The sequence below is a fragment of the Acetobacter sp. genome (genome assembly GCF_047723915.1).
Taxonomy (GTDB): Bacteria; Pseudomonadota; Alphaproteobacteria; order Acetobacterales; family Acetobacteraceae; genus Acetobacter.
In genome coordinates, this window is sequence record NZ_JBDOBQ010000021.1 from 1 (window position 1) to 50,416 (window position 50,416).

Below are 50,416 nucleotides of genomic sequence, written 5' to 3' on the forward strand. Positions count from 1 at the left end.
GGCCCACACCACGGCAACCCACCCCACTACAGCCCACCCTGCGCAGGGCGACCGGCCCGCCGCGCCCGATGCCGTATCGACCGCCACGGGCGGAACGCTGCGGGTTTTCCCCACCTCCGCTGCCCTGATCGAAGGGCTGGCGGAACATCTGCTTGCACTGGCGCTCCGCCCGTCGGATACGCCGTTCCGTATTGCGCTGAGCGGTGGTTCCACGCCGCAGCGGCTGTACGCCCTGATGGCGAGCGCACCCTACGCCCAGCGTTTTCCCTGGCAGCGCATGCAGTTTTTTGTGGGGGATGACCGGTTCGTGCCCCATGCCCATGCCGACAGCAACGCCGGCATGTTCACCCGCCTGCTGTTCGCCCATGTGCCCGTACCGGCCGAAAATATTTTCCTCATGCCCGACAGCGGCACGCCAGAGGACGCCGCCCGCACGTATGAGGCAACCCTGCGCGGGCTTTACGGCGCCCCGAACCTGCAACCCGGAAAGCCGCTGTTCGACGTGAACCTGCTGGGGCTGGGTACGGACGGGCATACGGCCTCGCTCTTTCCCGGCCAGCCCGTGCTGGACGAACGCACCGCATGGGTTGCCACCTGCACGCCAGCCACCGCCCCGCATACCCGCCTGACCCTGACTTACCCCTGCCTGCATGCCAGCCGACACGTGATCTTTCTGGCGGAAGGGGCGGCCAAGGCCCCGGTCCTGGCCCGCGTGCGCGCAGGCGACCCCACCTGCCCGGCCAGCGCGGTCACCGCCATGGGCGATGTCACCTGGTTTGTAGACCGGCCTGCCGCATCGGAGTAACACAGGCCAACACGGTAACACGGCCCACAGGCCCCCACATCGGCCATGACATCGGCCCCGACACCATAACGAGGACACCCCCATGAGCAGCCCCCCGCCCGACCCCGCCGCCGCCTTCAAGCAGCAGGCCGCCATTGCCGCCGCCGCACTGGTCCGCGACGGCATGGCCGTAGGCCTTGGCACCGGGTCCACGGCCAAGTTCGTGGTGGCGGAACTGGGCCGCCGCGTCCGGGAGGAAGGGCTGCGGATCCGCGCCATTCCCACCTCGGTCGTGACCGAAAGGCAGGCGCGGGAGGAAGGGATCGAACTGACGACCTTCGCCAGCCAGCCCGAACTGGATATTGCCATAGACGGCGCGGACGAGATCGAACCGCGCACGCTCAACCTGATCAAGGGTCTGGGCGGCGCGCTGCTGTGGGAAAAAATCGTGGCTTCCGCCGCAAGGCAGTTCGTGGTGGTGGCGGACGCCAGCAAATATGTGGACCATCTGGGGGCGCGCTGCCCGCTACCGGTCGAGGTCATTCCCTTCGGGTGGGAAAACACCGCCCGCAAGCTGGGCCTGCTGGGCGCGCAGGTCACGCCGCGCCGCCTGCGCGACGGGTCTTTTTTCCTCACGGATGAAAAGAACCTGATTCTGGACTGCGTGTTCGGCCCGATGGAACGGCCCGAAGAAACCGCGCAGGCCATTACGGACATCGTGGGCGTGGTCGAGCACGGGCTGTTCCTGCACATGGCCACACAGACCATTACCGCCGGCCCCGAGGGGATAAAAATTCTGACGCCGCAGGCCTCCGCCACGGCCGGGCAGCCAGCCCCCCGGCCCGAGACCGGGCGCGCAGTCCAGCCGCCCGTGCCTGCTGCCGTACCTGCTGCCACACCCGCTCCCGCACAGCCTGCGGCACGCGGGATCGCACCGCGTCTGGTGGTCATCATGGGGGTTTGCGGTTCGGGCAAATCCACCGTGGCGGAAGGTCTGCACAACGAACTAGGCTGGCCCTGGCAGGATGGGGACGTGCTGCACAGCCCGCAGAACCGCGCCAAAATGGCCGCTGGCGTGCCCCTGGTGGATCAGGACCGTCAGGACTGGCTGGCCCAGTGCCACGCCTGGCTGGAACACTGCGCGGCACGGGACAGCGGGGGTATTCTGGCGTGTTCCGCGCTCAAACGCGCCTATCGCGACAAACTGCGCCGCAACGGGCTGAACCCGCTGTTCATTTACCTGCATGCCGATGTGCAGGTGCTCAACACCCGGCTTGAGGGTCGCAGCACCCATTTCATGCCGGCGAGCCTGCTGCCCAGCCAGCTTGAAACCCTTGAACCCCCGGCCCCGGATGAAGCGGCGTGGTCTTTTTCCACCCAGCACCAGCCAGCCGAAACCATTGCGCAAATCCTGCCCCGGCTCCGCGAAAGCGGGCCACAGGGCTGAACCGGCGCACACCCACCTGTAACGCGCGGGAGGAACCGTATCATGGGGCATAACTACGCCAAGCCACTGACCGTGGCCCAGAAAATGGAACGCCTGCTCGACCGCATTCCGCCGTCCTGGACGGTGGTGGTCGAGCGCCGCGCGGGGGAGGCGACATGGCGCGCCCTGGCCCACGCCCCCGGGCAGGACGGCGCGTGGAGCGACCCCGCCCCCGACCCGGCCGCCGCGCTGGAAGACACCTGGCGGCGCAACCGCACCGTGACGGTCTGACACCACCCGCGCGGCGCACCATGCCGCCGCAGCGCGCCCGTGGTGTCGGACCCCTTGCACGGCTTATGTCTATATCCTAGCGTATACAAAACGGGCGTATACAAAACAGGATAGACGACATTCATGCTTGCATACCTTGCCCGGCCCGACCGCCATTCCACCCCGCGCCCTGTGTCTGCACGCCTCATCCCCGCCCGCCCCATCTCCACCAGGCCCGGCCCAGCCCGCTCAGCCAGCCTCCGCGCTGCGGCTGCACGCCTCATTCCTATCCGCCCTGTGCCTGACCGCTGTGAGCCTGCCCACTCCGGGCCTGCATGCCTTATGCGTGCCTGCCTTGCGCCTATGCGCCTTGTGCACACCTGTATTCTACCTGCCGGTCTTGCCGCGTTCCCGCTCGTTCTGGCTCTGGCCATGTCTCCGGTAATGGCCGCGGGCATCGCCCGTGGCAGTGCGCCCCCCCTCTCCCCCACCGGCGAGAGTGGCGCCCCCGTGGCGGAACAGGGTGCGGCAGGGCAGGAAGTTACGGGGCAGGAACGGACAGTCACCGATATGGCGGGGGCCGCTGTCATGCTCAGGCCCGGTCCCACCCCCATTGCCGATCTGTGGTTCGCCCATAACGAGATTACCGTCATGCTGGGAGCTGCCGGGCGCATTGTGGTCTCGGCCGAAAACCCGAAAGACCGGCCCTGGCTGTTTCGCATAGCCCCCGTCCTGCTGCGGGCGGAGACCGGGATCAAACCCGACAGCGCCAGTGCGGAGGATCTGCTGGCCCGCCATGTGGGGCTGGTTTTTGTACCCTCCCGCGCAAGGGCGGAAGACCTGCGCCGTACGGGCCTGCCAGCACTTGCGGCCGACTACATGACCCTGCCGGACATGCTGCGTTCGCTGGACATGACGGCCCAGGCCATCGGCACCGCGCAGGCGGCTGAAACCGCAAGGCTTTACCGCCAGAAAATGGACGCCGTTACCACCCTGCTGCACCAGCGTCTGGCGTCCGTTGCCATGCAGGACAGGCCGCGCGTGCTGCATATCGCCCGGCTTGACCCCCTCCAGATCGACGGTACGGGAACGCTGATCGACGCCTGGATTCAGGCGGCGGGCGGGCGCAATGCCGCCACTGTAGGCGGCAACCACCGCCCGGTCACGTTCGAACAGATCGCGGTCTGGAACCCCGATGTCGTGATTATCGACAGCGGCGCGGGCGATATTGCCGCGTCATCCCCGCTGCATGCACTGGCCGCGTATCGCAACGCCCGCTGGTGGCGCAGCCCGCGCGGCGTGTTCGCGTGGGACCGATACGGGGCCGAAGTGCTGCTGCAACTGCAATGGGCCGCACAACACCTGCACCCCACCCTGTTCGCCGATCTGGATATTCCCGCCGCCACCCGGGATTTTTACCGTACGTTCTTCCACTATACCCTGACGGCGGATGAAACCGCGCGTATTCTCGCAGCCCAGCCCCCACCCGCACCTTAAGGGCCAACAGACCCTACCTGCTACGCCCGCAGTACAGGCCACACTGGCCGGCAAATGTGCCTGTGGGCAGGGGACAGACTTCTGGCCCGACGACATGGGCACGGCCCTGTATTTTCCCCCTGTGCGGCACATCCCGGCACGACCGGCACCCGCGCGCTTTCAGGCAGGCAGCGCACGTCGCAACCCCCGCTGAATACTGGCCGCACCACGACAGGGCCGCTACGCCACCAGAAAAGCGCATGTAAAAGGCCCGCGCGGCAGGCCGGCCTGCGCCCCTTCCCCGCGGAGTTCCCGCCAAGGAAAGCACACCTGCAAAGACCCGGCCTGCGCGACAGGGGCCTCGGCTGGATTGGCAGACGGCGTGTTTCACCCTATTCTGCCCGCAGAACGGATTGCACCGCCAAAAGGGCCGCCCTGTCGGCCCCGGGTGCGAACCGTGGAGGAACGGCCTGTGGGAATGTCTTTTTCTAAAAAGACCTAACATAAGCTGCCTCTTTCATATATCCGGGTCGCGCCAGCATGGTACGTCATCCCGGGCCAGCCTCTTGCGGCACCCGTGTCGCGCCATGTTACAGAGAGACAGGATGACCTACCCGCCCCTTACCATTGTCCATGTCGGGGACATGCCAACCGGCATACGCCTGTCGCCTACGCATTCCATCCAGCTCAAGCTGTCGAACGGCCTGACACGGCTGGGCCATCTCGTTCTCAATTTCGCGGACCGGGACGTCGCGCGCGCCAAATCCTGGACCGGCAGCCGCAAGTTCGGCCGCCGGGCGGTCAATGCGGCGCTGCTTGCCTTCTGCCGCCACCACCGGCCCGACATCGTGCTGCTGGGCCATGCGGACATGATCGCCGCCGAAACCGTAGCCGCCATCCGTGAGGAACTGCGGTCCGTGCGGGTGGGCCAGTGGAATGCCGACCCCCTGTTCGAACCCGACAACATCCGCCGGCTGCGCGGCAAGCTGGACGTGGTGGATGCAACCTTTGTCACCACGGCGGGTGCGCCGCTGGCCGCCTTGCGCGCGGGCGGGCATGCCATGAGCTTCATGCCCAACCCGGTGGATGCCTCCATCGAAAAAGGCCGCGCCGACCTGCTGCGCGACGCGCCGTTCGACCTGTTCTACGCCTGTGGCAACCCCGGCGTACCCCCGCGCGAAATCTGCGGCACAACCTGGAACATGAACGATTTCTGCACCATGCTGGCCAGCCGCCTGCCCGCCCTGCGCATGAAGCTGCCCGGTATCAACAACACGCCGCACCTCAAGGCAGCCGCCTACCAGCACGCGCTTGAACACAGCGCGATCGGGCTGAACATTTCACGCCGGGCGGATTTTCCGCTCTACAGTTCGGACCGGCTGGCCCAGATCGCGGGCAATGGCTGTGTCGTGGCCATGGAGCGCATGACCGGCTACGATGCCTATTTCGGGGAGGACGAAATGCTGTTCTTCTCCACCATCGACGAACTGAGCGAAAAGCTCGCCCATCTGGCGCAGGACCGGAACGCACGCATGCGCATGGGTACTGCGGGCCGCGCCCGCTACATGGAACGCTTTAACGAACGCGCGGTGGCGGCCCACCTGCTCGCGGTACTGACAGGTACCCGCCCGCCAGAAGACATGCCATGGTAAGCCAGCCTTTCAGCCGCGCGGCGGGTCTGGTCACGGCGGGGTATACCCACTGGCTTACATTGTGGCGGACCGACCGCAGAACCCTGCTGCATGAACAGATGCTGGCGGTTATCGGGGCGGGCTTCCTGCTTTCGCCCGAACCTGTGTGGTCGGACTTCTATTACGTGCTGGTGCTGCCGGTCGCCCTTTCCCTGGCATGGCGGGGCCGCGCGCAGGTGAACCTGCGGCACATGTCCCCCGTGCTGCTATGCGGCAGCGTGCTGGTCCTGTGGATGACAACCACGGTCCTGTGGGACGCACGCGCCCTGGCACAACCGGGCCGGATGACCCTGTGGCTATGGAACGCGTTCTGCACTTTTATCTATATTCACGCCCTGTCTGACGCATTAGGGGCCGACGCGACATTCCGCCCCCGGGTCGCGCGGGTTATGGCGCTGGCCGGGCTGGCCAATATCGTCATCAGTTTCATCATACTGGGCCTGAATCCTGCCCGGTCCTGGGCGGACGACGTACTGCGCCTGAATGGCTGGGCGGAAACACGCCACCCGATCATGGGGGCGATCGTCATTGGCATTGTGGTGCTGATGGCGCTGGACCGGGGCCTGCGCGTGGGCGGCTGGTATTACTGGCTGACCGCCATTGCCGGGCTTGTCTTTATCGGCCTGACCGGCAGCCGGGGGCCGGAAGGGGCGATCTGTGTCGCCATCACGGTGCTGCTGGGCCTGACACAGCCACGGCTGCTGGCGGTGCTGGTGCTGGGCGCCCTGCTGGCTTTGGGCCTGTTCGCCTGCCTGGACTGGCCTTTCCTGCACCACCTGCTGATAGGGCACGTGGCGCGCGGGGATTCCCACCGCCTGGCCATATGGGCGCGCTCCTGGCACGACATCCGCCAAAGCCCCTGGTTCGGCCACGGGCCGGGCTACCTGCTGGCTGGCCCGCATGAGGAATCGTTTCCGCATAACCTGCTGCTGTCCACCTGGCTGTATGGCGGCATTATAGCGCTGGGTTTGCTGGGCCTGTATATCGTGCTTGTCACGCGCCGCGCCATTGGCACGGCAAACCCGGCGGACCGTGCGCTCAACATTGCGCTGCTGGTCCAGGTGGGGCTGAGTGCGATGACCGATTTCAGCCAGGTGATCAGGGGCCCGAGCCTTATGTGGTATATCTTCTGGCTGCCAACCCTGTTCGCGGCGGCATCCCCACAGTGCCGATCTGCCGCGCGGGCAGAAGGCGGCACGCGCCACGGCATTCGGGACCGGGCATAACGCTGCCAAGTATCCGCGCGCACAAAGGTGCTGAGGCAGGCCGCGCCAGCCCCCGCAGGCCGGACGGCTCTACCCCCACAAAGCCACACGGCCTGCCGGACCTGCCCCGTGCCCATGGCGCGGCGGATGAAAACCCCACCCCCAAACACAGGCACAGGCACAAGCCCGGGCATGTGGGGCAGGTCGCACCACGTCCGGGCGGACCTGGTGGGCAACGGGGCGGGGCCGCCAATCCGTGCCCGACAGCTTCACACCCTTTTCAGCTTCGGGCCCTTTGCAGGCCCATACCCTTTACAGTTCCGTGTCCTTTACAGTTCCATGTCCGTGTTGCGTGGCCGAGCCTCATCCTGATATGGCTTGTGCATGACCGCCCTGCTGGAGCACCTGCGCACCCACCGCACGCCCACGCGCCTGCTTGTCGCCCTGCGCGCCCTGGTCAGGACGGATTCACTCTGGCTGGTGTTTCTGGCCTGTGTAACCGGCACGCTGGCGGGGCTTGCCGTAACGGTCATAACCGACACCACCCTGTTCGCGCACCATTTGCTGGCCCCGGGCCATGGGCGACTGTCCGGCCTGCCCGGCCTTGTGCCCTGGCGGGCCCTGTGCGTTCCCACGCTGGGGGGGCTGGCGCTGGGGCTGTGGCACTTTCTTGCCAACCGTGACGGCCACAGCCCTCGTCCGGTCGACCCGATCGAGGCCAACGCCCTGCATGGGGGGCGCATGTCCCTGCGCGACAGTCTTGTGGTGACAGGCCAGACCATTCTCTCGAACGGCTGCGGGGCATCGCTGGGGCTGGAGGCAGGCTTCAGCCAGATCGGGGCGGCCTTTGGTTCACGCATCGGTCGCAACCTGCGCCTGCACCGGGCGGATGTGCGCATGCTGGTGGGGGCAGGCACGGCCGGGGCCATTGGGGCCGCGTTCGATGCACCACTGGCCGGTGCTTTCTACGCGTTTGAACTCATTATCGGCTCCTATGCGTATCCGCTGCTCGCGCCCGTCGCCTGCGCCACGCTCTGCGCGCTGGCCGTTGTGCATATGACAGGCGCAATCCTGCCCGCCATGGTCATTGACACCCCCGCCACCGTCCCCCCCCTGGCCTACCCCCTGCTGGCGGCCCTTGGCCTGGCAGCGGCCCTGATCGGGGTAGCGCTGATGAAAAGTGTCGCCGCGACCGAAACCCTGCTGCGCCGGCTTGTCCGGCCCGACTGGCTGCGCCCGGCCGTAGGCGGACTGCTGGTGGGGCTGCTGGCCCTGCTGTCGCCCTCGGTCCTGTCATCGGGACATATGGCCATGCGGGCGGGACTTGTACATGCGCCGGGTCTGTCCCTTGCCGTGTGGCTGCTGCTGCTCAAGGCCGTGGCGTCCTCCATTTCCGTGGGGGCGGGGTTTCGCGGCGGGCTGTTTTTTGCGTCACTGTATCTGGGTGTGCTGGCGGGGGCGGCTTTTTGCAGCCTGACAGCCCCCTTCCTGCCCCTGCCGGTAACGCTCTGCACGGTCGCGGGCATGTGCGCGCTGGCCACCACCATTATCGGCGCGCCGCTGACCATGATCCTGCTGGCGCTGGAAACCACCCATAGCCCCGGCATGACAGCGGCCGTAGCCCTGGCCGCCATTGTCGCATCCCTGACGGTGCGGCGCATTTTTGGCTACACCTTCGCCACATGGCGGTTCCACCTGCGGGGGGAAAACATTCGCTCCGGCGTGGATGTGGGGTGGATGCGCGCGCTGACCGTGGCCCGCATGATGCGCCCGATCGTGGACAGCCTGCCCGCCGGCATGTCCGTGGCCGAAGCCCGCGCCACCTTCGCGGGGCGCATGCCGCGCTATATCGTACTGCTGGACGCGGACCAGCACTATGCCGGGCTGGTGGAAGGCACGCGGATCGGCACATTGGACGTCCCCCCCGAGCAGCCGCTCTCGGATCTGGCGGAAGCCAGGCATGAAGTGCTGGCCCCCGGTTCCTGTGTGGCGGAAGCCGTGGCCACGTTCGAGCGCACGAGCCACCCTGCCCTGGCCGTGGTGGGCGCGCAGGGCCATGTCATGGGCCTGCTGAGCGAACGCTATGTACTGCGCCGCTATGCCGAGGAACTCGAACGCACCCGCCGCGACCTGGCGGGGGAAAAATACGCCCGCTGACCCCCCGGCGGAAAAGCCGCCCGTAACGCCACGCCAAGCCTGTAGCACGGACGTGAACGGCCCCACCCCTTTTATACCGGACGGCGCGGGGCCATACTCATGCCCAGTGTCCATTCCTGCTTCCGGCCCCGCCATGACCCAGACCGCATCCGTGCCCGCCACCATGAAAGCCGTGTGCTTTGCCGAACCGGGCAATGCCGACGTCCTGCATACCGAAACCATAGCCGTACCCCAGCCCGGCCGGGGCGAGGTGCTGGTACGCGTCATGGCCGCAGGGGTGAACCGGCCCGATATCATGCAGCGCAAGGGGCTTTACCCGCCGCCGCCGGGCGCATGCCCCCGTCTTGGGCTGGAAATCGCGGGGGAGGTGGTAGCCTGTGGCCTGCCGCAGGAAGGCACCCCCATGCCCGCCATAGGCACCCGCGTCTGCGCGCTGGCCAATGGCGGCGGCTATTCCGAATACTGTTTGGTGCCCGCAGGCCAGTGCCTGCCCTGGCCCGAAGGGTTCGACGCCATACAGGCCGCCGCCCTGCCCGAGACCTATTTTACCGTCTGGTCCAACCTGTTCATGCCCGCCATCCCGCCCGCCGGTACGCGCGTGCTCATTCATGGCGGCACAAGCGGGATCGGCACCACGGCCATCCAGCTTGTGCGCGCCTTTGGCGGGCAGGTCTTCACCACCGCGGGATCGGCCGAAAAATGCGCCCTGTGCGAAACGCTGGGGGCCACGGCCATCAACTACCGCGACGAGGATTTTCAGGCCCGCGTTACCGAACTGACCAAAGGCGAGGGCGTCAATGTCATTCTGGACATGATCGGCGGCGCGTATTTCAACCGCAACCTCAAATCCCTGGCCATGGACGGCCGGCTGGTCATTATCGCCCTGCAGGGTGGGGCCAAGGCCGAGCAGGCCGATCTGGTGCGGATCATGACCCGGCGGCTGGTGGTAACCGGCAGCAACCTGCGCCCGCGCGACAGCGGCAGCAAGGCGCGGATCGCACGCGACCTGCACACCCATGTCTGGCCCCTGCTGGAGTCCGGCACCGTCAAACCGCTGATCCACGCCGTTTTCGGCCTTGACGATGCCGCCGCCGCCCACCAGTGCATGGAAGATGGCGGCCATAGCGGCAAGATCGTACTCAACGTGGCGGCGGGCTGAACGCCCGCAGGCTTGACCACGCCCGCGTCTTCAAGAATTCTGCGCGGTAATGAGCATTCCAGCCCCCCGGACCCCGCCCGCTGCCCCACCCCAGACCGGCCTGCCCGACGTGGCCCGGCGCCTGCTGGCCATTCGCGCCCGTATGGACAGCGCCGCCCGCAATGCAGGCCGCAACCCGGCGGATGTGCGGCTGGTCGCGGTCTCCAAATTTCATCCCGCGCAGGCGGTGTCAGCGGCCATGGCTGCGGGCCAGCGCGTGTTCGGCGAAAACCGCGTGCAGGAAGCCTGCGCCAAGTTCCCGCCCCTGCGCGCCACAACGCCTGACCTGCGCCTGCACCTGATCGGAGGGTTGCAGACCAACAAGGCGCGCGATGCCGTAAAGATCGCGGACATGATCGAAAGCCTAGACCGCCCTGCCCTTGCGGATGCGCTGGACCGCGCGGCCCAGGCCGAAGGCCGCATGCCCGACCTGCTGGTGGAGGTGAACACGGGGGACGAAGCCCAGAAATTCGGCGTCCCGCGCGAGCAGGCCGACAGTTTCATCCGCACCTGCCGCCAGCGCTTTGGCGCGTCGCTGCGCGGGTTGATGTGCATTCCCCCCGCCGGGCAGGACCCTGTGCCCCATTTCCGGCTTTTGCGCGCCATGGCCGGGGAACACGGGCTGGACGTGCTGTCCATGGGCATGTCGGCCGATTTCGAGCAGGCCATTGCCCAGGGCGCAACCCTTGTGCGGGTCGGCAGCGCCATATTCGGGCCAAGACCCCCCACGGTTTAAGGACCGACCCCCAATGGGGCGGGCAGCCGGTATGCCTTGCCTCGTGCCTGTGGGCCGCTTATGCAGAACAACCGGACCCGCCCTATTTCTGACGTAAAGCCCGAGGCCCCATGACCGACCCCGCCATACCGCCCAACGGTACACCCAACGGACCCGCGACATCCGGTTCCGCAGGCGATGCCGGGGGAAGTGCGCCAGCCACTACACCCACGGCGACCGGACCTGCCGGTGCTGCGGGCGCGAATACCGCGGGAAGCAGCCCGTCAGCCGCGCGCGCGGCGGCCGACGGCCACAAGCCCGACGGCAATCCGGCGGAACCACGCCGGGTCGCGGAATTTGACGCCGACCAGCCGCAGCACACCACGGCCCCGGTCGGGTTTGCGGCGCTGCTGACCGTACTGGGCGTTGTTTACGGCGATATCGGCACCAGCCCGCTTTATGCGTTCCGCTCCACGGTGGAGGTGATCTCGGGCCATCATCAGGTCGCCCCGTGGGAGATCATGGGGGTGGCCAGCCTGATCTTCTGGACGTTGATCCTGGTCGTGACCGTCAAATACGTACTGCTGATCATGCGCGCCGACCATAATGGCGAAGGCGGTATTCTGGCCATCATGTCGCTGGCGCAGCGTGTCTCGTCCAGTGCGCGAACGCGGCTTGTACTGGCCATGGTCGGGATTGTCGGCACCTGCCTGTTCTTTGGCGACGGCATTATCACCCCCGCCATTTCCGTGCTTTCGGCGGTGGAAGGGGTGGAAATCAGCATTCCCGCCGCCCATGACCTTGTCATACCCGTGGCGGTGCTGGTGATCATCAGCCTGTTCAGCGTGCAGTGGCTGGGCACGGGGCGGGTGGGCACCATATTCGGCCCGGTCATGCTGCTGTGGTTCGGCACGCTGGGCGGTGTGGGTATTGTCGAGATCCTGCAGCACCCGCATATTCTGCTGGCCCTGTCCCCCACCTATGCGATGGAATTCGTGTTCTATCACGGCAGGCTGTCCTTTCTGGCCCTTGGCTCGGTCGTGCTGTGCGTAACCGGGGCAGAGGCGCTTTACGCCGATATGGGGCATTTTGGCCGCGCGCCCATTCGCTGGGCGTGGCTGTTCTTTGTGCTGCCCATGCTGGTGCTGAACTACTTCGGCCAGGCGGCCCTGGTCATTGCCGACCCCAAGGCCCTGGCCAATCCGTTCTTCCTGCTCTGCCCGCACTGGATGCAGGGGCCCATGGTGGTGCTGTCCACGCTGGCCACGGTCATTGCCAGCCAGGCCGGGATTTCGGGCGGGTTTTCCATGTGCCGCCAGCTTATCCAGCTTGGCTACATGCCGCGCCTGCGCATTACCCACACCAATGCGGAGGAAGAAGGCCAGATTTACCTGCCCGACTTCAACCGTTTTCTCGCTGTGGGGGCGGTGCTGCTGGTGCTGGCTTTCCGCAGTTCCGACGCGCTGGCCTCGGCCTACGGCATCGCGGTAACAGGCACGTTCATCTGCACCTCGATTTTGGCGATTGTGGTTTTCCGCCGCCATTTCAACTGGCCGGCCTGGCAGGTCGGGGCGGTTTTCGGCGGGTTCATGCTGCTGGACGGCACGTTCTTCACGGCCAATGCGCTCAAGATCCCCGATGGCGGGTGGGTGCCCGTGCTGCTGGGCTGCACGCTCACACTCATGATGACGACCTGGAAAAAGGGCCGTGGGCTTATTATTGCCCGCCAGCGCCAGGACAGCCTGCCCATGGGCAGCTTTATCGCCCGCCTGCCGCAGTCACGCACCATCCGCGTGCCGGGCATGGCCGTGTTCATGACCAGCACGCCCGACTTTGTGCCCCCCTGCCTGTTGCATAACCTGCGGCACAACAAGATCCTGCATGACCACGTGCTGTTCGTGACCGTGCAGAACCTGGACCAGCCCGAAGCCGAGCGTGGCCACCGTGTGACGGTGGAGGAACTGGCGCCCGATATCTACCGTGTCATTCTGCGCTACGGGTTCATGGAAATGCCCAACATCCCCCGGGCACTTGAGGAACTGCGCGCCAACGGCGTGAACTTCGATGCGCTCCAGGCGTCCTACTTCACCTCGCGCGAGCTGATCACCCGCTCCTCCGTGCCGCGCATGTCGCGCTGGCGCATGTCCATTTTCATGTTCATGTTCCGCAACTCCACCTCCTCCATGGAGTTCTTCCGCATCCCGCCTGACCGGGTGGTGGAACTGGGCGTGAAGGTCGCGATCTGATTACGGACCATCCAGGCGGGGCCAGCGAGCCCCTTGCCCTCTACATCCACTGGCCGTTCTGCCTAGCCAAATGCCCGTACTGCGACTTCAACTCGCATGTGCGCGACGTTATTCCCCAGGCACGATTCGCGGCCGCCCTGCGCGCCGAACTGGCGCATGAGGCGGAACGGCTTGGCCGGCGGCGGCTGACCTCCATTTTCTTTGGTGGCGGCACGCCGTCGCTCATGGCGCCCGATACGGTGGCCGCCCTGATCCAGGACGCAACCACCCTGTTCGACCCGGAACCCGGACTTGAAATCACGCTGGAGGCCAACCCCACCAGCGTCGAAGCCGGGCGCCTGAACGGCTTCGCGCAGGCCGGGGTCAACCGTGTCTCGCTGGGGGTGCAGGCGCTGGACGACGACGCCCTGCGCTTTCTGGGCCGGGAACATTCCGCTCCACAGGCCCTGGCGGCGCTGGAAACCGCCCGCGCCCTGTTCCCGCGCGTGACCTTTGACCTGATCTACGCCCGCCCCGGCCAGAGCCTTGCCGCATGGCGGCGCGAACTGCGCACCGCGCTGGACCTGGTGGCGGATCATGTCTCGCTCTACCAGTTGACGATAGAACCGGGCACGAAGTTCGAGGCCCTGTACCGCTCCGGCGCGTTCGCCCTGCCCGATGACGACACCGCCGCCGCCCTGTACGAAGCCACCGCCGACATTACCCATGCCCATGGGCTACACGCGTATGAAGTGTCGAACTACGCCCGCCCCGGCCATGAAAGCCGCCATAACCTGACCTACTGGCGGTATGGCGACTATCTGGGCCTGGGCCCCGGCGCACACGGGCGAATCAGCCTTGATGGCGCGCTGTATGCCACCCGCCGCCACCGCGCGCCCGAACCCTGGGCCGAACGGGTGGAGCGCACAGGCACTGGCCAGACCACGCAGGAGGCGCTGGCCCCCACCGAACGCGCGCGTGAAATGCTGCTGATGGGCCTGCGCGTGCTCGAAGGCGTCAATCTGCAACGCTTTGCCACACGCACGGGGCTGAAACTGGCGGAAGCCGTGGACCCCACCATTCTGGCCGCCGCGCTGGAAGAAGGCTACCTGACCCTGGACCCCACACCGGCACAGGCACAGGCACAGGCACAGGCCGCTACGGCCAGCCACACAACCACCCCAAGCCCGCATGACCCCAGCACGCCAAGCCCGAGCACGCGCGCACAAGCCAGCATGCCAACCGGCCTGCATACCGCCCCGAACAATGGCACAGAAACCGCGACCGGCGCGGCAGGCGGCACAGGCACAGGCACAGGCACAGGCACAGGCACAGGCACACCTCCCCCCAGCCTGCACGCAGCGCAAGTCCTGCGCGCCACCCCGGAAGGACGCCTGCGGCTGGAGGCCCTGCTGGCAGCCCTGGTGCTTTAGCCGGGACCCGGACCCGCGTTATCCGCCCGCCTGCCCTATGCCACGGCACGGACTGCCCCTATGCTGGGTGCATGCTGAACCTTATCAAGCTTGTTGTCGGCGTTGCATCGCTTGAAGAGCTGGCCGCGCGGCAAAAACTCCCACACAACACCCGCCGGATCGACGGCCACGCCGAACCGCTGCCGGTGGTGCATACACGCAGCTTTCCCCGCCAGGCGGAAACCCTGCTGGCGGGCGGTTCGCTTTACCGCGTCATTGGCGGGCTGATCCTGTGCCGGCAGGAACTGCGCGATATCCGCACCGAAACGCGCGAAGATGGCACGAACGGCACGCTGCTATTGCTTGCCCCCCGGATCATCCCGGTAGAACCCCGCCCCATGCGACCGTTCCAGGGCTGGCGCTACCTCAATGCCGCAGATGCCCCACCAGACCTGACCCATGCCGCGACAACGGCTCCGCTACCCACGACGCTGCTCAGGGAACTGACCCAACTGGGCCTGTAAACGGGCCATGCCCCGCACGGCCCGTTACCGTGTGCCGCAGGGTCTGGAAAAAACTGTAAAAAAGATGCGTCTTGGCGCTTGACGCTCCCGCCAAACCTCTCTAAACGAAGCGTCAACACAGCCTCTGTCCCGTTCGTCTAGAGGCCTAGGACACTGCCCTTTCACGGCGGCAACACGGGTTCGAATCCCGTACGGGACACCACTGATTTACCGGGTTTTTAAAAAACCATCCCCATAAATCTCTGGTTTTTTGCATCGTTTTTGCACCATCGCAAGACGCATGCTGCTGTGTCATCAACACTGATGATGCTCTCTTTCCAGCCAGGTCGGCGGCAAACGCGCATAAATTCGCCCAGCGGCAAAATTCTCCCCAGAGCGGGTCCCCCGCCACAGGCCCCAACCCGATACGGCGCGTAAGGTGGCCGAATAACCGCATGCGACCGGCAGACCTGCCCGACTGCCGCGCTGGCACGATGCCGGTTCAATGAAACAGCCACCAGGACATGATAGCTGGCTGTTATCCTGACGGCCGGCAATGGCAACCTCAAGCAAAGACGAGCCACACCGTCCGTCGGCGGCATGAACAGCAAAAAGACGTCTGGATACCGTGGCTTTTCTAATAGCCGCCTGCGGAATACCTTCAGCCCCGGCCTCGCCCCCGCCATCATGCAGCGTCAGCAAGCATAACCACCACGTACAACGGGCCCCGATGCGGTCATCGCCACCGAGGGTGTTAACCTGGCTCCGGCGCCTGTGGTCAATCCTCCGGACCCGTCCTTGCACATGCCGCGCCCGGATCGGCAATATTCCTTGACCCCATCAGAGGAAACACACACCCGCTTCTGACTGAATCGGGCATAAGCACCATCCGATCGTGGCAGGGCCATGCCACGTTCACCTGCGCGCTGTCGTCGCCGCAGAATATGAGCCCGCAGGCAATTAATTGCTGTTTGGTCTCGTTGGAGCGGCGCATGTTTTAACACACGTTACCGCGCAGGAGAGCCTCCATGACAGCCACGTTCGATTCCAAAACCATCACCCATGAACTGGAAACCGACATCCTTGTAATCGGTGGTGGCACAGCGGGTCCCATGGCGGCCATCAAGGCGCGCGAGCGTAACCCCGCATTGCGCGTCGTGCTTATGGAAAAGGCGAACGTCAAACGCTCGGGCGCAATTTCCATGGGCATGGACGGGCTCAACAACGCCGTGGTGCCCGGACATTCCACACCCGAGCAATACGTTCGTGAAATTACCGCCGCCAATGACGGCATTGTCGAACAGGCCAATGTGATGGCCTACGCGGAACGCAGCTTTTCGATGATCGAGTATCTCGACTCACTGGGAGTAAAGTTCGAGCGTGACGACACGGGCGACTACAACGTACGCAAGGTACACCATATGGGCAGCTATGTGCTGCCCATGCCCGAGGGACACAATATCAAAAAATCCCTTTATCGGACACTGCGCCGACTACGCGTGGAAATTACCAACCGCTTTATGGCAACGCGCCTCTTGCTCTCGCCTGACGGGAAGATCGCAGGGGCCATCGGGGTCAACACACGGACAGCGGAATTCGTGGTTATTCGCGCCAAGGCCGTCATTCTGGCTTGCGGAGCAGCGGGGCGCCTTGGCCTGCCGGCCTCGGGCTATCTGTTCGGCACTTACGAAAACCCGACAAACTGCGGTGATGGCTATGCCATGGCCTTTCATGCCGGAGCCGCGCTCACCAATCTGGAATGCTTCCAGATCAATCCGCTGATAAAGGATTACAACGGCCCCGCCTGCGCCTATGTGACCGGTCCGTTCGGTGGTTATACCGCCAACGCCCGAGGGGAACGCTTTATCGAGTGCGACTACTGGAGCGGGCAAATGATGCTTGAGTTCTACAACGAACTTCATGGCGGACGTGGCCCCGTCTACCTCAAGCTCGACCATCTTGCCGAGGAGACGATCAGCACCATAGAGACAATCCTGCATACCAACGAACGGCCAAGCCGCGGTCGTTTTCATCATGGGCGGGGCACCGATTATCGCCAGCAGATGGTGGAAATGCATATTTCGGAAATCGGTCTGTGTTCGGGGCATAGTGCGTCGGGTGTGTGGGTGGACGAACGAGGGCGCACCACGGTGCCCGGGCTGTACAGCGCCGGTGACATGGCGAGCGTGCCCCACAACTACATGCTGGGCGCGTTCGTGTGCGGCGCCTACGCGGGGGAAAGTGCTGCCGATTACTGTGCACAGACCGAACTTGCCAGAACAGATCCCGACTTTATCGCTCAGGAACAGCAGCGCGTGCTCGCACCGAGCCGGCGTGACAATGGCCTGACGCCCTACGAGGTCGAATACAAGATCCGTCGCATCGTGAATGACTATCTCCAGCCCCCCAAGGTTACGCAGAAAATGCTGACCGGGCAGCAACGACTGCGCGAGATTGCACACGATCTGGACAGTCTGGTCGCCCGCGATCCTCATGAGCTGATGCGCGCCATGGAAGTACATTCCATTCTGGACTGTGCGCTGATGGCGACGGCTGCCTCCCTCTTTCGTGAAGAAAGTCGCTGGGGCCTGTATCATTACCGGGTCGACCACCCCGAACGAAACGACCAGGACTGGTTCTGTCACACGCTGCTTACCAAAGCAGCCGATGGCGGCACACACAGCACAAAACGTCCCGTAAGTCCGTATATCGTAGATATGCCCAAGGAAGATTCAAACGCCTACGATCGGCTGCGTATTCCCCAGCTATCCTCGTAACGCGGATCGAATGCGATCGCAGCCGTAAGATCCAAACTGCCTAAATCTTTTGATGAAAGATCGATCATGTCACTTGCGAGTTTTGCCACCAGTGTTCCCGTGACTGTGGATACGGAAAAATGCATTGCGGACAAAGGGTGTACGGCTTGCGTGGACTCATGCCCGCTGGATGTGCTGGCTATCGACCTCACGCAGGGCACCGCCTACATGCGTTATAATGAATGCTGGTATTGTCTGCCGTGCGAGGCTGACTGCCCGACCGGCGCAGTCGCCGTATCCATTCCCTATCTGCTACGGTGAGAGGTCATGAGCATTTTTGAAACAGACACTGAAGATCTCGACATCCTGTTCGACCAGCTTGAACACCCCGATGCCACAACCCGGCGCGTGGCCATTCTGGCCCTGGCCGATTGCGGCCATGAGGACGCCGCCGCCCCCCTGATCCGCCGCCTGAACGATATCGAGCCTGATCTGCGCGCGGAAGCGGCCAAAGCGCTGGGCAATTTCCATCTGACCTGCGTGGCACCGGCTTTGGTGCAGGCGCTGCACGATCCTGTCGCCGCTGTACGCGAGGCAGCCGCCACGGCCCTGCCGGACGTGGTGACACAGCAGCACGAACAGGTTCTGCTGGCCGCGGCAGTCCACCCGACGCCGTTCGTTCAGGCCGTTGCGTTGCGGGCTCTTATTCCACTGCGCACACCTGCCGCCTTTCCTGTCGCCGCCGCCGCCCTGACCGGCACGCCCGACACCGCACCAGACACCGGGAGCGATACCGGGACCGATACCCGCCGGGCCGCTGCCGCGTTACTGGGCTGGCTGCGCACAGAGGCCGCCGGTGCATTGCTTGTCCAGGCCGCACGCACGGACCCGGACAGCGAGGTGCGCCGCACTGCAATCGGCGCATTGACAGATGGCCCGGACGTCGAAGCCACGATCCGGCATGCCCTGTCGGACCCGAGCTGGCATGTGCGCGAAGTGGCCGCCCAACGCGCGGGGCGGCTTGGACTGCGTGCCGCATTGCCCGAACTGGCACAGGCCATGACAGATGACTACTGGCAGGTCCGCGTCAAAGCGGCGGCGGCCCTGGGACAGCCCGGCCTGACTGAAGCCATTCCGATACTGGCACCAGCCCTTTCATCCCCTATCAGCACACTCCGCAAGGAGGCAGCAGCCGCCTTGGGGGCGATCGGTGACTCAGCCGCAGTACCCTTGCTTGAAGAGCTCGTGAATGATCCCGATCCCGAAGTACGCAAGCTGACCCGCAAGGCACTGGCGGAGCTTGCTCGTATAACCTGAATTTCAGTCCCCGGCGTTCAGCGCATGGTCCAGCTTACACCGTCACGCACGCCAAGCTGGGCCATATTCGGATCGATGGCTTATGGGAGACCCATAGCGGCTGTAACAGTCCCAGCCGCGTAACGGGTTTACAGATTGCTTTCAATTCCCATACCCAGACGTTTGAGAACGGCAGGGGCCAGAATGATCATCTGCTTTCCCTCTCGACCCAATACACCCTTTTTAAGAAAGCGGCTCATGCTCGCTGTCACCCACTGTCGCGTGCTGCCAATCAGCATACCCAGTTCCTCATGCGACAGATGGTCCGGCAACACACGACCGTCGGCGCTGAGTTCTGCAAGGTTAAGCAGCACCTGCGCAAGCCGTTCGATGGCCGAACGCGTGGCAAGCATCTGCAAAAGGGCTGAATAACACCGCCCTTTATGGGCCAGGGCATGAACCAGGGCCAGCGCGAAAGCCGGGCATTGCAGGGTCATTTCACGCGCTGCCTGGGCGGACAGATATAACGCCTCGACTGGCTCCAGGGCCTCCCCCGACCATATATGGCGACCGCCGCTGAAAATTTCCGGTCCACCCACAAAATTACCGGGCGGCCACATTGCCAGCGTAATCTCGCGCCCGTTAGGGCCTGCGTAATACGTACGCACACTACCGCTACGGATAATGAAAATACCACCATGCGGATCTCCCTGCCTGAACAGGGTGTCGCCCAATTTAAACGTGACCTGTTTCCCGGCCTGGAACAGCAGGTTTCTTTCAGACTCTTTCAGCGCTTCCAGAATATACGGTTCACCCTGAAGATCGGGAATGGCCTCGTACAACGCCATTGCCCGATACGGCCTGCCTGACTGTAAACGACGCGGCATCAGTGTTCCTGTACTGCATGAGGCAATTCCACCTCAACATCCTGATGGAACCGGGCGAAAGCGCGGGTCGCGCTCCAGAACAGCAAAGCGGCCAGAACGCTGCCAGCCGCCGCCACGAAGGCACTGGCCTGCGAAAGCGCACCGGGGCCAGAAAACTGCCGGGCGAGCAAAGCGCTTGCCAATGGGCCAAGACTCATGGCCAGCAGATTGACAATAGCCGTGTAGAGAGCCGTGACACGCCCCAGAATGGCAGGCGGCACAATGTCCTGAAGCAGACCGGGCGCAAGGCCCCACACAAAGCTGGAAAAAAAGAAGAAAATGGCGCAGACCACCATCGATGTCACACTGTCCGTCACCAGACTCAAGGCCAGACCCGACAGGCTCATGCCTATGGCGGCAATCAGCGCAACCAGCATCTTGCTTCCGGCAACGCCACGCCGCGCATAAAAATCCGCCAGAACGCCGCCGGTCAGGGACCCGGCGGGGCCGACCACAAGTGCCAGCCCCCCCATGGTCTGCCCCACCTCCACCAGAGACCAGTGATACTGGCGGACGAAAATCAACGGAATCCAAGCCGAAAGAGCGTAGCTCGCAAAACAGATCGCGGTGAACCCGACATGATGAAGTGAGAGCAGAACCGGCTTTTCACGATACAATGCAACAAGGGGTTTGATATCCAGCAGGTGCGCATTCTGCGCCACGCTCTCCGAACGCCTGACCCGGATGAACGCCACGATCACGGCAGTCGGCAGCCCGGCCAGACCGGCGAAAATCAAGGTCATCCGCCATGGATGCAGCGCCCCGACAACAGGTACCCACGCGGAAATATCCTGCGCATAGCGGGTGACGATACTCGCCAAAAAGCCCGACGCGGCACTCCCCACAAATAATCCTGTCGCAAAAACAGCCAGTGGCAGGCCGCGTTTTTGTGGGGGGAAGCAATCCCTCATGACCGATGTTGCCCCCGGCAGCAGGGTAGCTTCCCCAACACCGACCAGCACACGGCAGAGAAACAACTGCGCAAAATTCTGGCTGACGCCGCAGAGTATCGTCGCGACACTCCATACAAAAATGCCGCCCGCGATCACCAGACCACGTTGGCGCGTATCGACAAAATAGGCGACCGGCAGCCCGAACCCGGCGTAGAACACCGCGAACGAAAAACCTTGTAAAAGGCTAAACCGGACGTCGCCAATCATCAGGTCGGCTTCCATCGGGGCTGCCAGAACACCCAGAACCCCACGGTCCAGAAAAGACAGTGCATACGCAAACGACAAGACAATGCACACCAGCCACGCCGTACGAGCGGTCGGTCGTGTGTGAGTGATGGTCGCCCGGTGCCTGTCAGTATCCTGCGCCGCGTACAATGCGTGATCCGTTTCCATGTTACTTACAGCTCCGCCAGGAATTTTCTGAAATCTTGCTCCATGCTCCAGGCGGGCAAGCATGGATAACGGCCAATCACGACCAGACCGCCTTGTGTCTCGATATCGGTTTTTACAAGCGAATGCCTCGTGCCGGCCTTCTGCACGACGCTGTAATACGCATCGCCTCGCAAACGCACCACGCCTTTCACACGCACGACCTCCGGCACAAAATCCGTGAGCCAGCGCTCGATCTGTGAACGATCCATCGGGAAAACGCCGTCTTGTGTCTCTGGCGTCCAATACCAGTGCCAGAACGGTGGCCCCCGACCGGCGGTCGGCTCCGTTGCCTCGCAATGAAACGCCGTGTGCGTCGATCCTGGGCGATGGTCCAACGCGGTATCGCTGTCAGCAAGAGGCGCGAAACAGGCATGATCCTCCACACCCCCCAGGACGATATGCGCGCACTCGACCCCCAACGCCCGCAATGCGTCCAGCGTTTCATTATACACATGCACCGGAGCTATATCGACATGACTCATCATGATGCGATCCGCCCGCGCAACCTGTCGCCGCACCGTGTCATGGAGATAACGATCTTTTAAAAGATTTTGAAAATCCAGAGCATTTACAACCGTAACAACCGCTCCAGGTGTTACGTTATTTTCAAGCGTTACGATTTGCGCTGTCTTGCGCGGGTCTGATACACCGCTGGTTTCAACAAGAATTCGCTGCATATCCGGAGCGACTGCCTGCAACCGTGCGAGCGCTCCGCCAAGATCGTCGCCCATCGTGCAACAGACACAGCCATTGGTAAGACCGATAACGTCGCCACCGCGGCTGGCTATCAGCGTCTCGTCAATATTCAATGCGCCAAAATCATTGACGATGACGCCGGTTCTGGACTCACTATCCGTCATAAAGCGGTTGATGGCTGCGGTCTTTCCCGCCCCCAGAAATCCGCCAATAATATGGACAACAGGCTTCACGCGGCATCCGCCGGGAAATACTGCCCCGAAAAAAGAGTTCCGCGCACGGCTATCGTGCGTAAATCCACAGCCGGTTCCTCAAACGGGTCGGCATCCAGCACCGCCATATCGGCGAATTTGCCGATTTCCAAACTCCCCACAAGATGATCGAGGTGCAAGGTATAGGCCGCCCCGAGCGTAACGGCCCGCAGAGCGTCATGCACCCCTATCGCCTCCTCCACGCCAAGCACGCGCCCTCCTGCTGTCAGGCGCTCAACAGCGCACCATGCGGTGAAAAGAGGGGCCAGCGGGGTAACCGGTGCATCGGAATGCAGAGCCAGCGCGATACCGTGATCGAGCGCAGTGCGGGCAGCATTCATCCGTTTGGCGCGTGGCAGGCCAAGCGTCTTTTCCACATGCTGGTCACCCCAGTAAAAAATATGATTGGAAAACAGGTTACAGCAGAGCCCCAGTGCGGCGATACGCCTGAACAGGGCTGTGTCGGGCAACTGGCAATGCTGAAGCGTGTGGCGATGATCGGGGCGGGGCAGCCGGCTCAGAACCCTGCCCAATATCGTGACGGCAAGTTCCGTTGCCTCATCACCATTGGTGTGAATATGTAGCTGCACACCCGCTCCATGGAGACGTTCCACAATCTCCTCAAGCTGGGCGGGGGCTACGTACCAAAGTCCGTTCGGCGCGCCGTTATAGTAACCCGGCCAGCGCAGTCGGGCTGTAAAACCCTGGATCGAGCCGTCAAGAATAAGTTTGACCGCTCCAAAATAGAGTTTTTCATCTGAAAAACTTTTGACCTCATTCAGCCGTTCCAGCGCCTTGTCACCGGGATACAACAGGGCACCAAGAGCCGGCACCATACGCAGGGGGATCGTTCTGTCCTGCGCCGCCGCACGGTAGGCTGCGACCGTCGCGTCTGACATGTCCGAAAACAGATCGGCCGCCGTCGTTACCCCCGCCCGCCGCGCAATGCGCGAAAAGGCCTGAATGTCAGACAGCCCCAGCGCCTGCGAAAAGGCGCTTTCACCCACAACACGCTGGGCACGATTGATCAGTTCCGGCCCCGTCAATTCGCCAGTGGCGCTTCCATCCGACTGTCGGAACACGCCATCCACATCGGATGTGTCCGTAATTCCAATCCGGGACAGAACAACCGAGTTCACTGTAATGATATGCCCCGAAGCGTGGGTCACAATAATCGGTCGGGTGTCTGACACATGATCGAGATCGACCCGCGTCAATCGACTGTCGGGCAGATAGATCGGGTCGAACCCCCACGCGCCGATCACATCGCCACGGGTCTCAGCCGCTCCCTGTCGCAGCGCATTGAGCACGGCCACTTTTGTTTTGAGGCCAGGATGTATACGCCCGTCCGGGCCCTGCCGATCAAAAAAACCCAGGTAAATATAGGACCATGCACGACCTTCCATAAAATGGCAGTGCCCTTCGACAAAGCCCGGAATTAGAACAGAGTTCTCAAAGCGCCTGTCGATTACGGCGTCCTGCGGACAATCCTCCGCATCGCCAACGGCCAAAATACGTCCGTTCTGGTGCACCAGATGGGTCGCTACCGGGCGCCGATCATCCATCGTGTAGATGCGGCGCGCGATTAACACTGTTTTCTCGTCCATATAGCCCTCATATACCCAACAGCACGCCAGACGCGTTCGGGCACCCAGATCAGACAGTTCCACCGCCAGACAGATAATATCCTGACGGTGGAACTTTACAGTTTACAGCTTGTAGGTGAACTCGCCGCCGAACATAGCCGGGTCGGCAAGCTGACCATAAAAAACCTCGCCAGTCGCAGAGGGCGTGATACCCACGTAGTATCTCTTGTCGAGCATGTTGTGCCCCCAGAAGCTCAAATCCCATTTCCCGGATTCGGGGCGAATGCCGATATGACCGTTCAGGACACCATAAGGTTTGACAAGCGTATATATGGACTCGGTCGGGTCTGAGTAGAAGCGCGATCTGTAGCTATAATCGGCCCCCACATAGAACAGGATGCGGCTCCAGAAATCTCCGCTATTCCGGGTAAGACGCCTTACTGGAACCGTATAGTCGAGACCGGCCGTGAGATTCCACTTAGAATTCAGCGGGATCTGATTGCCGGTCAGGCTGTAAACCGACTTGACGTTCGCGGACTCAGCCGGCTGGGTGGAATTGGCGAAGTTCGCATAGAACGCATCGGTATAGGACGCGGACACGCGCCCTTCCAGCCCGGGCAGAATGACACCGCGCGCATCAACCTCGAAACCACGAGAAACGACGTGCGGCGCATTGATAAGATAGGAGATTACCGAATTGGTGGTCGGCAGATAATACCCGCCGCTAGTAATGTAATTATGAACATTGTTCCAGAAGGCGGCTGTATTGACAAGGAGCCGTTTGTTGAAGAACGCATTTTTCACGCCGAATTCGAACATGTCGTTCAGTTCCGGCTTGACGGTCGTTTTCATGCCTTGAGACGTATTCAGATTGGCAATATTGATACCGCCGTCCCTGACGCCGCGGCTATAGGTCGCATACAGCAACGTGGTCTCGACCGGGCGGTACACAAGGCTCAGGCTGCCACTGGGCTGAACCTGGCTGTAGGACGCGGAATAGCTCGTGGGTGCTCCCAGAATGCTTTTGGCCAGGGTTTCGCCAAGCGCATTCGACGCCACGATCTGCGACGAATACCCACCCGATTTATTGACATATGAAACACGCACGCCGCCTTCGAGCGAGAGTTTTGGCGTAATGCGGTATTTCAGTCGGGCATATCCTGCGACGTCGTTCGTAATAACGTTGTCATGGGCGAGAAGAGTTCCGCCACTCAGCGAGTCGTAATAGACATTGTGCGCATAAGGGGTGCCATAGAGATAATATTGCGCACCCTGATAGGTAAGGGCATTGCGGATATAATCAGGCACTTCCTCATACATATAGAATATGCCGGCTGAAAACTGGAGCGGCCGGTTTGTGGGCGAAGAAATCTTGAGTTCCTCCGTCGCGTGCTGTTCGTAAACCTGGTTGTTGCCGGCAGACATGGTCTTCAATCCCGGGATTGTTCCCAGACCACCCGAAAAGCCGTTTTTCGGGTACCAGAACCATGTATGCCACGCCGCGATATTTTCCAGCGTCCACGAACTGGGCAGTTGATAGGTCGTGTCGAGCGAGACGCCGAACGTCTGCTGACGCACGCCCTGGCTGCCCGTTGCGGGACCACTCACAAGCATGTCGCGTATCTGATGGGCCGGAACCGGGTTTCCACCGGCCGCAGCGGATCTTTCAGCAAACGTGCCGCTGACAGGCGCACCGTTGGCGTAGTGAGTCAGGGTGTTCGTCAGAACCGAGACGCAGCAGCTTTCACGCAGGTCCGAATAATCCGCGATCAACCGGATCGTCAGTGCATCGGTCGGCTTTGCCAGAATCTGCCCCTTAACCCCAAGGTCATGGTAGTCGTGATAGTCGCGGTTGGTGACGACGTTTTTCATATACCCGTCGTGATTGATCGAGAAACCGGAGAGACTGTAAGCAACCTTGTCGCTATGACCGACCGCCCCCGTTGCCCGAAGGCGGACATTCGCGGTATTATAGCTGCCGTAATCGCCGGTAATGCTATATTGCCGGGTAAAAGACGGCGCCAGCGTATTGATGTTGATGACGCCGCCATCATTGTCGACGCCCCCGCGCGTTGCCTGCGGGCCCTTCAGGACTTCGATTTCCGACAGATCGCTGATATCGCCGATAACGGCGCCGGGCCGCGTCTGATAGACACCGTCGATATAAACCGTTGTCCCGTTTTCCAGCCCGTCCTGCGCGGTCGAACTGAAATTGCCGAGCCCGCGAACATTGATAGCCACGTTACGCGGATTTGTGATCTGCATCGAAACGGAAGGCAGAAGTTTTGTTGCCTGTAGCAGGTTCGTGATCTGGTTTGCCTGGAGATCCTTCGCGGTAACGGTCGTCACCGCAATGGGATCATCCTGGCGCGCAAGAACCTGCCGTCGCGAGAGCGGGATAGACGCATGCACCGTCAGTTGCTCGGCGTCCTTGGCCGTTATTGCGGTTTTTCGAGATTTCGCCGCAGTTCGCGCCGCCGCCGATTGTGACGCCGGGGTAGCATGTTTTGCGGGCTTGGCCTTGTCACCGGCATGCAGGCCGCGCCTGGATGCTGCCTCCGCACCATGAAAAGGTACAAGGACGATAAGCGCAAAACCGTAAAGGGGAATACGGCTTATACCTGCTCCAGAGAAACGCCTGGTCCAGATCGGCGGCAATCGAGTCTTATTGTGGAGCATATCAGCCTCTAAAATACGAGATATTGTGAGGCCGAATAAACCACGGTACATATTGGTGACACAATGATAAAATACACTTTTAATCGCACAATATGAAAATAATTATAATTCCACTGATCTGTGTTGTTTTTTTGACGATGCGATGGAGCCCACCCGGCAGGACGCCGGGATCGTTCTGGTCTGCAAACAATCGACCAGACCGGAGCAGTCCGCTCGCTCAACGCGCATGGGTCACAACTGTATCGTGTCAAAGCATGTTATGCCGAACGCATTGAACCCCATACTGCACGACACGCTACCGGACGGTTCGAAAATATCCCTGCCTGAAATGCTTCCCTGTCCTTCCACCTGTTATACCGTGTCTGGAAAGATCGGCATAAGCACTCACCGTCTCCTGAATGCCTGAACGTCTCTGAACGGGCCTGATAATCCGCACGGATCTTTTCCCGGATTGTGGATTTTTGCAGCAGTTCAACCCGATACGGACGACGCCTTACTCCATTTCCCTGCCGGACCCCGATCATGACCGTCCAACCAGCCACCCGTCGCGCACCAGCCGCGCAGCACGTGTATTCCGAAGCTGGTTTTTCACCCTTCCTGCACACCCAGGGCGCCGAGCAGGGTGCTACGCAACTGCTCAAACCGGGCATCCGCATGGCGACGGGGGCGTTCCATCGCAATCGGCAGGTCCATATGAATGCGCCCACCGTCCAGCACAACGGCGCGATCGGCCAGTAGCAGGGCTTCATCGACATCGTGCGTAACCAGCAAGACCGAACACCGATGACGTATCCATAGCTCGGAGACCAGACGCTGCATTTTCAGACGCGTGAGCGCATCCAGTGCCGCAAAAGGCTCATCCAGCATAAGAAAAGACGGCTCACGCACGAGCGCACGCGCCAAGGCGGCGCGCTGGGCCTCGCCCCCGGAAAGCGTCAGCGGCCACGCGTCAATACGGTGGCCAAGCCCGACTTCTTCCAGCACGGCAATCGCGCGATCCCGGTGGTCAGCCTTTTTTTGACCCAATACCGTGTTTTCCCAAACGCGCTTCCACGGCAGCAGGCGGCTTTCCTGAAATACGACGGACACTTCCGCCGGCCTGATCACTGAACCTTCGGTCACCGGGTCCAGCCCTGCCAGCGTCCGCAACAGGGTTGATTTTCCAGACCCGCTATGGCCCAGCAACGCCACGAATTCCCCCGGGGCAATGGCGAGGTCAAGCCTGTCCAGCACGGCTGGCCTTCCCGGAAATCTACGTGTCAGCCCGCGCACCACAACACCCGTGTCTCCACTGTGTGGTTCGTCCTGTCTGTGTGTATGGTGCCCGGACTGCGTCATATCGCTCCGCCCCTCCGGTCAGCCGGACGCCACGACAGAAGCCGGTGCTCGAGAACACGGACCGCCTGATCGGAAACAAGGCCAAGGAGGCCATAAATCACCAGCCCTACAAGGATAATATCGGTCCGCAGGAAGTCCTCTGCGTCCATCATCATGTGGCCTATGCCGCTATCGGCATTGATCTGTTCAGCGACCACCAGCATCAGCCATGACAGACCGACGGCAAAACGCAGGCCGACCAGCAGGTCCGGCAACGCGCCGGGCAAAATGACCTCGCGGATCGTGGCGATCCGTGACAGGCCCAGCGTGCGGGTCATTTCCAGCAGTTTTGGGTCGATGGAACGGATGCCTTTGTAAAGATTGAGGTAAATCGGAAACGCCGATCCAAGCGCCACAAGCGCGATTTTCGGGGTTTCGCCGATGCCAAACCATAAAATGAAAAGCGGTACAAGTGCCAAGGCCGGCAGGGTGCGCAGAATCTGCAGGGGCGCGTCAACGATGTCCTCCCCCACGCGCGACAGACCGGACAGCAGAGCCAGGCCGATACCCACGCCACAGGCAAGTGTCAGCCCTGCACCAGCACGCAACAGCGACACCCACAGGTTGCTCTGCAAGGTACCATCCTGTGTGAGCGCCCAGCCAGTCGTGAGAATCTGCACGGGGGACGCCACCAGCCGGGTTGATAAAAGCCCGGCGGAGCACGCCAGTTGCCACCCCAGCACCAGAATGATGGGGGAAACATATCGCTTTAACGTGCTGAGCCGTGGCCGCCAGAGGGATAGCCCGCTGGTCGACCGGGGCATGACCCGGGCAGTGGTCCGGACAAGGGAACCTGACATATGCGCCTTTCCTTCTGTCGCATGCACTTGCCCGGTTTGACCGGACTCCGTGGGGGATATTTTCCTACACTGTTTTTTATCGTAATATAATATACGGTGCCTGCATAGTGCATAGTTAATTTTATTCCAAATTAACACTATTATAAAACGTTAATTTTTCGCGCATCTGATTGCCTGGCCAAGCACGACCGGTCCCGCTCATGATCTGGAACGCAGCGCCCCCCTGCCGTCAGACAGAAAGCAGGGGACTCATCTCTACATCGTAATTTTATTCAGCGACGAAATGACTATTCAGTGTAAAACGATAACGCTCCGGGCGAATAAAAAAGACAGAGCATTCAGCCGGCGTATTATTCGTGAAGAACGAAACCCGTTCCATTCGTAACAATGCTGTTGTGTCAGAAATCTTCAGTAAACAGGCCAGTTCATCGTCCGCGGCTTGCGCGCCAAGGGTCAGATGAACCCGATCCAGGGACTGCCCGAAAAACCGGTTGAACAATACGTATGTTGGCGTGCGGTCTGCCTCGGCGCGTGGAATATCGGCAAATTGTGCCGGTAAAAAGCTGCGTCCTACGGCGATTGGTTCTTCGCCGATCAGGTGGAGTCTTTCGAGGAAGAGACACGCCCCACCATGTCCCAGTATTGCCCCGATCGGTCCGGGCGGCGTCCTGATCTCGAACCTCAGCAAACGCATGCGCGCATCAAAACCCTGCAGACACAGCGATTCATGGAAACTACGCAGGGTATCCAGTTCGTAACGCACGTCACGCCCGATAAGATACGTTCCTTTTCCCTTGCGCTGCTCAACCAGACCACTTTCAACCAGTACGGTCAGCGCCTGCCTTACCGTTACCCGGCTGACCGAAAACCTCTCTCGAAGCTCCGCTTCGGACGGCAGTTTTCCGGTGCGCTCAAACAGGCCTTCAGCAATATCCTGCCGCAGTTGCATGGCGATCTGGCGATAAAGAGGCGTGGCGTTTTCCCTGACAAGTGGCATGCGATTTCATAAACTCCTTTTAATTCAAATGGTTATCATACTTTTACGCGCATGACACAAATGCCTGACGGTCTGTGACTTGCCGTACATGTATTAGCTTGTATTATCACCTTGCCATGGTCAGCCCTGCGGACGAAAAACGCGCTTTCTCTGCCAGGTCCGCCCCCTCCCTGACGCGGGAGCACAGTTTACGCCACCTGGAAGGGTTACGCATGGATAACATCACCCCGCCCACGTCTGTCGCTATTACCGCTCCGTCCGGTCTGAGCGATTATGTTCATTCCCTTCCGTTTCTCGGTCGCGTCAGCCTGGACCGCAAACAGCTTTATGCAGGGGAATGGACCGAACTTGTGCTGACGTACGAAATTGGCGGCGTAGGGCTGGCCGATGGCGCATGGCTGAAGCTGGCATTCAAATTCTATTCGGACTGGGCTTTGTTCCAGACGTCCGACCCTCGTGCTGCAAATTATGTTTCCGCCGAATATCATGCCACCTCCCTGCGGCACGGCCAAAGCCCCTCGACCGTGCAGGCCCTTAAGGTGCGCTTTGATCAGAAGGGCCATGAGCGTCCTTTCCAGAAGGCCGTGATCATTGACATTGTGGATGGTTATCTCAATCCCGGCGACCGGATCGTCATCCGCCTTGGCGATCGCCGACAGGGCGGGGCCGGCACGCGCGTGCAGACCTTTGTGGAAAAAAACTTTCGCTTCAGGATGTTCATCGATCCGCTAGGCAGTTCCAAATTTGCCGAGGTTCCGGGCGACTGCGTGCTGGACATCGTGCCCGCAACCCCGGCCGCGTTGCACCCGATCGCGCCCCGTCTTGTGGCCCCGCAACACCGTTTTGATATGCGCCTGAGACTGGACGACATATGGGGGAACACGGTTGAAAATCTGCACGCGACCGGACGTCTGGTCCTGACGGCGCCGAGCGGCAGGGAGCGCTGCCTCGATGTCAGTTTTACCGGTTCCGGGTGGGCCGTCGCCCTCCTGCAGGGCGTGCAACTGGACGAAGCCGGTGAATGGCGGCTCACAGCCAGCCTGGATGAGTCCCCAGTTGCCCCGATTACCGCCTACGTCACCGTCGATACACAGGAAGATGGTCTCAGCGTTTTCTACGCTGATCTGCACGTTCATTCACACGATACCGTCGGCACGAACGATACTGACTATAACCTCCGTTATGGCAGGGATGTGGCCGGGCTGGACGTGCTGGGCTATACGGTGAACGACTTCAACGTGACCGAAGAAAAATGGAATGAAGCGGTCAGGATTATCTCCCACCTGAACCAGCCGGGGCAGTTTGTCTGTTACCCGGGAACCGAATGGTGCGGTAACTCCGCTGTAGGAGGGGACCGTAATGTCGTGTTTTTACGCGATACAAAACCGCGATTTCCGTTCGATGCCCAGGGGAATTCGGTCCGCTCCTTCGAATGGAACGAGTTCACTGCGGGTACGATCAAACCCGGAACATGGCCGGTCGACCAGCTTTGGGCCGCTTACGCGGACGATCCGCAAGGCCATCTGATGATTCCGCATGTGGGCGGCAGACGCTGCATTTTTGACTGGCATCACCCCGAACTGGAACGCCTGACTGAAATTACCTCTGCATGGGGACAGTTCCACTGGAATTACATCGATGCACTGGCACGCGGGTACCGTGTCGGCGCGTCCGCCGCCAGCGATGAACATCAGGGCCGTTGCGGGGGCGGAGCGCCAGCCACCGCAGTGTTCGGCTCTCGTGGCGGTTTGACCGGCGTTCTGGCGAAAACACTGGATCGCGCAAGCATCGGCACCGCGCTAAGGGACCGGCGCACCTTTGCCACGACCGGCGAACGCAGTTTTGCGTCCCTGCGCCATGGAACGCTATGGATGGGAGAGGAAGGACAGGCCGATCCCGATACCCCGCTCAGCTATCGCCTGCTTGGAACAGCCGGCTGGGAAGAGATCAGCCTCTTTGATGCTGAGCGTTGCATCTGGCAGCGTAATCTGCACACGGAAACCGGCTTGTCCCCACGACAGATCCGTATTCGCATCGGGGGTGCGCGCATCAAGGACCGCTATCGTGCGGCCTATTGGCGCGGCGCCATCGAGATCACCGGTGCGGCTATCCTGGATGTCGCAACGGTTGGTTTCGATCATCCTGAGCAGACCGCATGGCGCGAGGATGCCACGACTGTTCGCTTCACCACCGCCACCCATGGCGATACAGACGCGATTGAACTTACGCTTTCCGCGCTCGAAGACGTTCGCATTCAAATCAATGCCGATCTGTCCGGTTACACCAAGGTCGGGGACCCACTACAGCCTCCGGCTCACACCGCCTGCCCCACCGTAAGCCTTGAAACATCGGGGCAGGACCTCCTGACCAAAGGCGGGGTTGTGCTTGATATTCCCGGCGTGGAACTTCGGCTTGCTGTCGAGCGTGTTACCGGGAGCGAGCTTCCGCGCGATATTGCCGGAACAATACAATGGACTGCCCTGAATCTCCGCCCCGGTTGCGACCATGCCCTCTTTCTGACAGCGCGCCAACGTGATCAGTCACGTGTCTGGACATCTCCGTTATTTCTGACCTTGTAAAACTACAGAGCAAAATACCCCACAGGAAAGGCGCACGCAAAATAGTCGTGTGCACTGCCCATAACATCATGGGGTGTCTCACGCTGTATTTGGAAAATGGTGTTCGTCGAGCTGAAATACATCGGGCATTCTCCACCCGCTCCATCCTGTAGAATGCACTTCAGAACTGGACCGGTGTGTCACTGTCAGACCGGTATCCTTTCTGCATCAGCGACAAAGAGACTTTGCAACCGCCTGTGACGTTGCTTCTTGTCTTGATTTTTCGACGGCACGCCAAAATATAACGAAAACAAAGCGTTGAATTTTATTTTACGTATTTACAACGAAAATAGAGTGTGCATTATGTAAATTAATAATTTTCTGGTATATTTATTTTTTAAGCACAAAACAGGCTGTATGAACTCAGCGCGCTGACGACTGCACGTCCCGAGTTTCAGGCTCCGTCCTGCGGCCTGCGTGATGAACTGGAAAGTTCGGATACATCTGTCATGGGCTGCTTATGGTGTAGCCGGCAAAGGAGGTCTGAAGGTGCTGTCAAGACGGAGTTTGGGAAAACTGGCACTGACGCAGGGCGTGGTCGCACTCCTGGGTCGTACTGCCATGGCGCAGGGCCGGGTTGTCAGCATCGGGTACCAGAAATACGGCACCCTGATTCTGCTCAAGGAAAAGGGGTTTCTTGAAGAAGCCCTCAAGCCTAAAGGTGTCTCCGTGCAATGGGCGCAGTTTCCTGCCGGCCCGCCGCTGCTACAGGCTTTGATTGGCGGAACGCTGGATTTTGGCGGCACAGGCGACCTGCCTCCGGTCTTCGCACAGGCCAGTTCTCCCGACGCGCTTGTTTATGCCGGAAACGAGACCCCTACCGGCTCGAGCGAGGCTATCATCGTCCCCGATACCAGCCCCATTCGCACGGTACGCGACCTGCGTGGCAAGCGCGTGGCAGTGACACGGGGTTCGGATGCACACTGGCTGTTACTGGCATCCCTTAAAAACAACGGCCTCAGTTTCAAGGATATAGAGGTTTCCTATCTCCTGCCTGCCGCCGCCCGCCCTGCCTTCGAAGCCGGAAAAGTGGATGCCTGGTCTATCTGGGACCCTTATCTGTCCGGGGTGAGCACTCCGGTGCGCAGCCTGGCGACGGGGAGCGACTGTGGGGGTGGAACACAGTTCTACCTGGCACGGAAAGGCTTTTTTACCGACAACCTTGACCTGTTGCATGACGTGATCGCCGCAGTGACACGGTGCGATGCATGGGCCCAGGCCAACAAACCCGATGTTGTAAAAATTCTGGCTCGCAGCACGGGGCTAGACCCGGCAGTGGTCGCGCGTTCGGTCGAAAAAATCGAATTTGGCTTTCACTATATTACCCCACAGGTCATAGCACAGCAGCAGCATATAGCGGACACGTTCGCTGCGGAGGGGCTGCTGCCCTCGACACCAAAAGTTAGCGATGCCGCTCCAAAAATCTGAACATGGGTTAAGCAGAGAGCGATTTCCAATACAGGATACAAGCATGACAACGCATACGGCTGACAAGCTGAACGTATTATGGTTTCTGCCCACCTATGGCGACGGACGGCACCTGGGTTCGACCGTTGGCAATCGCCCTGTGGATATTTCTTATCTTTCGCAAGTGGCACGCGCGGCGGATAACATCGGTTATTACGGCGTTCTCATTCCAACCGGTGTAACCTGTGAAGATAGCTGGGTTGTGGCGTCTGCCCTGGCCCCCCAGACACGGCAGCTTCGCTTTCTTGTGGCCGCCAGACCGGGTTTGATGTCGCCTACACTGTCAGCGCGCATGACCGCAACGCTGGATCGTGTGTCCGATGGCCGGCTTCTCATCAATATCGTGACAGGCGGCAGCCCAAAGGAAAATGCAGGAGACGGCTTCCTTGCCGACCACGCTGAACGTTACCAGATCACGGATGAGTTTCTGACAATCTATAACGATCTGCTGCGCGGCAAAACAGTCACACGCAAGTCACCCCATTTTGATGTGACAGACGCGTATTTGCAATTCCAGCCCGTGCAAAAGAATGGGCCTGCAATTTACTTTGGCGGTTCGTCCGATGCAGGTATTGCAGTCGCTGCACGCCACGTAGACAAATATCTGACCTGGGGTGAACCTCCGGCTCTGGTTGCAGAAAAAATCGCCAAAGTACGTCATGCGGCGGAAAAAGAAGGCCGGTCTGTCTCCTTCGGTATTCGCCTGCATGTCATCGTACGCGAAACCACGGCAAAAGCATGGGATGCGGCAGAAGATCTGATCCGGTATCTTGATGACGAAACCATTCGTCGTGTTCAGTCAACTCTGACAGACACCGATTCGGTTGGACAGGCCAGAATGCGCGCGCTGCATAATGGCAGTCGCGATGCGTTGGAAATCTCTCCCAATCTGTGGGCCGGGGTGGGGTTGGCGCGCCGTGGTGCCGGCACCGCTCTTGTGGGGGATGCTGACACGGTAATCGCACGTATTGAAGAATACAGAAATCTCGGTATCGATACGTTTATTTTCTCTGGCTACCCCCATCTTGAGGAAGCATACCGGTTTGGTGAACTGGTTCTACCCCGCCTGGATATTAAATAATTTCGTTAGAAATTTATGGGTTTTCTCAATTTTATACGCAAGGCACAGGTGTGAAACAGACGGGACATGCTCCCGTCACCCGTGTCGTATAATGCCTGCGCGCAGGGTACAGGGGTAATCCATTATGAAAAATCTTTTTTTGAAATAATGACATGCCACCTGCGCAGGCAGGGCAAGATGCCAAAGGCGAGACCGGGCAGGATTGAGCACGCGTCAGGCGCCAAAGATCCGGACCGCCTGCAATCCGGTTCGCGGCGACAGATGCAGGATAAAGCCCGGCTGGCGCGCGGTGCCCCGCGATGTGGCGGCTGGAACGCGCACGCGATGGCTCAATTCCAGCTCATCGCCATCTTCCCATTCCACAGCAAAAACATGACGGCGCCAGGAAAGAGAAGCTGATATCTCTTGAGAGACATGGTGATATTGTAAGGCCACCTTATCCTGTCGGGCGATCTGGCGCCCCGCGCCTATGATCATGGTCACGCCGGCTGCGACCATGGCGACATGCCCGACATGGCGAAACAGACGGTCATGCAGGTAAGGCAGCAGGTAACGGATCAAAACCGATGACAGAATTGCCGCCGTGGCAACCACCACCCCGGCCGTCATTGCCCTGACACTCAGCAGACCGAATACGGCATAAAGAATAATCTTGAGTATATGAAGCAGGATTTCGTTGGCGGCCCGGGTCGCGACGATTTCCTCTTTTCGCAGGCCAAGCCGATAATAAAAGCCGTTGAACAGCAGACCGACCGCCCCCGTAAAGCCGGAAATAAACCCGGCGGCCGCCCCCAATAGATGCAGGCTTACGGGACGGACCGGTCCTGTATTGCCCTGCATACGGACCGGACGGAAAAGGAGCGGTAAATTACCAACCAGAAACAGCCCCAAGAGCAGCGAAAGATAGACCGGATTCACACGGCTGAGCACCCATGTGCCCAGTGCGGCAAACGGCAGCGCCGTCGGGGCAAAATGGCGGACCACATCCCACCGTATGACCTTCCGGAACGACAGAATGCGTGCCGCCGAACTCGCGGCGGTGCCAATGGACAATGCGGCGGGCACTGCGCCACCGGGGAGCACCAGCCCTAACAGCGGGATCAGGATCAGCCCGGCGCCCCCGCCGGATACAGCACTGATGCCAAAGGCCGCGAGCGATGCAAGCAGTATCAGGACCCAGAGTATCATTAGCGCTGTAAACCCCGATTTCGACCCCACCATGCCGGGGTCTCAGTCATCAATTCTTGTTGCCAGGCGCGCATGGTATGCAACAAACTGGCGGAAAAAGGCCGCGACTGTCAGCTTACAATGACCCAATCTCCTGAAATAAGACTGCGATGCCCCGGACTTACGACTGAGCGATGTGCTCGGCACTCAGGCTACGAGATCGAACCCGCATCGGTCCGCGTAAAAGACCGTGCCTGCTACGCCATGCGCTTGTGCCTGGAGGCTGTCTGTAAAAATTCGTTATGACCTGTTCCCGGCAAAGGTATTCTCCCTATCCCACAACGTCGTGGCGCGGAGAATGACGGCCTGATGTCAACTTGCGGGCGGGATTGGGCCACAGTGTAATGCCAGTTCCTGTGGAAACGGTCTTGGTCGTCGGCGCATATATGCACCTGCGAACAGACGTCGTTTACTGCTCTGGTCTGCGGGAAAAATAAGTCCTGATTTCCCGCAGGCTGGTGAAATGACTGCACGCATGACAGAGGGTTCCTGAGCAGGGGGCTTTTATGTCGCTCTGGAACGCTCTGCAATGGAACGGCGCCGATGTCCGAGACTATACATGCGCCAAGGTTTTTCGGGCCCGCTCCCGCCTTACTGCCCGCCGGTCAGCGGCGATCCGGTGGCCGCCTCCTCCGCTGCGCACCGGGCCTGATCCGGCGCTGTTCCGGCTGCTTTAAGGGCCGCGATTTCCTTGCGGGCTTCGGTAAAGAGCGGTTCTGTTCCATGCGTGGTTTCGAACCGGCCATACATGACCGAACCATTCATAAAGCCTGCCCAGACATCAGAACTCCAATGCACGCCGCAGACAACCCGGCTTTCACCGATCTCGCGCCCACGTCGCATGATCAGCGCGCTACGTTCGGGAACAAGATGGGCCAGCAGCAATGCCCCCGCCCATCCGACCGTGGCATGTCCTGACGGATAGGCGTAATCGTCCTTGCTGTTCTCCTTATGGGGCACGCAGGTCGGCAGGTCATTCCCGACAAATGGCCGCGCACGCCGGAAATGTTCTTTCTCGCTCCGGGTCACGGGTTTTGTTTCCGCGATCAACGCTTTGAGAAGCGCCGCAAGATGCGGTGCCTTTGTCTCATCAAGTGCCAGGCCTGTAGAGCATGAAAAATCCCTGAGCATGGCATCGGGCTTCAGATTGGCGTCGTTTGCGGCCATGTCCCAGCGGGGGCTACCTTTGAGAGCACGGGTGGTCTTGTAAATTTCCTCATCGGCCAATGCGCCGGGTGAACCGGGCGGCGGCGGGGATGGCAGGATTACAGAAAAGTCCTGTTGCTCAACACCTGCCGCAAAACCCGGTTCAGCGACGGCCAGCAGAAGCATGGCGGAGAGTGTTCTTGAAAATGCCGTCATGGCTCTTTCCTTCAATATCTTGTTATGAAAACGGGCGAAAACGCTTTCGCCCGACAGATCCGCTCAGAACCCGATGGGCACCGAAATCGAACCGAAGAAGCCCCGACCGGGCTGGGTGTTCCAGAGTGCGGTCCCTTCGGCCGTTGTCCCATAGTAGGAAAAAATCTTTTTACCATCGGCAAGATTGGTCACGCTAAGCTGAAATTTGACCGGCGGCACAAAGCGGTCCTTGCTGTGAAGGGTATAGCCCACCGAGATATCGAGCTGGTTGAAGGGATCCAGCCCGTCCTGTGCCATGCCGGTCTTGCTGATGACACCCGCGCGCGCGCCGATCCATTTATCGACCACCGAGGCATAAAGCCCGCCATGTTCATAAATTACCCCGCCCGCAGCGGTTGCATCCGGCGCATTGGCAATGGGCGCTCCCGTGCCCTGCGTCTTGGACTGGTTGAGACTGCCATTGGCGAACAGCGTGAAGCCCGACCCCACATGGTACGACGCTTCCCCTTCAATCCCGTAATAATCAATGCCGCCCTGGTTGTAATAGACGGTCATCGCGCCATAACCTGGAATGTTCTGGTTGGTGCTGGTCACAAAATTACTGAAATTGATGTAATAGACGTCGGCCGAAAGCGTGAAACGGCGGCTCTGCCAGGCCGTGCCGATCTGATAGTTCATGGTATTTTCGGGGCTGACCTTGTTCGCCGCCGGATCTGGCGTGTAAAAATAGGCCGCATCCGGTGCCAGAAAACCCCGTGCGATCTGCAGATAGGCCGACCAGTTCGGGTTGACCATGTAATGCACATTCAACGACGGCATGGGGGCGCCATAGGTCTGGTCGTATGTCAGCGGGGTGCCGGTTTTCTGGTTGACGGGCGCGTTGATCTGGCGAACCATGAGCGCGTATTTGAAGCCCGGCGAAATTTCCAGATTAGGCAGGGGCCGGAACGTCAGTTGCACATAGGGCTGCGCACTGAAGTTTTCCAGTGTCATGAGGCGATTGAGCGGAGCCACCGGGTTGGTGAACGCACCGCCCGCCGCCCAGTTGACGTTACCCTGCTGGCGGGTGTCCGTCTGGTGTTCCAGCCAGAAGCCAAGGTTAAGCTTTGCCAGCCCGAAATCGCGTTTGACGGCAAAGGTATCGCCCCAGGCGCGGTAATCCTGCCGCATCGCCTGACCATATTCACAGCCCGGTCCCGAATTATACGTCATTTTGCTGGCGCCATACGTGCCACCGCAGGCAACGACCTTCCCTTTCCAGACGGGTGCTTCCTTGAGGTACTGGGCCTGCGCGCCACCATTCACGTCGTTTTCGTTATTGCCATGATGGTAGTAGGCGTAAGTATAGGCTTTATTGTCGATGGTCCACCCTCCGCCTATGTCGGAATTCAGACCGATATAGGCCATGTCGGTCTGAATGGTATCGACGTTGTATTTATAATAATTCTGGGAATTCGGATTGTTCGACAGCCCGTAATCGGGGCCATAGGCCGCGATTTCATCTTTCGTCACCCCGGGGGGCACATACTGGACGAGGTTGTTGTACATTCCCATAAACGTCAGCGTCGTATGATCGTTGACCGGTTGAATCCATTTTCCGTAAAAATTATAGCGCTGCTGCCCTGAATACGTCAGATATCCATCGCTCTGCACGCCACCTGCATCGAATACGAACGAGGCGTTGTTCAGTTTTTTCATGCGCCCGCTATTGACTTCACCCCCATAGGTATAGGTGTTCCAAGCCCCCATGCTGCCATATGCCTCGACCATGCGCCGTTCGGTCGGGGCCTTGCCACCCACTGCTATGGTGCCGCCAAACGTCGCATACCCCATGGTGCTGGCGTCACCCGGACCGCGATCGACACTGATATCGCCCAGGTCATGTGCGGTATAATAACTGCTGGTATGGTGCGTGAAGTTGTTGCCGTCGGCAAAGGGTATGCCGTCGAACAGGACATTGTACTGACCGTCCGAAAAACCCCTGACCGATACCTTATTTTCAGCAAGGCCGGGTCCGTTCGCTCCAATGGTCATGACGCTGGGTGCAAGAGCGACCATTGTGTCATACCCGCCCGAGGGCGGAATATTGTTCTCGATAAAATGCTGGCTGATGACCGATGTTGGCTGGAACGCTGTCAGGGGCGCCTTGGTCGGCGCCTGATATGCTGCGGAATCGGCCTGGTAGTGTCCATCGACATTGATTGTCTCGGCAACCTTGGCGAGCCTGCCGTGCGCATCGCCTGTGCCGGTCGCATGCGCGGTGTTCATGGCCATCTCGGTCCGTGCGGCATGCTGGCCTGGTGTTTTCTTCGTTTTCATGGCTTTGCGTGCGACGCTGCCTGCTGCTGACGCCGGGATGGAGCGCGGTGCGGCACTCGCCTGCGCCGCTCCAGCAACCATGGCCGCACAGGCCAGCAACGATCCTTTCCAGGCCATGCGTTTTACGCCCCGACGCGTGGCGGCACGCCCGGTAACAGAAAAAACGAGAAACACCACATATCCCTCCAAACAGGTGCCGCTGCCAGGGTCATCCGTAGCGATTACGACATTTACGGCTTTCTATCATGCCGCCCGGAGAGATTCGGTGACGTTATGGTTTTGGTTTCATGACAGTATTATTTCATAACTGGTATTTTTTAGTCTAAAAGAGGCCATGAATTCATTAATAATAGCCAATTTATCGTTCAACCCGCTGGATGGGCCAATATCCACGGGAATGTAGCAAAGATTACTCAGCGCGCCAGATGGTCCAGCCGCAGCCGTCCTCGTGCATCGCTCAGTCGCGCAGCCGTCAGGATGGCGGAAAGGGTCGCTCCGATCATATTGCCACTGACGATCAGACTCATCAGCACGATCTGGTATTTCGACGCCTCCAGCGGGTTCATGCCCGCCAGGATCTGCCCCGTCATGATACCAGGCAAGGTGATGATCCCCGCAGCCGCCATCTGGTTGAGCGTGGGGATCAGCGCCGTGCGGATCGCCTGACGGATGGGGGCGTTCATGGCTTCGGCCCGGGTGGCCCCCAGTGTCAGCCGCGCTTCGATCGCGGCGCGATCGCGCGATATCGCGCTGAGCAGCGTGTTCATTGTCAGGCTGACAGCGTTCATCGCGTTCCCCAGAAGCAGGCCGGTCATGGGAATGGCCGTGCGCGCCTGATACCACGGATGCGGCTGCAGGGCCGTCAGCAGGCCGATCAGGGTCACGGTCACGGTGCCGATTACGGTACTCGCGCCGCCGATGCCAAAATGCCACCCCGGGGTCAGGCGCACCAGCTGGCGCGTCCCCACTTCGTAGGACGCCGCCATGAACATGAAGGCAAGCATCGCCAGGGTCAGCCAGACGGACGAACGGCCAAAAATCAGTAACAGCACGCTACCGGTCAGCACCAGCTGGGCCGCCATGCGCGCGGCCGCCACGGCAAGCGTGCGCTGGATACCCAGCGACAGCACCATAGACAACGCAATACAGCCGAGCACCATACCCGCAGCCAGAATCATGTCGCCCGAAGTCAGCAAAATCGGGGTCATGAAACCGCTCCGATAAAATGCCCGCGGGCTATTTCGCGGCGCTGGTCAGCCATGCGCGCGGTCTGCGCCGGATCGTGCGAGACCAGGATGATCGTTGTCCCGTCCGCCATCCGGGTCCGCAACACGTCTTCGACCATCAGCGTGGTTGTCGTATCCAGCGCCGAGCAGGGCTCATCCATCAAAAGCACCTTCGGGGTTTGCAGAAGCCCCCGCAGCAGCGCAAGGCGCTGGCGCTCGCCGGTGGACAGGCGATGCACGGGATCGTGCAACACCCCGGCCCGCAGCCCCAGCCTGGACATCAGTTCACCGGTACGGGCGTCGTCGGATATGTGGTCCAGCACCACATCGGACCACCAGCCCGGCTCGGCTGGAAGATACAGAACCTGCCGCCGCCATATATGGGCCGGCATGGCCGAACAGAACCTGCCATCCAGCGCCACATCACCCGAATGGGGATCGAGATCGGCCATCATGCGCAACATCACCGATTTGCCGGTGCCCGACATGCCGGTCACAACCAGGCAGCAGCCGGTCGGCACGTCGACATCGAACGGCCCGGCATGGTCGTTGCACAGGCCGCGTGCCGAAAATCCGTGCGCCAGAACGGTATCGGCGCTGAGAGATGACGGATGTGAAACAAGGGAAGAGATCGGATCGTTCACGCTGGTACAAAAGCCTTTTCTCTGCTGCGGGTCATGGGTCATGCCCGCCGCTATGGGGAAGGATAGGCGAACACATGCCGCCCGTCGAAGTTCAGACAGGCCTGTTCAGGTGGAATTTCGGCCTCCAGACTGTGCAGCGACCAGTTCAGGTGCGGCAGATGCCATAGTGTCCGCCAGCGCCCGGCTTCGAACGTCATGTCCATGCGCCGCGCAACATGCCCGCACTCGGCCAGACGCACCCCTTCGGGGCGCAGATACGCGCTGGCCGGTCCTTCCGCGCCGATCCCCACCGGGGTCACAGGCTGGAAGCCGGCCGGTCCGTCGAACCCCCATTGCGTGTCGCGGCGGCGCAGCATCAGGGAAAACGCGCCCTCAGCACCGGTCATGCGCGCAATCCGGGGCGAAAGGGGGCAGCCGTAAAGCCCGTCCGGTGTCGCATCCTGAATGATCCGCCCGCCTTCCAGCACCAACACCCGGTCAGCCAGTCGCCAGACATCGATCGGGTCGTGGGTTACAAACAGCGCGGAACAGGCGGTTTCGCGCACCAACTGGCGGATCTGGTCGCGCATGCGGCTGCGCACTTCGACATCCAGCCCTGAAAGAGGTTCGTCCAGCAGCATCAGGTCGGGCCGCGCGGCCAGAGCCCGGGCCAGACCGACCCGCTGCTGCTGCCCACCCGACAGATGGGCGGGGTAGCGCGCCTCCAGCCCCTCCATCGCCACGTCACGCAGCAAGACGCGGGCCCGCTCCTTTCGTTCGTTCCCCGATCGGAACATGGAAGAACCGGGAATGGCGGCGGTAATGTTCTCCAGGCATGTCAGATGCGGCCATAGCGCGTAATCCTGGAACACCATACCCAGCCCACGCCGTTCGGGCGGAACGAACATGCCGCGCGCCCGGTTGTCCACCATTGCCCCGCGCAGCATCACGGTTCCTGCATCGGGCCGTTCCAGCCCGGCCACAAGCCGGATCAGCGTGGTTTTACCCGACCCCGATCCCCCCATGAGCAGCACGAACTGGCCACGCGGAATCTGCAGTGTAATGCCGCGCAAGACTTTGGTACCGCCGTGGGATTTCTCGATTCCCCGCACCGTCAGAATATGATCGTCCATTCGCCTGCTCCACCCTGTTGGGCATGCCATCCTGTCATTTCGCCGCGCCTGTCATTTTTCCCCGCCCGCATGCCAGCCGGCCAGTCGTGGCACCAGCACAATGACAGTACCGGCCAGTGCCAGGCATACCGCCATGCCAGCCAGCGCCAGTCGCGCCTCCGCCCCGTAATGCAGCGCAACCTCCAGCGACAGCAGCCGCACTGCCAGAGGCTGCGCGCCCGCCGGGTACAGGATTTCTGACAGTGGCAGTTCGAAGAAAAGGGTTATGAACACCATCGCCCAGGCCCAGCCAAGCGGTCGGATCAGCAATGGCAGATAAATCCCTTCCACCCGGCCGGACAACGGGACGCCATGCACCCGCGCCGCCTCCCCCAGCCCCCGATGCAGGGATGCGAACGGCGCATCCAGAAACCGCAGGGCGATCGGTAGATGGCTTGCGGTATAAGCCAGGATCAACAGCGCGGGTGTGCCATACAGTGCCAGCACACGGCCGTTGAAAGCAATGACATAGGCCGCCCCCAAAATGACCCCGGGTACCGCCATGTTGGCCGATACCAGCCACAGCAGCATGCGCGACAATACCCGCCCCCCCATACCCGAACGCATACGCACCCCCAGAATGACCGCGGCCAGCACCACCGCGCCCACCGCGGACACAAAGGCGTAGCGCAAGGACAGGCCTATGGAGCGCCAGCCCTCGGCATCGACCGCCGCGACATCGCTCGCCCCACCACCCAGCCCCTCCATGGCCAACGCCAGCAGCGGCGCCCCCACGCCCGCCAGCAGGACGCCCCCCGTCAGCAGATAAGCCACCGCCGTCAGGACCGGACCGCAGGGTACCGCAGCCGCGCGATGCTGGCGGCCGCCGACAGTCATTGCCTGATGCCGCGCCAGCACGGCCTGAACCGCCAGCGCCACCAGCGCGAGGAAAACCAGAAGCGCGCTCAAACGCGCGGCCTGGGTAAAATCGACCGGCACAGTCGCCAGATTCTGGTAGATGGCATAAACGACAAGCGGCAGATGCGCCTGCGCGCCCAGGGTCGCGGCAATACCAAAATCCTGTGACGCCGCCACGACCTGAACCATGATCATGCTCCCCACCACCGGCAGCAGCAGACGTGCGGTCAGCCACCCTCTGCGCCAGGCCGCGCGCACATGCACCCGCGACGCGGCATCGAGGTCGGTGCCTGCCGCGTGCCAGCCCGTGCGGGCCGTCATCGCGGCGAACGCCAGCCCCTTGACCGTCAGCAGGAACACAATCCCGGTTTCGCCGTAGAACAGGCGGCTGAACAGGCTGTCTGCCAGTCCCGGCATGGCCATGAGCATCTGCCAGCCCGTGGTCAGCAGGTAACTGGGAATGAGAAAAATACCCCACAATGTCGCGGACAGAAGCCAGGCACCGCGCCAGCGCCTGCGCTCGAGCAGGAAGCCGATCAAAATCCCCGGCGGCACCACCAGCAGCCCGGCCTCGGCACTCAAACGCACCGTGTTCCACACAGCGGTGGAGGACACACCCTGAGCCGACACGGCAAGCGGTGGCAGCGGTCCCCAGCCCGGCATCAGCGGCAAGCCCAGAAAACGCACCACCGGATAAACGAAACACAGCAGCGCCAGCAGGCCAAACAGCACCGCGCAGATACCGACTGCCAGATTCGGCACCCGCCCCGCCAGACGCGACAGACCGGTCATCGGGCCACCACCCGGTCGAACCAGCCGGTCACTTCAGCCTGGAGCGGACCCCAGATGGCCGGGTCAGGATGGGTCAGCACAATGCCCCCGGGATCAGGCAGGGCCGGTTGCGCGGGCCGGGTCGTGACGGGCCAGAACAGGCGATCGGTATCGGTGCCGCCCATACGCATGACCTGGATATCGGGCCGCATGACAAAGTGCAGGAAACCCACACTCGCCGGACGCCGCGCGACCGGCTGCCCGGAGGCGATGGCGGCTATGCTGGGCAGGATGAAGGCCGGGGTGGGAATACCGACAACAAAACGCCTGTCGGCCCGCGACAGGGCGATCCCCGCCGAACTCTGCACGATCGCGGAATCGATCCGCCCGGCACGCAGGGCCACCAGCACCGCCGGGTTGGACGGCGCGACCAGCAGGCCCTCTGCCGCCATACGCTGCAGGGCCGACTGCCCGGCAGGCCATCCGCCCCGGATCGACAACATTCCCACCAGCAGTTGATACGCCGGACCGGACAGGGCCGGGTCCGCCATGCCGACCCGGCCTGCTTCCATGGCGTGGGTCCAGTCCTGCGTCGCGGGGGCTAGCTCCCTCCGTGACAGGAACACTCCGGCCAGGGTGAAACCCGTCGGTTCATAGGCGCCGTCCGCCGGCAGCACGCTACGCCCCACCGATGTCCAGTCCAGATCTGGCACAACGTGGCGGGCCAGCAGCCCGGCCCGGTCCAGGGCAATGGCCCCGTCGTCCCCTTCGAACCAGATCACGTCCCAGCGGGGATGACGGGCTTCGGCCGATACACGGGCCAGCAATGTGCCTGTGGACATCATCAGCACGCTGACTGTTCGCCCGGTTTCACGCGCATAGGCCCCGGCCACGGCGGGAGCCGCCCCGACCGAACTGTAAACGACCAGTTCGGGCCGCTGTGTTCCCGCCAGACTGGCCAGGCACCACAGAACCGTCAGGAACAGCGCAGCGCCCGTCAAACGAACCCGCAAGACGGCCACCCGCCCACCCAACCCATGATTCCGTAGCGATATCATCGGGCTTTTATAAAGTTGTAGCGAACGCTACAGGGTGACATTTTTATGACGTTGCCGCTCGCGCTGTTCGCGGCTGCTATGCTAGGCGGGAACTCCGCCACCGGACAGAGGACCGACAGACTATTGAAACCTGACCCGATCGCGCAAAGCCTGCTGCCCGATTCCGCATTGACCACGACAGCCCGCCGGGTCGCGCAGTTTATTCACGATCATCGCCCCCTTGCCCTGGCCAGTTCCGCCGCTGAACTGGCGGAACGGCTTGGCACGTCCGACGCGACAGTCATCCGCGCCGTGCAGGCCATGGGCTTTGAAAGCCTTGCCGACCTGCGGGCCGAGCTGATTGCAAGCCTTACCCCTGCACGCAATCCCGCTACAGCGCTGTCACGGACGATCGAAGATATCGGATCGAACCTTGAAAACGCGGTCAGCGGTATCATGAAAACCCATATGGAGATGGCTGCCACCCTGGCCAGCGACACGACACAGCGACAACTGGTCAATGCGGTGCGGGTGCTGCATCCCTGCCAGCGGGTGACAGTGTTCGGGATCGGCCCGTCCCATGGGCTTGCCGACTATATCTGCCGGGTTCTGAACCGCTACGGTCGCGCCAGTTTTCCGATCGGGACTACCGGACGCGCCTTTGCCGATGACCTGGTGATGCTGCGCCCCGGAGATGGTCTTGTCATCATGGCCTATGGCGCACTGTATCGGGAAGTCGCGATCCTGTTCCGCGCAGCACGGCACCTGGAACTGCCTGTCGTCCTTGTCACCGACCGGATCACGGCCGATGAAGTCCCCGCTGGCACCGCCATCATTACAGTCATGCGCGGCAAGGAAGAACACATTGTGCTGCATTCAACCACGGTCGCAATTCTGGAATCCGTCGCCTTCGGACTTTCGATCGCACTGCCTGACCAGACATTGCAGGCGCTGAACCGGCTCAACGATTTCCGGAACCAGATCGACCGCTTTTAAAGCGGCTTTATCTGGTGGCCGGAACTGTCCGGATTGCCCTATACTTCTTTGACAAAAAACATTGCAGGATCTGGACAGGGTACAACAATCGCCCCGTCATGCACCACGCAGTGTGGTCAGCACCTGTATCGCTGCAGCCAGCCGGATACGGTCGAGCCCAAGCATCTCGTCGCACCGGACATGATGCCCGAACACTGCCAAACGGACGGCGCAACGCGCCCAAGCAGGGGCTTCCTGTTTTTACCTGACCCGGCACTCCGCATTGCCGGTCTTTTCAATTCTCATTGTCCTGTCAGGCCTGTTGCAAACACAACGTCCGATACACGTCAGGCCGAAAGCACTTCAGGCAGGGGCACTGGCACGTCAGCACCGTAGGGTCCGCCCGCCATAAGCTGGATGCTCAGCATGGCGCAGGCATCGGCATGGCGTGTGCCCAGGGGCAGGGTTGCATTGCCCATGGTCCAGCGGAACGGTGCCGTTTCCGGCGCGGCCCAGCCGGGAAGATCGAGCGTGCTCAGATGGGTGTCGATTGCGCGGGTGGTACTGGCCTCGCACACGGTAATCTCACCGACCAGAACACCCAGATCACGCCGGTCATCCACAAAAGGCCCGATGATTCTTGAAGGTTTTTCCGTGCGCGACACAATCTGCACCTGATCGACATTGGCGGGCAGCATGAACAGGACATGACCATGCGCGCTACGTGTGGGGTAGAGGGTCTGCCCGCGATCGGTCACAAGGTGCAGGCCGGGGTTGGCTGTCAGAACCGGGGCCACGACCTGCCGGGCATGACCAAGCGCGCGGGCGCGGCTTTCCAGCCTGTGGAACAGGGGTTCCACACTGTCGCGGCTAACGTCCAGAGGGGCGGCGGCATCGGCCGACCAGGTTCTGACGCGACCGCCAATGCTGACCACCGGTCCGGACTGCCTGAAAGCGCTGCGGTTACCGGTATCGAGATAACTCTCGCTCAGCACGCCATCGGCACGGATGACCGAATGCATGCCGGTTTCTATATGATAATATGCATAGGACGGAATGGACCGATCGTAAAAAATACTGTGCCCGTTGACCAGCATGCGCACCGGCACAAATTTTCCGTCGAACAGCAGGCAGTGTTCCGGCGTAATCAACATGTCCTTGTACGGCATGCCCCGTGCAATCGCGTCGCGCAGGATGCGCACCGGGTAGCCTGCCTCGTCATCGGCAAGGTCGGGGCGGGCGGTCGTGTGCCGCATGCCCACCCATGTAACGGAGCGTATGGTCTCAACCCCGTCGACATAGGCAACAAGGTCATCGCCTATGCGCAGATCCTCCACCGCGACATCGCCCGAAGGGGTGCGGATCATGGACCCTGCCAGATAGCAGATCAGGATACCGCCCGTACCGTCCGGGTTGGATGTGCTGGTCCAGGTCTTGACTGTCAGGCCGCTGGAATCGAGACCGAACGGATTGCCGCTGATCACCAGGCTTGGCCCGAGACTGACATTGATTATCCCGAGAATATTCAGATCCAGCCCGATGGTTGTCTGGTTCGTCAGCGGATCATAATGACCGTAGATCAGGGTTGAATCGGGAAAATCCACCGTGAAATTGGACGGCACGGTGGTTGTGGTGTTGCCGTTTTTATCAACGAACGTCACGGGAAAAGACAGAACACCCAGCCCCAGCAGGGTCGAATCCACCTTGATTTCACCACCGTCAGGCCCGACTGCAATGCTGTTGAGCGCATCGATATTGGCAACACTGGATGACAGTTCCAGCGTTCCGCCATCCACGATAATGCCCGACAGCGCCTTGAGAGAGGCCAGCCCCCCGCCAACCAGCGCCGTCGCGCCGTTTTCAACGACAATCTTGCTCAGTGCCTGCGCGTCGGCCAGATCGCTGAGATTGACCACCACGGGATCACCCTCGGGCGTGCCTGCATCCTTCGTGATCAGGATATTCCCGCCGACAGCAAGATTAAGCAGGTCCGATACGGAATAGTCGATAGTCTGGTTGAACAGAAGATTAATCGCCATACCGGATGCTCCACACAAGATTTGCCTGTATGAAAAAGAGTGCCAACCCGGTCCTGTTTGGCAACAACAAACGCAGAATACAGCAATTTTTACCGCTTTTTTGACGGTGCCGCCCCCCCCTGCCCCGGACAATGCCTGGGGGCGGCGTGGGGCGCAGCGCCTTGCGGCTGGTCACGCGCAGTCCCCGGCGCCCCAGCGCACATGCCGCCATGATGTCACCCGCCGGAGTCACCACAAAAGCTTGCCCGCCATGGCTGGCCTGCCATGCGGACAGGCCTGCCCCATACGCCCCCCATGCCCACACGCCTGCCCGGTAACAGGGTGGAATTACAGCGTTCCCGGGCAGATACCGGTCATTGATACGCAGGCCGATCTATGAAAAAGGAAAAGACGGCCCAAGACACGCCCTGTTCACCGATACGGAATTTCACGCCATGCAGCCCACGCCCCCCACGACCCTGCTTGAAGCCGCACAGGCCCTGGCCTCTGGCCGCGTGAGCAGCCGCACCCTGGTGGAAGACGCTCTGGCCCGCATTGCCGACCCCCAGGGCGAGGGCGCACGCGTGTTCATGACCGTGCATGACCACGAGGCCCGTGCACAGGCCGACAGCATGGACGCGCTGCGCAAGGCGGGACATGCCCCCTCCGCCGTGGCGGGCATACCGGTTTCGGTCAAGGACCTGTTCAACGAAGCACGGAACGTGACCCGCGCGGGCTCTACGGTATTGGCCAACGCCCCCGCCGCCAGCGCGGATGCCCCCGCCATTGCCCGCCTGAAAGCTGCGGGCATGGTGTCCATGGGCAGGACGACCATGACCGAGTTCGCCTTTTCCGGCGTGGGGATCAACCCGCATTATGGCACCCCGGCCAACCCTTGGCAGCGCGCGGACAGGCGTATTCCCGGTGGATCGTCGTCAGGGGCGGCCATATCCGTGACCGATGGCATGGCCTTTGTGGGGATCGGCAGCGATACGGGCGGGTCCTGCCGTATTCCCGCGGCATTGACCGGGCTTGTCGGCTACAAGCCCACGGCCGCGCGCATTTCCACCCAGGGCACTGTGCCGCTGTCCACCACGCTGGATTCCATCGGCAGCATGGGCCGCAGCGTGGCCTGCTGCTGGGCCGCAGACAGCCTGATGGCCACCGGCAATATTGCCATAGCCGACGCTCCCCGCGGGCTTGACGGGGGCACCCCCAGGCTGGGTGTGCTGAACACGCTTGTTCTGGACGGTATGGACGACACCGTTGCCCGGACATGGGAGGCCGGTCTGCGCCGCCTGTCAGCCAAAGGTGTGCGGCTGGAGGATTTTACCTGCCCGCCAGTGGCCGGGATCGGCACCGCCAACGCAAAGGGCGGTTTTACGGCGGCGGAATCCCTGACATGGCACCTGCCGCTGCTTCAGGCACATGAACAGGATTACGACCCTTTCGTGCTGCGCCGTATCCTGCGCGGGCATGAACAGGCGGCAACCGACTATATCACGCTGCTGGCGGCCCGCGCGCGTCTGATCCGCCAGGCGGCGGATATCATGGACCATTATGACGCGGTGATCCTGCCCACCGTGCCGATTGTCGCCCCGACAATCGACAGCCTTGCGGACGACGCGCATTACGCCGCAACCAACCTGCTGCTGCTGCGCAATACGGCTGTTGCGAATTTTCTGGACCTGTGCGCGATCAGCCTGCCGGTTCACACGCAGGGCGACGCACCTGTGGGGCTGATGCTGATGGGCCGCCACGGCCACGACGCCGCCCTGTTCCGGACCGCCGCCCGGATTGAAAAACTACTGAACGGCTGAACGGCTGAACGGCTGAACGGCTGAACGGCTG

37 protein-coding genes, 1 tRNA gene and 2 pseudogenes are annotated in these 50,416 nt (G+C 61.4%); 23 read left to right on the forward strand and 17 right to left on the reverse strand.

Translation table 11 applies throughout. The features are described from left to right. Nucleotides 1-124: 124 nt before the first annotated feature. From pgl to ABF990_RS11090, 17 genes and pseudogenes are all read left to right on the forward strand, one after another. Nucleotides 125-805 (forward strand): 6-phosphogluconolactonase, encoded by a 681-nt coding sequence (gene pgl / locus ABF990_RS11010; protein ID WP_415506614.1) that lies wholly within the window; start codon nt 125-127, stop codon nt 803-805. A gap of 82 nt (nt 806-887) precedes the next feature. Next, nucleotides 888-1,592: pseudogene (gene rpiA / locus ABF990_RS11015) on the forward strand (ribose-5-phosphate isomerase RpiA); the annotation flags it as partial. 144 nt (nt 1,593-1,736) lie between these two features. Continuing rightward, nucleotides 1,737-2,231 carry a gluconokinase gene (locus ABF990_RS11020; protein WP_415506615.1) on the forward strand — a complete coding sequence of 165 codons (495 nt, stop codon included), beginning with the start codon at nt 1,737-1,739 and terminating at the stop codon, nt 2,229-2,231. A gap of 42 nt (nt 2,232-2,273) precedes the next feature. Then, nucleotides 2,274-2,501, forward strand: a complete 228-nt coding sequence (locus ABF990_RS11025; protein ID WP_415500988.1) for a hypothetical protein — start codon at nt 2,274-2,276, stop codon at nt 2,499-2,501. A 342-nt stretch (nt 2,502-2,843) separates the two neighbouring features. Continuing rightward, on the forward strand, nt 2,844-3,977 hold the full coding sequence (locus ABF990_RS11030) for a sugar ABC transporter substrate-binding protein (RefSeq protein ID WP_415500987.1): 1,134 nt from the start codon (nt 2,844-2,846) through the stop codon (nt 3,975-3,977). A gap of 584 nt (nt 3,978-4,561) precedes the next feature. Next, nucleotides 4,562-5,608, forward strand: coding sequence for a glycosyltransferase (locus tag ABF990_RS11035; RefSeq protein WP_415500986.1), 1,047 nt, complete (start codon nt 4,562-4,564; stop codon nt 5,606-5,608). Beyond that, entirely contained in the window at nt 5,602-6,873 is a 1,272-nt protein-coding gene (locus ABF990_RS11040) for an O-antigen ligase family protein (protein WP_415500985.1), read from the forward strand. Before ABF990_RS11035 ends, ABF990_RS11040 begins: the two co-directional genes overlap by 7 nt. A 363-nt stretch (nt 6,874-7,236) precedes the next feature. After that, nucleotides 7,237-9,009: a chloride channel protein gene (locus ABF990_RS11045; protein WP_415506608.1), complete on the forward strand. Its 1,773-nt coding sequence runs from the start codon at nt 7,237-7,239 to the stop codon at nt 9,007-9,009. 133 nt (nt 9,010-9,142) lie between these two features. Continuing rightward, nucleotides 9,143-10,168, forward strand: a complete 1,026-nt coding sequence (locus ABF990_RS11050) for an NAD(P)H-quinone oxidoreductase (protein WP_415501054.1) — start codon at nt 9,143-9,145, stop codon at nt 10,166-10,168. A gap of 49 nt (nt 10,169-10,217) precedes the next feature. Next, nucleotides 10,218-10,943 (forward strand): YggS family pyridoxal phosphate-dependent enzyme, encoded by a 726-nt coding sequence (locus ABF990_RS11055; RefSeq protein WP_415506609.1) that lies wholly within the window; start codon nt 10,218-10,220, stop codon nt 10,941-10,943. A 110-nt stretch (nt 10,944-11,053) separates the two neighbouring features. Then, entirely contained in the window at nt 11,054-13,168 is a 2,115-nt protein-coding gene (locus ABF990_RS11060; protein WP_415500468.1) for a potassium transporter Kup, read from the forward strand. Next, nucleotides 13,168-14,301, forward strand: a pseudogene (gene hemW / locus ABF990_RS11065) (radical SAM family heme chaperone HemW); the annotation flags it as partial. The gene ABF990_RS11060 and the pseudogene hemW, both read left to right, overlap by 1 nt. Before the next feature lie 350 nt (nt 14,302-14,651). Further along, a complete protein-coding gene (locus ABF990_RS11070) occupies nt 14,652-15,083 on the forward strand; it encodes a DUF1489 family protein (protein WP_415500469.1) in 432 nt (143 codons plus the stop codon). A gap of 126 nt (nt 15,084-15,209) precedes the next feature. Continuing rightward, nucleotides 15,210-15,285: transfer RNA gene (locus ABF990_RS11075), tRNA-Glu, on the forward strand. An 805-nt stretch (nt 15,286-16,090) separates the two neighbouring features. Then, nucleotides 16,091-17,839, forward strand: a complete 1,749-nt coding sequence (locus ABF990_RS11080) for a fumarate reductase/succinate dehydrogenase flavoprotein subunit (RefSeq protein ID WP_415500470.1) — start codon at nt 16,091-16,093, stop codon at nt 17,837-17,839. A gap of 66 nt (nt 17,840-17,905) precedes the next feature. Then, the gene (locus ABF990_RS11085) at nt 17,906-18,139 is read left to right on the forward strand and encodes a ferredoxin family protein (protein ID WP_415500471.1); all 234 of its coding nucleotides are present in this window, start codon (nt 17,906-17,908) and stop codon (nt 18,137-18,139) included. A 6-nt stretch (nt 18,140-18,145) separates the two neighbouring features. Then, entirely contained in the window at nt 18,146-19,135 is a 990-nt protein-coding gene (locus ABF990_RS11090) for a HEAT repeat domain-containing protein (RefSeq protein ID WP_415500472.1), read from the forward strand. 128 nt (nt 19,136-19,263) lie between these two features. Here ABF990_RS11090 and ABF990_RS11095 read toward each other — a convergent pair whose 3' ends face one another. From ABF990_RS11095 to ABF990_RS11130, 8 genes are all read right to left on the reverse strand, one after another. Beyond that, entirely contained in the window at nt 19,264-20,001 is a 738-nt protein-coding gene (locus ABF990_RS11095; RefSeq protein ID WP_415500473.1) for a Crp/Fnr family transcriptional regulator, read from the reverse strand. Beyond that, nucleotides 20,001-21,278, reverse strand: a complete 1,278-nt coding sequence (locus ABF990_RS11100) for an MFS transporter (protein ID WP_415500474.1) — start codon at nt 21,276-21,278, stop codon at nt 20,001-20,003. Before ABF990_RS11100 ends, ABF990_RS11095 begins: the two co-directional genes overlap by 1 nt. A 113-nt stretch (nt 21,279-21,391) precedes the next feature. After that, entirely contained in the window at nt 21,392-22,354 is a 963-nt protein-coding gene (locus ABF990_RS11105) for a CobW family GTP-binding protein (RefSeq protein ID WP_415500475.1), read from the reverse strand. After that, entirely contained in the window at nt 22,351-23,964 is a 1,614-nt protein-coding gene (locus ABF990_RS11110; RefSeq protein WP_415500476.1) for an amidohydrolase, read from the reverse strand. Before ABF990_RS11110 ends, ABF990_RS11105 begins: the two co-directional genes overlap by 4 nt. A gap of 117 nt (nt 23,965-24,081) precedes the next feature. Beyond that, a complete protein-coding gene (locus ABF990_RS11115; protein ID WP_415500477.1) occupies nt 24,082-26,688 on the reverse strand; it encodes a TonB-dependent receptor in 2,607 nt (868 codons plus the stop codon). A 537-nt stretch (nt 26,689-27,225) separates the two neighbouring features. After that, a complete protein-coding gene (locus ABF990_RS11120; RefSeq protein ID WP_415500478.1) occupies nt 27,226-27,975 on the reverse strand; it encodes an ABC transporter ATP-binding protein in 750 nt (249 codons plus the stop codon). Then, on the reverse strand, nt 27,972-28,778 hold the full coding sequence (locus ABF990_RS11125) for an ABC transporter permease (protein ID WP_415500491.1): 807 nt from the start codon (nt 28,776-28,778) through the stop codon (nt 27,972-27,974). The genes ABF990_RS11120 and ABF990_RS11125 overlap by 4 nt, the downstream gene beginning before the upstream one ends. Before the next feature lie 304 nt (nt 28,779-29,082). Then, nucleotides 29,083-29,811 carry a GntR family transcriptional regulator gene (locus tag ABF990_RS11130; protein ID WP_415500479.1) on the reverse strand — a complete coding sequence of 243 codons (729 nt, stop codon included), beginning with the start codon at nt 29,809-29,811 and terminating at the stop codon, nt 29,083-29,085. A 212-nt stretch (nt 29,812-30,023) separates the two neighbouring features. On the opposite strand from ABF990_RS11130, the gene ABF990_RS11135 reads away from it, so the two are divergent. The 3 genes from ABF990_RS11135 (at nt 30,024) to ssuD (ending at nt 34,977) form a co-directional block, all read left to right on the forward strand. Further along, nucleotides 30,024-32,390 carry a hypothetical protein gene (locus tag ABF990_RS11135; protein ID WP_415500480.1) on the forward strand — a complete coding sequence of 789 codons (2,367 nt, stop codon included), beginning with the start codon at nt 30,024-30,026 and terminating at the stop codon, nt 32,388-32,390. Between the two features lie 528 nt (nt 32,391-32,918). Further along, complete coding sequence (locus ABF990_RS11140; protein WP_415500481.1) at nt 32,919-33,857, forward strand: aliphatic sulfonate ABC transporter substrate-binding protein; 939 nt, start codon at nt 32,919-32,921, stop codon at nt 33,855-33,857. A 43-nt stretch (nt 33,858-33,900) separates the two neighbouring features. Beyond that, the gene (gene ssuD / locus ABF990_RS11145; RefSeq protein WP_415500482.1) at nt 33,901-34,977 is read left to right on the forward strand and encodes an FMNH2-dependent alkanesulfonate monooxygenase; all 1,077 of its coding nucleotides are present in this window, start codon (nt 33,901-33,903) and stop codon (nt 34,975-34,977) included. 213 nt (nt 34,978-35,190) lie between these two features. Here the strand turns inward: ssuD and ABF990_RS11150 are convergent, their stop codons facing one another. The 3 genes from ABF990_RS11150 to ABF990_RS11160 all read right to left on the reverse strand — a co-directional run bounded on the left by ABF990_RS11150 (nt 35,191) and on the right by ABF990_RS11160 (nt 39,834). Beyond that, on the reverse strand, nt 35,191-36,165 hold the full coding sequence (locus tag ABF990_RS11150; RefSeq protein ID WP_415500483.1) for a TSUP family transporter: 975 nt from the start codon (nt 36,163-36,165) through the stop codon (nt 35,191-35,193). 630 nt (nt 36,166-36,795) lie between these two features. Continuing rightward, nucleotides 36,796-37,566 carry an acid phosphatase gene (locus ABF990_RS11155; protein ID WP_415500484.1) on the reverse strand — a complete coding sequence of 257 codons (771 nt, stop codon included), beginning with the start codon at nt 37,564-37,566 and terminating at the stop codon, nt 36,796-36,798. A gap of 63 nt (nt 37,567-37,629) precedes the next feature. Further along, on the reverse strand, nt 37,630-39,834 hold the full coding sequence (locus ABF990_RS11160; protein WP_415500485.1) for a TonB-dependent receptor: 2,205 nt from the start codon (nt 39,832-39,834) through the stop codon (nt 37,630-37,632). On the opposite strand from ABF990_RS11160, the gene ABF990_RS11165 reads away from it, so the two are divergent. Next, nucleotides 39,833-40,192 carry a hypothetical protein gene (locus tag ABF990_RS11165; RefSeq protein ID WP_415500486.1) on the forward strand — a complete coding sequence of 120 codons (360 nt, stop codon included), beginning with the start codon at nt 39,833-39,835 and terminating at the stop codon, nt 40,190-40,192. The genes ABF990_RS11160 and ABF990_RS11165 overlap by 2 nt on opposite strands. Nucleotides 40,193-40,298: 106 nt before the next feature. Here the strand turns inward: ABF990_RS11165 and ABF990_RS11170 are convergent, their stop codons facing one another. The 5 genes from ABF990_RS11170 to ABF990_RS11190 are packed head-to-tail and all read right to left on the reverse strand — an operon-like array spanning nt 40,299 to nt 45,548. Continuing rightward, complete coding sequence (locus ABF990_RS11170; RefSeq protein ID WP_415500487.1) at nt 40,299-41,093, reverse strand: ABC transporter permease; 795 nt, start codon at nt 41,091-41,093, stop codon at nt 40,299-40,301. Next, nucleotides 41,090-41,755, reverse strand: a complete 666-nt coding sequence (locus tag ABF990_RS11175) for an ATP-binding cassette domain-containing protein (protein ID WP_415500488.1) — start codon at nt 41,753-41,755, stop codon at nt 41,090-41,092. Before ABF990_RS11175 ends, ABF990_RS11170 begins: the two co-directional genes overlap by 4 nt. Before the next feature lie 50 nt (nt 41,756-41,805). Continuing rightward, entirely contained in the window at nt 41,806-42,867 is a 1,062-nt protein-coding gene (locus ABF990_RS11180; protein WP_415500489.1) for an ABC transporter ATP-binding protein, read from the reverse strand. A 51-nt stretch (nt 42,868-42,918) separates the two neighbouring features. Continuing rightward, the gene (locus tag ABF990_RS11185) at nt 42,919-44,556 is read right to left on the reverse strand and encodes an ABC transporter permease (RefSeq protein WP_415506610.1); all 1,638 of its coding nucleotides are present in this window, start codon (nt 44,554-44,556) and stop codon (nt 42,919-42,921) included. Beyond that, nucleotides 44,553-45,548, reverse strand: a complete 996-nt coding sequence (locus ABF990_RS11190; RefSeq protein ID WP_415506611.1) for an ABC transporter substrate-binding protein — start codon at nt 45,546-45,548, stop codon at nt 44,553-44,555. Before ABF990_RS11190 ends, ABF990_RS11185 begins: the two co-directional genes overlap by 4 nt. A gap of 168 nt (nt 45,549-45,716) precedes the next feature. Between ABF990_RS11190 and ABF990_RS11195 the strand changes: the two genes are divergently transcribed. Then, nucleotides 45,717-46,568, forward strand: coding sequence for a MurR/RpiR family transcriptional regulator (locus ABF990_RS11195; RefSeq protein WP_415506612.1), 852 nt, complete (start codon nt 45,717-45,719; stop codon nt 46,566-46,568). Between the two features lie 326 nt (nt 46,569-46,894). Here the strand turns inward: ABF990_RS11195 and ABF990_RS11200 are convergent, their stop codons facing one another. After that, on the reverse strand, nt 46,895-48,586 hold the full coding sequence (locus ABF990_RS11200) for a Hint domain-containing protein (RefSeq protein WP_415500966.1): 1,692 nt from the start codon (nt 48,584-48,586) through the stop codon (nt 46,895-46,897). Nucleotides 48,587-49,020: 434 nt separating this feature from the next. Between ABF990_RS11200 and ABF990_RS11205 the strand changes: the two genes are divergently transcribed. Beyond that, the gene (locus ABF990_RS11205) at nt 49,021-50,385 is read left to right on the forward strand and encodes an amidase (protein WP_415500967.1); all 1,365 of its coding nucleotides are present in this window, start codon (nt 49,021-49,023) and stop codon (nt 50,383-50,385) included. The last annotated feature ends 31 nt before the right edge of the window (nt 50,386-50,416 follow it).

What these genes read in the sequence shown, in the direction of transcription:
- ABF990_RS11165 (WP_415500486.1), top strand. Translation starts at nt 39,833, where the DNA reads ATGGCCATCTCGGTCCGTGCGGCATGCTGGCCTGGTGTTTTCTTCGTT.
- ABF990_RS11030 (WP_415500987.1), top strand. Translation starts at nt 2,844, where the DNA reads ATGCGCCTTGTGCACACCTGTATTCTACCTGCCGGTCTTGCCGCGTTC.
- ABF990_RS11185 (WP_415506610.1), bottom strand. Translation starts at nt 44,556, where the DNA reads ATGACCGGTCTGTCGCGTCTGGCGGGGCGGGTGCCGAATCTGGCAGTC.
- ABF990_RS11155 (WP_415500484.1), bottom strand. Translation starts at nt 37,566, where the DNA reads ATGACGGCATTTTCAAGAACACTCTCCGCCATGCTTCTGCTGGCCGTC.
- ABF990_RS11170 (WP_415500487.1), bottom strand. Translation starts at nt 41,093, where the DNA reads ATGACCCCGATTTTGCTGACTTCGGGCGACATGATTCTGGCTGCGGGT.
- ABF990_RS11035 (WP_415500986.1), top strand. Translation starts at nt 4,562, where the DNA reads ATGACCTACCCGCCCCTTACCATTGTCCATGTCGGGGACATGCCAACC.
- ABF990_RS11040 (WP_415500985.1), top strand. Translation starts at nt 5,602, where the DNA reads ATGGTAAGCCAGCCTTTCAGCCGCGCGGCGGGTCTGGTCACGGCGGGG.
- ABF990_RS11180 (WP_415500489.1), bottom strand. Translation starts at nt 42,867, where the DNA reads ATGGACGATCATATTCTGACGGTGCGGGGAATCGAGAAATCCCACGGC.
- ABF990_RS11135 (WP_415500480.1), top strand. Translation starts at nt 30,024, where the DNA reads ATGGATAACATCACCCCGCCCACGTCTGTCGCTATTACCGCTCCGTCC.
- ABF990_RS11070 (WP_415500469.1), top strand. Translation starts at nt 14,652, where the DNA reads ATGCTGAACCTTATCAAGCTTGTTGTCGGCGTTGCATCGCTTGAAGAG.
- ABF990_RS11125 (WP_415500491.1), bottom strand. Translation starts at nt 28,778, where the DNA reads ATGCCCCGGTCGACCAGCGGGCTATCCCTCTGGCGGCCACGGCTCAGC.
- ABF990_RS11095 (WP_415500473.1), bottom strand. Translation starts at nt 20,001, where the DNA reads ATGCCGCGTCGTTTACAGTCAGGCAGGCCGTATCGGGCAATGGCGTTG.
- ABF990_RS11050 (WP_415501054.1), top strand. Translation starts at nt 9,143, where the DNA reads ATGACCCAGACCGCATCCGTGCCCGCCACCATGAAAGCCGTGTGCTTT.
- ABF990_RS11020 (WP_415506615.1), top strand. Translation starts at nt 1,737, where the DNA reads ATGGGGGTTTGCGGTTCGGGCAAATCCACCGTGGCGGAAGGTCTGCAC.
- ABF990_RS11205 (WP_415500967.1), top strand. Translation starts at nt 49,021, where the DNA reads ATGCAGCCCACGCCCCCCACGACCCTGCTTGAAGCCGCACAGGCCCTG.
- ABF990_RS11120 (WP_415500478.1), bottom strand. Translation starts at nt 27,975, where the DNA reads ATGACGCAGTCCGGGCACCATACACACAGACAGGACGAACCACACAGT.
- ssuD (WP_415500482.1), top strand. Translation starts at nt 33,901, where the DNA reads ATGACAACGCATACGGCTGACAAGCTGAACGTATTATGGTTTCTGCCC.
- ABF990_RS11060 (WP_415500468.1), top strand. Translation starts at nt 11,054, where the DNA reads ATGACCGACCCCGCCATACCGCCCAACGGTACACCCAACGGACCCGCG.
- ABF990_RS11055 (WP_415506609.1), top strand. Translation starts at nt 10,218, where the DNA reads ATGAGCATTCCAGCCCCCCGGACCCCGCCCGCTGCCCCACCCCAGACC.
- ABF990_RS11090 (WP_415500472.1), top strand. Translation starts at nt 18,146, where the DNA reads ATGAGCATTTTTGAAACAGACACTGAAGATCTCGACATCCTGTTCGAC.
- ABF990_RS11085 (WP_415500471.1), top strand. Translation starts at nt 17,906, where the DNA reads ATGTCACTTGCGAGTTTTGCCACCAGTGTTCCCGTGACTGTGGATACG.
- ABF990_RS11130 (WP_415500479.1), bottom strand. Translation starts at nt 29,811, where the DNA reads ATGCCACTTGTCAGGGAAAACGCCACGCCTCTTTATCGCCAGATCGCC.
- ABF990_RS11160 (WP_415500485.1), bottom strand. Translation starts at nt 39,834, where the DNA reads ATGAACACCGCGCATGCGACCGGCACAGGCGATGCGCACGGCAGGCTC.
- ABF990_RS11200 (WP_415500966.1), bottom strand. Translation starts at nt 48,586, where the DNA reads ATGGCGATTAATCTTCTGTTCAACCAGACTATCGACTATTCCGTATCG.
- ABF990_RS11115 (WP_415500477.1), bottom strand. Translation starts at nt 26,688, where the DNA reads ATGTACCGTGGTTTATTCGGCCTCACAATATCTCGTATTTTAGAGGCT.
- ABF990_RS11080 (WP_415500470.1), top strand. Translation starts at nt 16,091, where the DNA reads ATGACAGCCACGTTCGATTCCAAAACCATCACCCATGAACTGGAAACC.
- ABF990_RS11150 (WP_415500483.1), bottom strand. Translation starts at nt 36,165, where the DNA reads ATGATACTCTGGGTCCTGATACTGCTTGCATCGCTCGCGGCCTTTGGC.
- ABF990_RS11025 (WP_415500988.1), top strand. Translation starts at nt 2,274, where the DNA reads ATGGGGCATAACTACGCCAAGCCACTGACCGTGGCCCAGAAAATGGAA.
- ABF990_RS11045 (WP_415506608.1), top strand. Translation starts at nt 7,237, where the DNA reads ATGACCGCCCTGCTGGAGCACCTGCGCACCCACCGCACGCCCACGCGC.